Consider the following 57671-nt stretch of genomic DNA (forward strand, 5'->3'; position numbering starts at 1 on the left):
CCGCGTCGCGCGGCACATAGTTGGCTTTCAGGTTGCCGTAGTAGTCGTGAATCAACGGTATTTCGCCACGCGCTTCCACATTCAGTTTCGTGACGTCATCGATGCGCTCGTTCGTGTAATTGTCCCACGCAGCAAACACCAAAAGATGTGACCCATCGGTAATAGGTGACTGGTCGCTGGCGGCCTTGCGGATGTCTGCCAGAACATCCGGATTTTTGACGACAATCACCTCGAACGGCTGAGTGCCGCTCGACGTCGGTGCCATGCGGACCGCTTCCAGAATGGCATCAACTTTTTCCTGCGGCACGGCCTTGGCCGGGTCCATTTTCTTTGTGGCGTACCGCCAGTTCAAAAGGTCGCTGAGAGTCTTCTGGGTCATGTGGTGGGTCCTGTCGTCAGAATTTGAAGTGGGTGGTATACTTTTGTAACTGACGATATATTGAGAACCAAGGGTTCACGCAAGAAGGCACAGTGTTGAGCCTCGGTTACACGAAGGGAACCAACATGGCTGTCTCAGGGTCTGCAACGCAACAATGCCCCAACTGCAAACGCATCAATGAGGTCCTGACGCGCGTTGGAGATCGTTGGAGCGTTCTGGTCATCATCTCACTGGCTCAGTACGGAACGCTGCGCTTCAATGAGCTGAAACGGAATCTGGGCATCTCCCAGCGGATGTTGAGCCGCACGTTGCGCGAGTTGGAGCGCGACGGGCTTGTCAATCGGACCTACCACCCAACGATCCCACCCAAGGTGGAATATAATCTGACCGCAATGGGCGAGTCCTTTCGCGAGCCTGTAAACGCATTGGGCCAATGGGCGCTCGAAAACCTGGTTACGATTGATGCCGCCCGAGAGACCTATGATGCTGCAGCAGAACGCAAACAGACCGTCACGTCATAACGTCAGCTCATCCCCGTCTTGTGATCGCCGGTCCGAATAAGGCCTGCAAATCACCTTCCAATTGCCACAATCCCTCCCGCCCGTAGCCGCAAACAGGCGCGATATCTGCGTGCATTGATCGATGTCCCAGGGGAGGGATCACATGCAGACCCTTAAATTTGATGGCCGCCTCGCGCGTGCCGGTTTTATTGCAGCGCTCGGTTTTGCGCTGATGCTTGCCGTCGGCGCCTTTTCCAGCACGGCCAAGGCTGAGGTAGACGCGCTCGACACTGCCGCACTTGATACAAAGGTCAGCTATGACCAGCCACTCATCAAGCGCGGCGAGAGCACCACCATTCATTTGATGATCGAGGTTCATTCGCCCCGCGAAGCATGGCCGGGGACGCAGGACCGTCCGCCGGTCAATCTGGCGCTGGTGCTGGACCGCTCCGGCTCCATGGAAGACAAGGGCAAGCTTGAATACGCCAAGCGCGCCGCCAAGCTGATGGTCGACCTTCTGGATCCCCGTGACCGGGTGGCGATAGTGGAGTATGACGATCGCATCAACGTGCTGTGGCCATCGGCCCCTGTTGAAAACGCCCGCGAAATCCATCGCCGAATTGACAGTCTTACGTCTCGCGGTAGCACCAACCTCACCGGCGGCATGATGCGCGGCGTGGAAGAAGTCCTGAAGCACTTCAACCGTTCCGAGTTGAACCGTGTGGTTCTCCTCTCTGACGGCCTGGCCAATCAGGGTATTACGGATCCCTATGACATTGCCCGCGAAGTGCGTGGCGCACGTCGTGATGGTGTGCGTATTTCCTCAATTGGTCTTGGTCTCGACTATGACGAAAACCTGATGCAGGCCATCGCGGAGAATGGCGCCGGCAACTACCACTATGTGGAACATCCCTCACAGATCGCCCGCATCTTTGAAGAAGAACTCTCAACGCTGGTGCGCACCACGGCGCGGGATATCAAGCTGCGCCTGAACGGATCAGGTGCCATCACCAGCATTGATGTCATTTCACTTGAAAGCGACACGCCGGAAGATGTGTCGGTCGGTGACATGTTTGCCGGTGAAACGCAGCGCATCATGTTGAAGGTTGATGTCGCCGGCACGGATGCCGCCAGCATCGCGCTTGGCGATCTGGAAATGGCTTACACTGATGCGCGCTCGGGCGAAGAGCAGGTCACAGTCGTTCCGCTTTCAATCAAGACCAGCTCTGACGCATCTGCCGTCAACAAGGCCCGCAACGAAGACGTTGTGGTGGAAGCAGCCCTGTTTGATGCAGAACGCACCCAACTTGCAGCTGTCGCCGCCTACGAAGCAGGTGACACGGCCCGTGCTGACGGTCTGCTTGAAGAGCTGTCCGCCCGCGTGGAAACGCAGGCAGCCGACATGGACGATGGCCGCCTGAGCGCTAAGCTTGAAGCTCTCAACGTTGAGCGTGAACAGATGAGCGTTGCAGCAGCCCCAGCTGAACGCAGCGCTTATCTCAAGAGCAGCAAGCAACGGCTCTATCAGGCAAAGTCGGGCAAGCGGTCCGGCTACCAGTTGCAGGTGGGCGATGAAGGTCTTGAGGTTGAACGCCTGCAGACCGCGTTGACCGACAAGGGCTTCTGGTCGGGACCCATCGACGGCAAGTACACCGATGATCTTGAGGAGGCCGTGGACGAGTTCCAGGCCGCCGAAGGTATCAAGCAGGATGGTGTCGCTGGACCGTCAACCTTGCAGAACCTTGGTCTCTACTAGGGCTCTGAATCCTTACGACGATGGGCCAGCTGCGCCAGTTGTGCGCGGCTGGCCTTGCTTATGGCGTGGTGGGTCTTTTCCCAATAGGACGGCCGCGTAAAGAGCTGCCATAGGGCCAGATAGGCCCCCATCGAGAGAAGGGGCCAGTAGAACACCATCAAGAATGTATGCGGCACCAGATGTTGCGCGTCACGGTGCTGAACGGCAGCGATGCCCGCGCAGACGGACACGATGTAACCACCACCCAGCAAAATGCCGTTGAACAGGACCAATAGTGTCGGCACGTCCGGTGAGGTGAAGTAGGCGAGCGCCGACCCGTTGAACGCGATGCCTGCTACGGCAAACATCCAGACAAGCGGATGCATGAGGGCAGAGATTATCGATCCGCCAATCAGCAACTGAAATCCCAAAAACCCCATCGGCCCCAGTTTGCGAAACAGGTCGACGGGCCTGCGCATATGCACCAGCCACGTCTGGGCGTAGCCCTTCAGCCACCGTGACCGTTGTCGAAGCCAGTTGCCCATCTCGCAATTGGCTTCTTCATAGGTGACCGAATCCAGAATGGCGCAGCGATATCCCTTCTGGGCCAGTCGAATGCCAAGGTCTGCGTCTTCGGTAACGTTGTAGGGGTCCCAGGCCCCAACATCCCGCAGGGCCTTCATTCGAAAGTGGGTGGATGTGCCGCCAAGCGGAATCGGCATGCCCAGTTTTTCAACAGTCGGCAACAGCAGGTCGAACCACATGTTGAACTCTATGGTGAACTGTCGCGTCAGCCAGTTTTCAGACGCATTGAAATAGGTGAGCGGCGCCTGCAGGCACGCGATGGTGTCGTCGCATGTTGCGAACATCGCCACGGCCTTTTTGAGTTGCAGAGGATCCGGCTGATCTTCCGCATCAAAAATCACCAGATACTCACCACGGGCGAACTGCAGAGCGTAGTTGCAGGCTTTGGGTTTTGTGCGCGGCGAACTTTCCGGCACCCGAATGAACTCCACATAGCTTTCAAGACCTAGCGTTTTGGCTGTGTCGATTGTCTCTGTGTCGTCGCCTTCCAGTACCAGCTTGATGTCCAGCTTGGCCCGTGGGTAGTCGAGCTTCCTCAGCGCCTGAGCCAGAAGCGGCAGCACGCTCGCTTCTTTGTAGAGCGGCACAATGATGGTGTAGATCGGCAGATCTGAGTCTTCCGGGAGCTGATCGATTGGACGTCTGGCATTTCGGGCGGCGACGCCAATGGGGATCGATGCCGCCCGCAATATCAGCACCGCGAGAAAGAACAGACCGAGCAGAAAATTGAGCACGGCAAATGTGGCGTATGGATTGAGGAAGGCGCCAAGTGCAATGCTACCGACGATGGCGCTTCCCCATAGGCGTTGGCGCCAGGTTGTCGGGCTTTTTGCTGATAGGGCCGGGTCGGTTTCGTCCAGTGCCAGCTGTGCTGTGTGCTGTATCTGATCGCCAAACTGCGCCTGTAGCGTCCACAGAACATCCAGCCGAGGCGTTATGGCGAAGGCAAACTCCCCCCCTGGTGCCGGCAGTCCCGACGCGCGTCGCCATGCAATGTCCCGCGCTGCATTTAGCGGGTCAGGTGTTGCAAGTACCGTCCGCTGGAAACCGGAACTATCGTCCATGCCAATCGGGATGACTTCTGCAGCTAGATAGAAATCCAGAAATGTTGCATCAAACACAGCAGCGGGGGGCGGTGTTTCAAGCACATCAACAAATGGTAGCTGGAGATGGGCTGCAAGGGACGAGTAAAGATCAAGGGGCTTGCTGAACCCAAGGGCCAGGACAGCCTGTCCCAGAGGTACGCCCCAACGGGTCGCTGCCTCGAGGGCCTGCTCGAGTTGCCCGGCGCTGATCACACCTGCATCGACGAGGATTTTGCCAAGCGGCGGGCCGTCTTGTTTTGCTAGTGCTGCTTCGGGCCCATTGCGAGACGTTCCGTCAGGCATAAGCACCCCCTGAAGTTGCGAACGGCAACGACGGGAGTATAAGCAAATAAACCCATAAGTAGTACAGGGTTGTAGATGCTGTACGTAGAGGAGATAAAAGAAAGGCCCGAACGATTTCTCGTCCGGGCCTTCATTTTGAGAATGCGGGTTGCCTAGTTGGCAGCTGCCGGCATTGCTTCCTTGGCATCTTCCATGGCGTCAGCTGCGGCGTCTTCGGCAGCTTCTTTGACTTCTTCCATGGCATCAGATGCAGCGTCAGAGGCGGCTTCAGTCGCGGCGTCTTCCGCAGCAGCAGCAGCTTCGTCAGCTGACGGAGCAGCGTCCATTGCGTCGGAAGCGTCCGAGGCAGCATCGGCGGCGCCTTCAGCAGCGTCCGTTGCGTCTGCCGCAGCTTCTGCAGCGTCTTCACCTGTACCAGCAACTGAGTCGACAGCGTCATTCACGGCGTCTGCAGTTGCATCAACGGCCTCAGTAACCGCGTCACCTGTTGCTTCAGCAGCATCTGTGGCTACTTCGGCAGCGCTTGAAGCGGCATCGCTTGCAGCATCGACGGTTGCGTCAGCTGCGTCACTTGCGGCTTCCACGGTTGCGTCAGCGGCATCGCTTGCAGCTTCCATTGTCGCGTCGGCAGCGTCAGATGCGGCGTCAGCAGCGCTTTCTGCAGCGCCCGTCACAGCATCGGTTGCGCTTTCCATGGCATCGCCAAGCGCGCTGCCTGCACCTTCTTCATCGCCAGTGCCTGAGTCACAAGCGGCAAGGCCCAGTGCAAGGGCAGCGGCTGCTGTCAAAGTAAGAGTCTGTTTGATCATGCATATAAACCCCGGCTCTCTTTACGGGTTTTCCCCTTGTATGAAAGCCGCGGCCCCCTGTTTCAAAAAATACACGCCGTAACACTTACGGCGTAACCACCACTTTGCCGATGACGCGCCTGTCACGCAACTGACACATCGCTTCGGCAGCCTGATTCAGTGAAAAAGTCGCGCAAACATATGGCCGAATTGTGCCCGCAGTGGCCATTTCATCAATCGCAGCAATGTTTTGGGCCCCTTTGGCCGGGTCGCGGCGACCATATTCGCCCGCTCGAACGCCAACCACGGAGAATCCTTTGATAAGCGGCATATTTACGGAAACATCCGGAATCCGACCACTTGCAAATCCAATCACTAACAAGCGACCACCCCAGGCAATGCAGCGAACGCTTTCATCAAACACATCGCCACCTACTGGGTCATAGATGACATCCGCTCCCTGACCGCCGGTCAGTTCTTTCACCTTGTCCTTGAAGCCGTCATTTACATTGATGACGTGGTCCGCGCCGCGCGTCTTGAGGATGTCGAGTTTCTCCTGGGAGCTTGCCGTCGCAATGACTGTGGCACCCATCTGCTTACCCAGATCCACAGCCGCCATGCCAACACCACCGGCTGCGCCATGCACCAGCAACGCTTCACCAGCTTCAAGGTGACCCCGGCGAACCAAAGACACATAGGCTGTGAGGTATGCCGTGGTGTACCCGGCTGCTTCTTCGTAGGACATGGCAGCAGGCATCGGACGGCACCCGCTTGCTTGCGTGTTTGCCATCTCGGCCATGCCGCCGGTCCGAAGGCCCGCGACGACTTTATCGCCGACGCTGAAAGTCTCGACACCAGAGCCAACTGCAACCACATCTCCGGCTGCCTCCATGCCCGGCGTGAACGGCATGGGCGGCTTGAACTGATATTTTCCCTGTACCATCAGCAGGTCAGGAAAATTGACCGCGCACGCACGAATACGAATTTGCACTTCGCCGTCGCCAGGTGTCGGTAGATCAATGTCTTCGATCACAACGTCAGTGATGTCTTCCGACAGCGCGTTTACCCGCACAGCCTTCATAGCAGTACCTCGCATAAGCAGTATCGATAGGAAGCTGAACGACTAGAGTGCAGCAGCAATGTCGCTGACGATTTCCAGGTTCGCATCTTTGGCCCGCTTGGAGACACCGCTCATGGCTGTGTAGCCATGGGGAAGATCTCCATACTCGCGGAACGTGACTTGCACACCGGCTTCTTCAAGCCGCCGGGCATAGGCCTCACCCTGATCGCGAAGTGGGTCGAACCCGGCTGTGTAGACAAGCGCTTTGGGCAAACCGCTCAGATCTTCCACCAGACCAGGGCTTGCCATCGGAGCGGTCTTGTCGGCGCCTTCGGGCATGTACAGGCTCTCAAACCAGCGCATGGTTGCGGTGTTGAGCGGTATGCAATCTCCACAGCTCTGCATGGACCCCGCTTCGTCAGTCATGTCTACCCACGGATAGATCAGCACCTGCAGGCACGGGCCTGTCTCGCCGCGACGCTTCATCTCCTGGGCGACGATGGTTGCCAAATGCCCGCCGGCGCTGTCGCCGCCAACAGCCACACGTTCAGCGGTCCCCGAGAACTGGGCTGCGTTGTCTCGCACCCACTTGAAGGCCGCAATCGCATCTTCGGCTGCGGCAGGGAACACATCCTCAGGCGCCATTCTGTAGTCGACAGAGATCACACCAGCACCGGTTTCAGCGGCGATCAACGAGCAAAAGTGATCGCAGGTGTCCATGTCGCCAATGACACAACCGCCCATGTGAAAATACACCATGAGGGCGTCATTGGTTTTACCGTTGATTGGCCAATAGTGCCGCGCACGCAGGCTGCCACCGGGTCCAGGAATCGAAAGGTCGGTTACGCCCACATCCTTGGAGCGCGGCGCATTCATCATGCTAAAGCCAGCGCGGGTCGCAGCCCGCCCATCAGCAACCGGCAAAGTATGGACGCCGGGGCCTTTGCCCGCCTGCGCTGTCAAGAAGCCGACACCGGGGTCAATCTCACGTCCATCAACGCTGAGCACCGCACCTTTTGACATGGATCGCAAAATGCCAGCGGGCAGGCGCATCATCGTACGCGCAATGAATTGTTGAGCGCTCATGAGCACTTCCTCCCAAAGTCAGATTTCAATTGCTGAGATACTAGTCGGAATCTTCAAGCCGTGGCAGGGCATTTACGCCGCCAAGAAAAAGCTTGGTCGCAAATTCAGCTGCGGCGGCTGAGTCAAATGGCTCGCGCGCCTGCATCCGGTCACCAACTTCAAAAGCGATGCCCACAAATGCAGCGGTGAGATATTCCGGATCTACCTTCGGCAGAACGTCCTGCGAGATCGCCCGATCGATATCGAGGCGCAGTTCATCAAAGACAGCGACAACTTCCGGTGTATCCATGCGCACCCGCATGGAACCTGACTTGCGCCGGATGATGCGGTGCATCTGCTCATCCTGCTCCAGATAATCGAAATAGGCGCGGAAACTGGCTGAGATGAATTCTTCAAAGCTGGCGGCGCGGATACGTTCAGCACGGATGCGAGGACGCATGCGCAGGGCGCTTGCATCCATCATCGCCTGAAACACTTCATCCTTGGATTTGAAGTAGTTGTAGAACGTGCCGGACGCGAGGCCAGTCCGACGAATAATGTCCCGGACGGTGGTTTCCCCATAGCCCAGCTCAGCAAAAACCAGACGGGCGGCATCCAGAATAGCCTGCCGATTCTCAACTTTCGTCCGCTCGCGCTTCCCCATGGCTGAGGAAGACGACGTGGAAGATGTCTGGGTGCCGAGAGGTTTTTCGGCTGCTTTGATGGTCGTACTCACGAATTTTGCGGCTTTCCAGGGCGTATCGGCAAAGGCTGCGAAATGCGCACGACCAGACAAACAATTTTGTCAGTAGGCGCAGCATTTCGGCTGCGCGCCCTTATGCAGTCTAGCCTGCCCTAAGGCCAGCTTCAATTTGCGGAATCTGGCTAAAGGCCCGGAATCCCCAAATTGGTTACTCCGCTGCAACGCTGCCAATGTGTTTTGCCCGGGCCGGCACGGGAAGGCCGGGCTTGGATTTGGCGCGCTTGGCACCGCGTTTGATCTCGCGCTCCATGTCCCAGATGTACTTGTTGAAATCCAGCTGCATCGTGTGGCGGGCGGATTCATAGAAATGGCCCGTATACATGTCCTCGTCAGCCTTGATGACCTCTTTCATCTGAGTGTCGTCAGGCAGCGCGTATTTGCCCGTCAGATAGTCACCAACAAGCTTCATCTGCTGCTCGGCAAAGTTCACCAGCGTGGGCAATGGTTGCGCCAGCGCCATGAAAAAGAGATTGGGAATGCCAGGTGAGAACACCCGCTTGTAAAGCGGGACGTGGTTGTTCTCGACCTTGATGACCGTCTCATCCATGAACGGGAACGAAACATTGTACCCGGTGGCATAGATCACAACGTCGATCTCTTCGCGGCTGCCATCTTCAAACTCAATGACATTGCCATCAAAGCGCTTGATGTTGGGTTTGGATTCAATGTCGCCGCACCCGACGCGTGTCAAAAATTCTCCGGATACGGATGGATGCGCTTCCAGCGGCTCATGATCAGGCTTGGGCAGTCCATAGTCTTCCATGTTGCCGACAAGTCGCTTGATCATCCGTTTGCCGATAGCCCTTTGAACAGACAGTGGGATCCATGCAGGCATCGCGCCTTTGTCCGCAACTTTGCCGTTGATGTATTTCGGCATGACCCAAACGCCACGACGCGCGGCCACATAGAGCTTCTTGGCAATCGGCTTTTGCGACAGTTCAGACGAGATATCCATCGCGCTATTGCCCATTCCCACAATCACGATGCGCTTGCCCCGCATATCGTGAGGTTCAAACGGTGTGAGATAGGAGTGTGCGTGCATCTGAACGCCGGTGAAGGTGTTCATGCCTTCATATTCCGGCCAGCGCGGGTCCCAATGGTGACCGTTGCATACAAATAAAGCGTCGTAAGTCAGCGTCTCGGACGACGGCCCGCCGGTCGCTGAGCGATCAACCGTGACATGCCACAGTCCTGCATCATCCCGCGTGACATGGGTCACAGCGGTGTTGAAGCTGATCTTCTCTCGCAGGCCGAAGTGGTCAACATAGTCATTGAAGTAGTCAAAGATCTGGCTGTGATGGGGAAAGTCGGGAAATGTCGGCGGGATCGGAAAGTCCTCAAACGACATCCGGTTCTTGGAAGTATCGATGTGCAGCGACTCGTAACACGCCGACATGCCGTTCTTGTTCTTATAGGCCCAATTTCCGCCAACCACGTCCGACATTTCAAAACAGTCAAACGGAATGCCGCGATCCTGAAGGGCCTTGGCGGTTGTAAAGCCGGAACACCCGGCCCCGATGATGCAGCATTTTGGAAGCGCTGAATTTGTGTCGGACATTTTCGTTTCCTGTTTCGACGGTCTCGAATGCGTGTGTGGCGTGCCTATCGGCCTTTGAAGTTGCCGCTGCGCCGCTCAATGAAAGACTGCACGCCCTCGGCGGCGTCTTGCGTATTGGCCAGCTTGGCCTGCACTGCATCAAGCTGTGCAAAGGCAGCTGCTTCCCCGTCTTCAATGAATGTCATCGATGAGCGTTTGGTTTCCTGGATGGCCAGTGGTGCAAGTTTGGAGATGCGATTGGCTAGCTCGATTGCACGGCCCACCTGCGTGCCCGGCTCAACCACTTCCTGCACAATGCCGATGCGCAGCGCTTCGGCCGCTCCAAACTCTTCATCACACAACAGCAGGTGATACATGCCATTGCCCCATCCACAGCGCTCTATGAAGCGGATGGTACCGCCACCAGCAGCCATGAGCCCACGGCGCGGTTCGAGCTGGGCAAAGCGGGTGTCTTTGGAGGCAATCACGATGTCGGATGCCAGCATCATCTCTATGCCGGCCGTGTAGCAGATCCCTTGAACGGCAGTGATGACAGGCTTCGAGCATTTTTTCTTCAGCGCAAACGGGTCCACACGGCGCGAGCCTGCTTCGCTGGCGCCACTAGCACCGTCCTTCATGCCTTCAGCAAATTTGGTCAGCTCAAGGCCGGCGGTGAAGTGTTTCCCGAAGGAATGCAGCACGCCCACGCGCAGCTCGGGATCCGTATCCAGCTGGGTGTAGGCGTCCGCGAGTTCCGAAAACATCTTTGGTGTCAGGCCGTTGTACTTTTCCGGCCGGTCAATCCCCATGAGCAGAATATGGCCCTGCCGCGTCAGCGTGATACGGCCATCAGGCTCCGCGTCTGAATCTCGGTCTGAAACCGGTAGATCGACCTGTGCCATGGTCTGCACTCCCTTGAGAAATATCGTTTTTCTTTGTTAGGAGGAGTCATACCGCTGAAAATAGACTCAAGTCTAGTTTCTATGCGCCTGTCGTTCAGAGCTTGCCCGTTCAGCGCTGGGAGGCCATACCGGTGTTCATGAGCAAAGACCCTGAAAACGAAGCAGCGCGACGCAATGAAGCGCTCAAAGGCATGTTGATTGATCACGTGCCCCACGCCCGCGCCATCGGCCTTGAAATCGTGTCGGCGGAAAAAGCCCGCGCACGCCTGAAAGTCCCCTATGCCCCATTTCTGGTCGGCAATCCGGACACAGGTGTAATCCACGGCGGCGTTATTACCACCATGCTGGATAATGCCTGCGGTGTCGCCACTCAGATGGCGCTCGGTGAACCAACGGCCATTGCCACGCTTGATTTACGCATCGATTACATGCGCCCGGCAGCTCCAAAACAGGACATTCAGTGCGAAGCACATTGTTTCAAGCTCACCAAGTCTGTCGCCTTTGTGCGCGGCACTGCCTTTCATGACGACATCGACGATCCCATCGCCACATGCATGAGTGCGTTTATGCTCGCAGCCAATCGCGCCGTACCGCCCTCGTCAGGCATGCGCGAAAAAGTACTTGGCGAAATGGACCGTCTGTCCGCCAGCGATCGGGGGGATGGATAGAGACATGCGTGATCTCGAACACATCTCCCAGGGCCGTGACATCAATGAGGTAATGGCAAGCATTCCCTATGTGGCCTTTCTCGGCATCACCTTTGAGAAAGTCGGCGACGAACTGCTCGGCAAGCTCACCTTCAAGCAGGACCTGATTGGCAACCCGTCCTTGCCTGCATTGCATGGGGGCGTCATTGGCGGTTTCCTTGAAACCGCGGCCATCGTGCAGGTCGCCCGCGAAAGCAAAATTCGCGTCCTGCCCAAGACGATTGACATCACGATTGATTATCTGCGCTCCGGCCGCCCCCTCGACACCTATGCACGTGCAACAATTACCAAGCATGGTCGCCGTGTGGCCAATGTGCAGGTCATCGCCTGGCAGGACGATCCTGAAAAGCCCATAGCGGCAGCCCATGGGCATTTCCTGCTGGAGCCTATCGGCGATGGAAACGGCGACAGCAACCAAGGCAGCTAGAGCAAACGCTTTTCAGAAACCATCGCGACATCCACACAAGCGCGAAACTCACATAGGGAAAAACCCTCATGGCGCACATCACGTTCTGGTTCGATTTTGCCTCGACCTATTCCTACCTCGCCGCCATGCGCATCGCAGACGTCGCCGAGGGTCGTGGTGTTAGCGTAACGTGGCAGCCGTTTCTGCTCGGGCCTATCTTCGGCGCGCAAGGTTGGACCGATAGTCCGTTCAATATCTACGAGGCCAAGGGCAAGTACATGTGGCGAGATATGGCCCGACTGGCGGACGCGTTAGACGTGCCTTTCAAAAGGCCCACCACGTTTCCACAAAACTCGCTACTGGCCGGTCGTGTCGCCTGTGTCGGTCAGGATGAAGGGTGGGTGGCGGATTTTACACAAGCTACATACACCGCACAGTTCGGCAGGGGACAAGACATCTCAACCGCTGAAGACCTGACCCCGATCCTCACGAGCCTTGGTCTTGATGCAGCTGACGTGTTCGCGCGCGCAACGTCTTCAGATGGCAAGCTTGCTCTGAGAGCAGGCACTGATGCAGCTATCGCGGCAGGTGTCTTTGGTGCGCCTTCCTTCACAACCAACGATGGTGAGCTGTTCTGGGGAAGCGATCGGCTGGAGGAAGCGGTGGATTGGGCCGCGACCCATGCCGCCTGAGCAATCGCCCGCTGTCGCCGAGCCAAAGCCGGTCACCCACGGGCGCGTGTGGGCCGTGGCAGGTCCGATCATCATATCGAACTCCACTGTGCCGCTTATCGGGATCGCGGACACTGCAGTGATCGGTCATCTCGGCGAAGCGGCGTTTATTGCTGCCATTGCCCTTGGTGCCATCATCTTCAGTTCCCTCTACTGGATTTTCGGCTTCCTGCGCATGGGCACCACGGGCCTCGTGGCGCAGGCGCTGGGCGCGAGAGACAATGCTGAAATCAGAAGTGCCATTCACCGTGCGATGCTGGTGGGCATCACCGCAGGAACATTGCTCGCGGTGTGTCAGGTGCCCCTGTCTGCGGCGATTTTCTTAGGCTTTGAAGCGGGTCCGCAGGTCGAAGCGCTGGCTGCAGAGTATTTTTCCATCCGTATCTGGGGCGCCCCGGCAATGCTGGTGAACTTTGCCATTCTTGGCTGGTTCATCGGCCTGCAGCGGGCCGATATTGCGCTCTATCTGCAGCTCTATCTCAACCTGGCCAATGTCGCGCTTGACGTTCTGTTCGTTGTGGGCGTCGGCATGAATGTCGACGGAGTTGCGTTGGGCACTGTCATTGCGGAATGGACCACAGTGATTGCCGGGGTAGGGCTTGTGGTCTGGCATGCACGGCGCAGCACCGGGGCAGCCTTTGCACCGGGCGATCGGGCGCGCCTGTGGAGCATGGATGCCCTGCGCCGGATGCTCAGCGTCAATGGGGACATCTTCATCCGGTCAGCGTTTCTCATGGCTGCCTTCATCTGGCTGACCATGCAGGGCGCGGCCCAAAGTGATGTTGTTCTTGCCGCCAATGGCGTGCTCTTGCACTTCCTCTACCTCGCCGCCCACGCACTGGATGGGTTTGCCTTCGCTAGCGAAGCACTCGTCGGCGAGAGCAAAGGCGCACGCAATCGTGCGCGGTTCCGGCAAGCAGCCATCCTGAGTTCCCTTTGGGCGGTCGCCTCCGCTGTCGCTTTCGCCCTGGTGTTCTGGTTGCTCGGAGCATGGTTTATCGGTCTGCTTACAAGCGTGGCGGACGTCCGGGAGACCGCCACCACTTATCTTGTATGGGCGGTGGTCTCGCCGCTCGCGGCCGTGGCCAGCTATCAACTGGACGGGATTTTCGTGGGGGCGACCCGCACCGCTGACATGCGCAACATGATGGCGCTGTCATTCGCGATCTACATTGCTGCCTGGTGGGCGTTTCAACCCTGGGGCAATCACGGCCTGTGGGCAGCCTTTACACTCTTCAGCGTTGTGCGCGGCATCACGCTGGGCCTGCGATATCCATCTCTCGAGCGCAGCATCGCCTGAGTGTTCGGCCTAGAGAATATCGAGAACACTTTCAGGCGGGCGGCCAATAGCCGCTTTGATTGTGGTGATGACAATGGGGCGTTCAATCAAAATCGGATTGGCAACCATGGCATCAATCAGCTGCGCATCTGTGAGACTGTCATCGCCAAGGCTCAACTCCTTGAACACAGCTTCGCCTTTGCGCATCACCTCACGCGGCCCTTTGCCCAGCTTCTTGAGAACAGCTTCCAGTTCCTGTGCTGTTGGAGGCGTTTTCAGATACTCCACAATTTCCGGCGTATGGCCGTTTTCCTGAAGCAGCTCAAGCGTCTGGCGCGACTTGGAGCAACGCGGATTGTGATAGATATGCAGCGACATGGGAGTGTGTCCTCTTAGGATTTGAGATCAGCGCCGACGGCTTCATTGACCGACGCAAAGCCGTCACGCCGCAGCAACTCCGCCAGCTCATTCTTGATGCGTGGAATGAGTGATGGTCCGTCATAGCCAAAGGCTGTGTAAAGCTGCACCAGTGTCGCCCCGGCACGAATTTTTGCATATGCGCTTTCGCCAGACGAAACCCCTCCAGCGCCAATCAGCGTCAGGCGGTCTTTGTTGACATAGGCGGCCACGCGCAGGGCGGCAGTGGAAGGTTCGAGCAAGGGTGCACCTGACAACCCACCCGTTTGATCCTTGTTCGGACTCTTCAAGGTCTCAGGGCGTGCAATGGTCGTGTTGGAGACGATCAGGCCCTGAAAGCCCGTCTCGATGGCCACCTCAACCGCATCACGAATATCTTCAGCAGCAAGGTCCGGGGCGATCTTCAAAACGAGGGGCAGAGGTGCATCGGCAAATCCGGCGAGGGCATCACGCGCAGTGCTGACGCGCCCCGCAAGGTCGCGCAGGGCGTCGCGGGCCTGAAGGTCGCGAAGACCCGGCGTGTTGGGTGAGGACACATTGACCGTCACGTAGGACGCAAGCCCGGCCACATGATTGAGACCTGTCACATAGTCGGCAATACGGTCTTCGCTGTCTTTGTTGGCGCCGATATTGGCACCCACAATGCCGGGCTTGTCGTGGCGGGCTGCAAGCCGAGCGGTATAGGCATCAAGCCCCTGATTGTTGAAGCCAAGGCGGTTAATGACCGCGCGATCTTCTTCAAGCCGAAACATGCGTGGCTTGGGATTGCCCGGTTGCGGCTCGGGCGTCACGGTGCCCGCTTCGGCAAATCCAAATCCAAGTGCCAGAAGGGCGTCCGGCACGCGGGCGTCCTTGTCAAAGCCCGCTGCAACACCGACCGGATTCGGGAATGTCAGGCCCATGGCGTCGGCCCGCAAAACCGGATCTGCAGAGGTCGTGTCAGTTGGCCCAAAGCCCGCTGCCAAAGCTCGCACAGCCAGCACATGGGCCAGTTCTGGCGGCAACTTGCGCAGCAGGCGCGCGCCGATCATTGCAAGTGCGCTCATGAGTCCGTGTCCGCATCAAGGGCTGGTACCTGTGGCGCACCATCATCATCCATGGGCAAAGGTTTCACCCAGAACACGGCAGACGTAGGCAACGCGCCATAAAGATGCGGGAAGAGTTGCCCGCCTCGAGATTCCTCCCACTTGAGGCCCTCTCCCAGAGGCGTCGCATCAACAGCCACGACCACAAGGTCGGGCGTGTTGCTGAAATACAGGCGCGCAGTCTCTGGCGTCTGCTCTGCCGTCGAAAAGTGGATGTATCCATCGGCCAGATCAATGCCGGCGCCGGTGAATTCGCCTGCGGTTTCAGCCTCGTCCCAAAGCGACTTGGGGCAGATTTTGTAAATCACTGATGTCATGAGAGGTGAGGTGCCACAGGGGGAAAGCGGCGGCAAGGGTGGCTTGCGGACAAAGGAATTTGTTCCTATGTTGGGGTCACTGATTCACAGAAAGCATCTCATGCTTACCCATCGCGAAATCTGGCAAGCCATTGATACGCTCGCGCAGCGCTCAGGACTGAGCGCGTCGGGCCTTGCGCGTGCAGCTGGTCTCGACCCCACCACTTTCAACCGCTCCAAACGCATGGCGTCCAACGGCAAGCAGCGCTGGCCGAGCACGGAAAGCCTGTCCAAGGCGCTTGAAGCGGCGGGCACCAGCATGGAGGAGTTTGTCGGCTTTATCCGTGATGGCGGCACGCTTGAGGATGTGGATGGTTTTGCAAACCCGGGCGCTTTTGGCGGTGGCATTCCCGTGATCGGTCTTGCGCAGGCAGGCACGGGTGGCTTTTTTGGCGATGCCGGGTTTCCCGTAGGCGGTGCATGGGAGCGGGTTGATTTGCCCGGAGCCTCTGCTGGGGCAGGTGATGAAAACATGTATGCGCTGGAAATTTCTGGCGACAGCATGGCCCCGGTCTATCGCAAGGGCGATATCATCGTTGTCTCTCCCGCTGCTGCCGTCCGGGTCGGGGACCGCGTGGTGGCCAAGACACTGGATGGCGAGGTTATGGCCAAAGAACTGCGGGCTCAGAACTCCAAACGCATCGTGCTCGCGTCGCTCAACCCGTCTTTTGAAGATCTTGAGTTCAAGCCGTCGCAAATTCAGTGGCTTGCCCGCATCGTCTGGGCCCGCCAGTAATCTGCGTGTCCGTTAATAGCTCGCCTGCGCGCGATCAATCTCTCGCTTGAGCATGGCTTCGTTGCCCGAACGGTAGGCCCGTAACAACCGGTCAATCTGCCGTGCCGTAAATCGTTCAAAGGCATTTTGCGCCGGCATGTTGCGCGCCGCGATCAAGATGCGTTCAGCTTCCTGCCCGAAAGTATCCGCATTATGCGCCAGCAGCTGAAGCGCGCATTGGTGCAACACAATAATGCTGACGTCCTGCGCCTCGACTGCAGCGCGGATGTCCGCAAGCCCGCCTGCACGGTTGGCGTCATAGAGCGCAGAGGCAAGCAAAGGACCCGCGCCCTTCACGATTTCAAGATGCCACGTGCCCGACAAAGCGCGTGCCCAGGCATTGTCCGGCTCAAGAGACAGGGCTGTATCAATCGCGTCGCGCGCCTTGGTGGCAAGCCCTTGCTGGTGGGCGATGTAATCTCCCAGCGCGCGCCCCTGATATCCAAGCGCCACGGCAAGTTGCATGTGCCCCTCTATGTACGCAGGATCACGCGTTATGGCTGAAGAAGCTGCGTCCTTTGCCTCAGCAACCAGCTGGCCTCTGATGCCGCGAGAGCCGGTCCGGGCCGCAGCTAAAAATGCACGGGCTGCGAGTGCGTCTCCCGCTGCTGTTTGCTCCAGAAGTCCCGCCTTCGCGGCCTTGGTGTAGCTACCTGCGTCATACAGGTCGAACGCCTGTGCGGACAGTGGACCGGATTCGGGTGTCTGCGCATGCGCTGACGGGCTGACAAAAGGCAGCGCAATCAACGCGACGCCAAGCAGGGTACTGATAAATCCATGTGTGCATTTCATGCTTACATGATTTGCGTTGTTCGTTCTGCAAAGCAAGGTGTGCAGATGACCAAAGCAGGAGCCTAGGCGTTTTTCTCCAGCGCCTTTGCAATCATCTCGCGCGTCTCTTCAATCCCGTACAAGGCGACGAAGGATCCAAAACGTGGACCCTGAGATTGTCCAAGCAACACTTCGTAGAGTGCGCTGAACCATGCCCGCAGCGGCTCAAATCCATGCTCTTTGCCAACGGCAAAGACTTCGTTCTGGATGGTTTCTGCGTCCGCGTTGCTGTCAAGCGCGCCGATGCGGTCAGACAGTACCTGCATGGCGTCAGCTTCCTGAGATGTCGGCGCGCGGAAGACCTTTGCCGGTTTCACAAAGTCGTGGAAGTAGGTGATCGCGTAGCCGACCATTTCATCCAGTAGCGGGTACGTCTCAGGCGTAGCTCCGGGAACATAGCGCGAAATGAAACCCCATAGAACGTCTTTGTCTTCGGAGTTCGATGCACTCACGAGATTGAGCAGGATGTTGAACGAGATCGGCACTTCATCCGTTGGCGGATTACCATCATGGATGTGCCATACGGGATTCATCAGTTGCTTGGCTGGCTCAAGCTTTGAGTAGCTCGCGCGATGCGACAGATATTCGTCCACATTCTTCGGGATCACATCGAAATAAAGACGCTTGGCTTTGCGCGGTGATGCAAACATGAAGTTGTTCAGGCTTTCAGGCGACGCATAACGTAGCCACTCGTCAATGGTCAGCCCATTGCCGCGTGACTTTGAAATCTTCTCGCCGTTCTCGTCCAGAAACAGTTCGTAGTTGAAGCCTTCAGGTGGTTGACCGCCCATGGCCTTGCAGATGCGGCTGGATAGCTTCACCGACTCGATCAGGTCCTTGCCGGCCATCTCATAGTCAACACCCAGCGCGAACCAGCGCAACGCCCAGTCGGCCTTCCATTGGCACTTAACGGCTCCGCCGGTAACGGGCACATCTACCGGGTCACCGGTTTCAGGGTCCTCATAGGTCACAATGCCCTTCGCCGTGTCGCGTGCCACCAGGGGCACCTGAAGCACCACGCCGGTGCGCGGACAGATCGGCAGGAAGGGCGAATAGGTCGCCTGACGTTCTGGTCCAAGCGTTGGCAGAATGATGCCCATGACCTTGTCATAGACCTCAAGCATGCGCATCAGCGCCTCATCAAAACGACCGCTGGTGTAGTTGTCTGTGGCACTTTCAAACTCGTAGTCAAAGCCAAAGCGGTCCAGAAACACGCGCAAGCGGGCGTTGTTGGCTGCCCCAAAGCTGGTGTGCTCGTTGGAGAACGGGTCTGGGACCCGCGTCAGGGGCTTGCCCAGATGCTGCTGCATCATCTCCTGATTGGGCACATTGTCCGGCACTTTGCGCAGGCCGTCCATGTCATCGGAGAAACACACAAGCTTGGTCGGGACATCGCTCAGGACACTGAAAGCATGCCGCACCATTGAGGTGCGTGCGACCTCACCAAACGTGCCGATATGCGGCAGACCGGAAGGTCCATAGCCTGTTTCGAACAGCACAAAGCTTTTATCGCCGAGGCCTTGTTTTTCCACCCGTGCCACCAGTTTCCGGGCCTCTTCAAAGGGCCAGGCCTTGCTGTCACTCGCAAGGGCGGAAAGGTCGTCTGCCAGGGTCTGGGTGGAGGTCTCGTTCATTGGGAAAAGTCCCGGTTCAAAGCTAAAGCGTTAATAGAATTTAAGGTCGCGGACCCTAGTGTTGCGAGGGTGCGCCGTCAATTCGACCTCTTACGGGGTAAGGGAGTTCAGGCGCGACTTGGTGGACAGGCTTCCGGTTATATCGTCGGATGCCATGTTGAGTAGGGCAGAGATGCATCCGCGTGGGTCAGATCAAGTGCATCAGGAAGCCGATGTTCCTGAGCCTGAAAATACTGCAGACGGGCGCGATGGCCGTATTGATCCGGCACTGGAAGCGCGCGCCCGCAGGGATCTGATCGATTTTCTCTATGCCCAGTCAGCGTCTGGCCGATTGACGCCGGTTTTTGTCTTTTCCATCTGTTTCGCCCTGTTCTTTCCCTATGTGTCGTGGTGGACGCTGCCGCTGGTCTTGGCGTTTCAACTCGGCGGTACCGGGCTCGGCGAGGTGCTTCGCCGCCGCCATGCCCGGCTGTCTCCTGATGCAGATCGGGGGCCTTGGGCTCGCGGTTACATGCTCGTCAGCGCCATTTGCGGTGTAAGCTGGGGGCTTGTCGGTTCGCTATGGCTCATTCCGGAAAAACCCGAGCTTCAGGTCGTTCTGGTCATGGTGTTGATTGCTGGCGTCACGGGTTCCCTTGTGTCCCGGTCGCCGCATCTCCCATCTTTGTTCATCTTTACGGCCGCCCTGGGTGCCCCCTTCATAGCTGTGCAACTCACGATGGGTGTCTATGGCGTTGCGATCGCATTGCTGGCGTTGCTCTTCGCCTACAGCATGCAGGGGTGGGGACGGGGCTTGAACCGGATGTATATCCGAGAGGCGGCAGCCCGGTTGCGGGCGAATGATCTCGTGCGGGACCTGGAAACTGCGCGTGACGTAGCCGAAGCCCGTGCTGAAGAAGCCATTGAAGCCCGCCACGCCGCAGAAGCAGGTGCCCGCGCGAAAACGGAGTTCCTGGCGACCATCAGTCACGAAGTGCGCACGCCCCTGAATGGCATTCAGGGCATGGCTGAGCTGATGCAGGACACACCCTTGTCCGACAATCAGCAGGACTGGCTGACAACCATCCGGGAGAGTGCTGACAATCTGGGCATCATTCTCGACGACATCATCGACATGTCTCTGCATGAATCGGGCGCAGCCGACTGTGAACGCGCGTCATATGACCCAAGGGTGATCGCGACGCAGATCATCGGCATTCATGAGCCGGAGGCCCGCCGCAAGGACCTTGAGATAAACATGGTCGTCCTGCCTGAGGTGCCCATGACAGCGACCGGGGATGAGAAACGGTGTCGTCAGGCACTGCTGAACCTCGTTGGAAACGCGGTGAAGTTTACTGATAGTGGCAGGGTCTCCATCAAGCTATCCGTTGAAATGTCCCCGGAAATTGGCGCCGACGTGCTGCGATATGCCGTGCGCGATACGGGTATCGGCGTTGCACCGGCAAGCCTCTCGAACCTGTTTGCCGAGTTTGTTCAGGTCGACCAGTCGATCACTCGCCGCCATGGCGGGCGAGGTCTTGGGTTGGCACTGGTAAAACGCATTGTTGAGCAGATGGATGGCCACGTGGGTGTGCGCAGCACACTAGGGGAGGGGTCTGAGTTCTGGTTCGACGTACCGCTGTCCAAGCGGGCCGTTCCTGGTAGCGGTGATGCAAAGGTCAACGAAAGAGCGCTGGGGATTGTCAGCTCCAAGATCACAGATCTTGAAAACGCCTTGGGTGAAGCAAAAGCTCATGAAATCGTTGAGGCCTGTCTCGATGCGGCCTGGACGCTGGCTGAAACTATTGAAACTGCGCGGCGCAACGGCGACATTGAAGCGGTGGGGCGTGCGGCTCATGACCTCAAATCGACCTCCGGCAACATTGGCCTGAGTGCACTGGAAGCCAGAGCAGGCACAATCGAGGCTGCCGTGCGTTCCGGTGATCGAGCAACAGCGTTGGAGCAGGCCTCTTTGGTGCCCGGTGAAACAGCCATGGCCCAAACGGACCTTGTGGCCAGCCATCCTCAGTTTGCGCGGGTCGGCAGGAGCGGCAGAGCCAGCGCAAAAGCCTCGTAAGAGCCGTCTGCATCGCTATGATGCAGGCACCCATGGCCAATTCGTCTGATTCATCACTGCCGCCCACAGGGGCCAGCGCCACTCAGCGCCGGGTCATGGTGCCTGATGCCTCCGCTTTGGTGGCAACGCCCCGCGGGTCGATTGTGCTGACCACTGAAGGCGAAATTGTCGAGCTGACGAAGGGGCAAACGGCAGAACGGCTGAAGCGTGAGCCACATCTCATTGTCCATACCCGGTTCACAGCAAGACGCTTTGGTGTGCGTTTGGCCGACATGGCGCAGTCCTTTGACGTGCTCGAGCTGTTTGGCTTTGTCTACCCCGCCCAGTTTTGCACTCCAACGCCGCTGGGTTTGGCACGCACGCTGTCTTTGGTGGATCCAGCGGAAACACCTGAACCTGAAGAGCTTGCGGTTGAACTGCTCACGGCCGCCCGCACATTGGCCCAGACGCTTGCCAATGAGGATTATCCCGGCCGGGATCAGGCCGCCGCGCTGGCCCGAACCATGGACAAGGCTGGGTGGGCGTGGGGGCCTGTCGTGACAACCGCACTAGGCGCACCCAAATCCTATGCAGATACCGGGTGGCTGACAGGCCTGGAAGCATGGAAGAAGCTACCCGAGTGGGAAGAGACCGCCGCGCGCGGCAAGCCGGGCAACCGTCCCGTAGCACCCGAGGAGGCGGGCGGTCGTCTGCGTCAGCTTGTGGGCGCAGGTGCGGAGGACCGTCAGGGTCAAAAGGATTACGCCAGCGCTGCATCGCGCGCGTTTTTGCCCCGGGAGCCCGGCGAGCCGCATCTTGTGCTGGCGGAAGCTGGCACGGGAACCGGCAAGACGCTGGGCTACATCGCGCCCGCAAGCCTGTGGGCGGAGCGCAATGACGCGCCGGTCTGGCTCTCGACCTACACCAAGAATTTGCAGCGTCAGCTTGATCAGGAGCTCACTAAACTTTATCCGGACCCGGAGCAAAAATCGTCCAAGGTTGTGCTGCGAAAGGGTCGTGAGAACTATCTGTGTCTGCTCAACTTTGAAGAAGGGGCAGGGCGGGCGGCAGCAGGCGTGGCAGCGCCGGGTGCGCCGGGCAATCCGTCGCTCATTCCTTTGGGTCTCATTGCGCGCTGGATACGAGCTACCCGTGACGGCGACATGCTCGGCGGTGATTTTCCGTCCTGGCTGGTGCCGGGTGCCGCGCGTGCGGGCAATGAGGGCGGCATTGGCCTGACGGATCGGCGTGGGGAGTGCGTGTACTCCGCCTGTCCGCACTACAAAACCTGTTTCATTGAACGCGCCACACGCAAGTCGCGCAACGCGGACATCGTAGTGGCAAACCATGCGCTTGTGCTCACGCAGGCAGCAAATGCGCATATTCCGGACGCAAGCGGTGAGCTGGTGCTCTCCGAAAACACCCAACGTGTCGTGTTTGACGAAGGGCATCATGTCTTCGATGCAGCGGATGGTGCGTTTTCTGTTGTCCTCTCCGGTTTTGAAACCGCTGAACTTCGCCGCTGGATACGCGGCTCTGAGGCTCGCCGCTCCCGCAGGACCCGCGGCCTGCGCGAGCGTGTCGGCGACCTGATCGAAGATATGGATGAAGGCCCAAAACTGCTGGACGAGGCTGAAAGCGCGGCACGCGTGCTTGCAGGCCCCGGCTGGCAGACGCGCATTCAGACCGAAGCCGCAAATACCCCCGCTGAGCAATTCCTGGCGCAGGTTCGGCTGCAGGTGCTGACACGCAACGCAAATGATTCAACGCCGTTCTCGCTGGAGACGCAAGTATCGCCGCCCATTGAAGACCTGCCTGCGACAGCATCTCGGCTCGCTAATGGACTTGGAGAGCTCGCCCGGCCATTGCGGGCCATTGCGGGCCTCCTGTCCAAGCGTCTTCAGGAGGAAGGTGAAAGCCTTGAGCCCGCGACACGCATGCGCATCGAGGCGGCCTACGGCGCCATCATCCGTCGCACGGGTGGCCTCATCCCATCCTGGATGGCAATGCTGCAGGGCATTGGACGCGAGCCGGACGAAGGCTTTGTCGAGTGGTTTGAGCTCGAGCGGTCAGATGGCCGTGAGCGCGACATCGCCATGCGGCGCCACTGGCTGGACCCAACCATCCCGCTGGCAGAGGTGGTGCTGGACCGTGCGCAGGGCGTTTTGGTGACATCCGCTACCCTGCGCGATGAGCCCGTGTTGCAACCCGCACCGGTGGATGACGTTCTGGACCCATTCAACGGCATATCGCGGGACATCCACGACATGCCGACCGACACCACCATGGATGATCTGCCGGAAGATGAAATGCACTGGGCCAGCGCGGAAGTGCGCACAGGCGCCATGCATCTGGCAGCACCGGCGATCCGGGCAAGTTTCCCATCGCCCTTTGACTACGCCAATCAGGTCCGCGTGTTTGCCGTCCATGAACTGGGCCGCGCCCGCTTGGATGTATTGGCAGGGGCCTACCGTACGTTGTTTGAAGCGTCGGGCGGTGGCGCCCTTGGGATATTCACAGCTATTGCCCGTCTGCGCGCCGTCCATGAACGGCTGCAGCCTGCCCTCGCCGCCAAGGGGCTCAACCTTTACGCCCAGCATGTGGACGCCATGGACGTGGGCACGTTGGTGGATATTTTCAAAAGCGAGCGCGACAGCTGCCTGCTTGGAACCGATGCCGTGCGCGACGGCGTGGATGTTCCAGGCGATGCGCTGCGGATGCTCGTGTTTGACCGCGTGCCCTGGCCGCGACCGGACATTCTCCACAAGGCCCGCCGCTCGGCGTTCGGGGGTGGCCGGTACGACGACATGATTGCGCGGCTGCGCTTGCGTCAGGCCTTTGGCCGTTTGATCCGGTCCGCCGATGATCGCGGTGTTTTCACGATTCTGGCGCCGCTTCCCTCCAAACTGCTGGGCGCACTGCCCAAAGGCGTTGTCGTGGAGCGGGTGGGGCTTGCGGAAGCAGCCCAGGCAAGTGCCGACTTCTTGAAGCGGTAAGACGAGGGTGACGCTTGCCCGGCAACCGGCGATTGCCTAGTGTCCGCTGCCGGACCACACGTCTGTTTTGCGCGGTCCGCGTTTTCCAATTTCTATCAAGGTGGCGTTCTGCATGGCCTCGACGATCAATCCGCAATCTGCACTCATCTACGTGATGGTCACCATGGCCGCCGTTGACGGCAACATTTCCGACAATGAACTCAAGAAAATCGGCAACATCACTGCCGTGCTGCCAGCATTCAAAGATTATTCCCAGGAAAAGCTGGTGCCGACCGCGCAGGAATGCGCTGCCATTTTGCAGGAAGACGATGGGCTGGAAACCGTGCTCGGCCTCGTGAAGGAAGCGTTGCCCGTGCACATGCGCGAGACAGCCTACGCCATGGCAACAGAGGTGGCGGCTGCAGACCTGCAGATCGGCCAGGAAGAGCTACGCCTTCTGGAAATCATCCGCCACAAGCTGGACGTGGAACGTCTGGTTGCTGCCGCCATTGAACGCGGCACGCGGGCCCGCCATCTGCGTCCTTAGCATGTGAGCTAGCTGCAGGGCTCTTCGTAGACCTCTGTCAGCAACCCGTCTGTCTCGCCTGACCCAAGTGCTTCAGCCGTTACCCGGCCCACCGGCTCAAACGATGTCGCCATGCAGTGTTCGGCGTCATCATACATAGAGACCACGCGCTTTTTCAGGATCAGGTCGGTGCCGTCCCAGGCGTAGGTATCCTTGCCATAGGTCGCAGCATTGCTGCGCCATTCGCTAGTCACCAGATTCTTGGCTGCATCAAACTGCGGGGCACTCAGCATGTTGAGCTGTGTCGCGACCACATGGCGGTGTGTCTTGGGATTATAGATTGCATTGAAGTAGGCAACATTGGGCCCGGCAGGCAGAAACTCGATCAGCCGGAAATCCGTGTAACCGTCAAAGTTGAAATCCCCGAACTCAAAGCCATTTGCTTCCATGGACATGGGCGCGCGGCTGTCCACATCGTCAAGCACCGTCCGGGCCTTGCCGTTGGGTGTCTTGGCAGTTTCGATGCGCGTCACATGCCATTCGTCAGTGTCTGCCAGAATGTCCCAATACAGGCGAACGGCCAGCGTGTGCCCGCCCTTCTTCATGATACCTGTGCAAATCACAGGGTCGCCGAATTCAGCCGCCGCAACAGGCGTACACGGCGACGATTTTGCGTCGGACGCCAGCGCAGAAGAGAAGATGCTCGTGCCTGCCAAAACGGCAGCAACGGCAAGGGCGGCAAGGGGTGCTTTGTATGTCATGCAGCGATAATTTCAGCCGCTCGCAAAAGCGTCAATTGACTTGCCGGCCAGTCCGGACATTTTAGGGGCTATGGAGCAGTTTTTTATCAGCAATGAAGGCGCCATCCGGCTTGCAGCCTTTGCGGGCCTGTTAACCCTGTTCATCCTGGCAGAAGCCCTTTGGCCTCGCCGGGACAGAGCCCTTGGGCGATTTCAGCGCTGGACCACAAACGGCCTCATGACGATCCTCAACACAGTCGCCTTGCGCGTGGCAGTTCCGGTGCTGGCAGTGGGCGCCGCCGGATTTGCCCAGCGTATGGATGTGGGCCTGCTCAACATGCTGGACGTTGCCCAGTGGGTGACCGTACTCGCGGCGATCATCCTTCTGGATGCAGCGATCTACGCACAGCATCTGGTTTTTCATCATGTGCCGGTCTTATGGCGCATTCATCGGGTCCATCATGTGGATCGCGACATTGATGTCACGACCGCTTTGCGGTTCCACCCGGTTGAAATTCTGCTGAGCATGGTCATCAAGATCGCGCTGGTCGTCGCCTTGGGCGCGCCGCCGGCAGCAGTCATCATTTTTGAAGTCCTGCTCAACGGAACGGCCATGTTCAACCATGCCAATCTGCGCTTGCCGCTGGGATTTGACAGGGCTTTGCGCTGGCTGATCGTGACGCCAGACATGCACCGGGTGCATCATTCCGTGCGGGTGCCGGAAACAAACAGCAATTTTGGATTCAACCTGTCGCTTTGGGACAGGCTGTTTGGTACCTATAAGGACCAACCCGACGATGGTCATACGTCGATGACCATCGGTCTTTCCGAATTTCAGGATGATCGCCCCGCACGCCTTGGCTTCTCGCTTTGGCTGCCATTTTCAAAGGGGCCCTAGCGGAGACTTCCCGTGAAAAGACTGCTGCTTCTCCGCCATGCCAAATCCGACTGGTCCGACGAAGATCTGGATGATCACGCCCGTACGCTGAATGCTCGTGGTCGCGCCGCAGCAACCCGCATGGGCCAATACATCAACGAAAATGGCCTGGCGCCGCAGCTGATCGTTTGCTCCACGGCCACCCGCACGCGCGAGACGCTGGAGCTGCTGCAACAGGAAATGGGCACGGACGCCAAAGTATGCTTTGACCGGGGCATGTATCTGGCAATGCCCGAGCAGATGCTTGATGTGGCGCTGGAGCACTTGCAGCAAGCTGAGACAGAGCCGGACTGTGTTTTGATCCTGGCCCATAACCCCGGCACACACAGCCTTGCCCTCGGTCTGGCACATTCAGGGGATGCACAAGTGCTAAGCACGCTTCAGCGCAAATACCCCACAGCCGCGCTGACGGTGATCGACTGCGACGCCAGCGACTGGTCGGACCTGCCGGCAGGCGGGCACCTCAAGGCGTTCGTCATGCCGCGTACGCTGCCTGACGTCAGTTAAGGGCAAACGGCAGGTACCGGTCTGACAGTTCAGCGATGCGGCCTTCCTTGGCGAGCTGATCCAATGCCTGATTGACCTCGCCCAGCAGCTCGCCATCGTTTTCGCGCAGGGCAAAGCCGACACCGGGCCCAAAAAACTCCGTACTGAATACGGGTTGACCCGACATGACGCAGCATGCCGCCGATGGGTCGTTCAGCCATCGGTTGAGACGCACAGCGTCGTCAAAAACAGCCGCCACCTGATCGTCAACTAGCGCCTGATAGGTTGAAATTGCATCCGGGTAGGTCTGGATGGTCACGTTGTCATTCCGGCTGGCGAGATAGGCCGCCATACGGGTGTCAGCCTCGACGCCTATCGGCCCTCGCAGGCGCGCAGCAACATCTCCCTCCCGTGCGGCGTAGGCCGCGGCGCTTCCAAAATAGGGACGCGAGAAGACAACGCCGTCAGGTGGCTGTCTTGGAATACGCATTGAGGCCGCAACAAGCTGATAGTCGTTGTTGGACAAGCCGGGCAGCAACTCGTCCCAGCGCCGAGAGACAAATTCGCAGGCGATTTTGAGTTCAGCACACACCGCATAGACCAGATCAATCTCCAACCCGCGCAATGCACCTGTGGCATCTACAAAATTGAACGGCGGGTAGTCGCCCTCCGTGGCGATGACGAGTGTGGGTGTGACCGGGCCGGTTTCTTCAACGGCCTGTTCAATAGGTGCTGCCGAGGGCTCGTCTGTGTCCTGAGCGGGCCTTGGGAGAGGCAGTGGCGGCGGCGGCCCCTGTGCAATGACTGGCGGCGGCGTTGCCGGGGCAAGGACAGCTGGCGGCACTGATGCAACGACCTCTCCGGCCGGCATAGTCAGCACACCATCAGCCAGCACTGGCCCATAGGGAAGGTCCATGACGGCCAGTCCGTCAATGCGGGTGGCAACCAGACCGGCAGCCCAGAAAAACAAGGCAAGGATGACGGCAGAGCGACGACCATGGGGCCAGGTGGCAAGCCACCGGACCGCGTATCTCAGCCATGTTCGCAGCTTTCCCTGCATCACACCCCGGCTCCACATGCTGGACCTGTTACGGACCATCCATAGCGCTGGACTATGACGATTTGCTGCCGCCGAACAGAACGTCGAACAAACGCACCACGATCCAGATGGGCACAACGATGATGGCGCCCATGATCAGGTACTTGCCGGCCCAGGCAAACCAGTCGATTGCCCAGCCCCAGACATTGCCAATGGTGGCAAAAGCATCTTCCCAGACCATCATCGGGTCCATGCCCGTGATCGCCAGAAGCAGCCCAACGCAAACGCTGGCGATGGCGATTTTGAGAATTACGGCAGGTGGAGAACCACCAAAAATGTTGTTCATGTCTCAAAAATCCTTCCGGCACCCGGTCTGGGCCCTGTTTACGTCACAAGGCCGCACTGTCTGATGACACCATAAGCCACAAAAACAAGGCGCGAAATGTGGCAGGGCGGGGCCAGCCCGGGACGTGGCACTTGCGCCACAATCAGCGTTTTCACGCTTCCGGCAGCAGTTTTTCCAGTGTTTCCAGCGTATCCGCCTCAGCAGGTGGCTTGTCCCATCGCAATCGCGAAATCCTTGGAAAGCGCATGGCAACACCCGATTTGTGCCGCGTGGACCGATTGAGGCCTTCAAAGGCCACCTCGAGCACCAGGCCTTCGTCTCGCGTATGCGTCACCTCGCGGACCGGGCCAAAGCGGTTGGTCGTGTTGCCTCGAACAAATTTGTCGATCTGCTTCAACTCATCATCGGTAAAACCGAAATAGGCCTTGCCCACCGGCACCAGGTCGTCGCCGCGCCAGACGCCAAATGTGTAGTCGGAATAAAACGACGACCGTTTGCCGTGTCCGCGCTGGGCGTAAAGCAACACCGCATCAATGATGAAAGGATCACGCTTCCACTTCCACCACGGACCCTTGGGGCGTCCGGGCTCATATACACTGTCACGGCGCTTCAGCATCAAACCTTCGACGCCGGTCGACAGGTTTTCAGCGCGGGCCGCCGCCAGATCATCCCATGTCTTGAAAACAAGTTGGTCAGAGATGTCGATCCGCTCAGGCGTGGTGCGGTCGTGCCATGCCAGCAGTCTTTGGCGGCGCTCCGCAAAGGGAAGCGCCCGCAGGTCATCACCCTCGATCACCAACACGTCGTAAGCGCGAATAAACGCGGGACTTTCTAACAGCGTTTTCTTGGAAACGGTTTTGCGGTTCAGCCGTTTCTGCAGGTCCGCGAAGGGTCGTACGGCGTCGCCCTGACCAATCAGCAATTCGCCATCCAAAGACGCTTCGAAATCCAGTGCCTCGATCACGTCCGGGAATGCCTTGGAAATATCATCGCCGGTTCGGCTGTAAAGACGTCGAACACCGCCCTCCGACACAGCCTGCACCCGAATGCCGTCCCACTTCCATTCAGCGGAAAAGTCCTCTGGCGTAAGTTTCTGAAAGTCGGAGTCGGTGATGGGGTGAGCCAGCATCACCGGTCGGAACGGCGCCAGCGCCGCGTGAGCTGGTTTGTCCGCCGTGCCTTCAGCCCATGCAAATAACTCCGTATACGGCACATCAAGCCCGTGCCAGAGTTCTTCGACTTCGTTCACGGGAAGGTCGCCAAACTGCGCAACAGCTGTTTTTGCAAGGCGTGCGGATACACCTACGCGAAGCCCGCCGGTCACTAGTTTGATGAGAGCCCAGCGGCCATTGGCGTCCAGTGCGTCCAGCCAGCCTTCGATGAGCCTGGGTGTTTCAGTCTTGGCGGCGCCCCTCAACGTCTCCACCACCTCAGACAGGCCGGGCACCCGGTTGGCACCGGGCCGTTCTGGCCAGATCAGTGCAGTCGTTTCCGCCAGATCGCCCACATAGTCGTAAGACAGTTCAAACAAAACCGGATCAACACGTGCAGACACAAGCTCACGAATAAGACCGGCCTTGGCGTGCTTGAATTCAAGGCCGCCGGTCAGGGCCGCCAGCGCATAGCCGCGTTCGGGGTCCGGTACGTCGCGAAAGTAATCCACCATCAGCGTCAGTTTGCCGTTGCGGCGCGGCTCATAGGACAGGGCATCCAGAAACTGGGCGAACAGGTTCATGACACCGTATCCGCGGCATCTACCTCTACACTTTCGCCGTCTTCATCGTCATAGCCCACAAGGCTCAACGGCTGGGCGGCGATGCCCATCTGGGTAGCGGCATGTACCAGCGCGTCTTCACGCCCGTGGGTCACCCACAATTCCTGCGGCGACAGTTCTTCGATGGTTGAAATCAGTTCATCCCAGTCCGCGTGGTCTGAGATGATCAATGGCAGCTCAACAGCGGCCTGCCGCGCACGGGCCCGCACCCGCATCCATCCGCTGGCAAAGGCCGTAACCGGATCAGCAAACCGGCGTGACCACCTGTCCCGCGTGGCAGAGGGCGGGGCGACAACAATCTGACCGGCAAGGTCCTCTTTTGAGTGACCCGCCGCGGGCTGCAGATCACCCAGATCAACGCCGAATTCCTTGTAGAGTGCGCAGAGTTTTTCCATCGCCCCATGCAGATAGATGGGTCGATCGTAGCCTTGCTCGCGCAGGTGCATGATCACGCGCTGCGCTTTGCCGAGGGCATAGGCTCCTACCAGATGTGTCCGCTCCGGAAACCGCTCAAGCGACGCAATCAGCTTGGCGGTTTCATCTTCGGTTGGTGGATGGCGAAAGACCGGCAGAGCAAAGGTGGCCTCTGTCACAAAGACATCGCAGGGCACAGGCTCGAAGCGGGCGCAGGTCGGGTCGCGGCGGCGTTTGTAGTCACCGGACACCACAATACGGGTGCCCTTGTGCTCAATGACAGCCTGCGCCGATCCAAGCACGTGCCCGGCGGGCATAAGCTTTACGTCCACGCCGTTGACGGCCGTGGATTCACCGTAGGCCACAGGTTGCCGGGTTCCGGTAAAATCCACCCCATAGCGCACGGCCATGATGGCCAGTGTTTCGGGTGTCGCCAGCACGGCTCCGTGGCCCGCACGGGCATGGTCTGCATGGCCGTGGGTTATGACGGCCCTGTCCACCGGACGCACCGGGTCCACATAGAAATCGCCTACCGGGCAGTAGAGCCCCTCCGGCATGGGATGCAGTAATTTGTCAGCGGGCATGGCCATGAGCCTCAATCTAGGCGAACATTACGAGAACCCAAGCCCAAAGTTGCAAGTTTTCCGCGATTCATGACATCCGCCCCCAAAACCAAGCCGGCAACCAAAAAGCGCGCAAAGCTGCCGCAAACGGCCTTGCCGGATGCATTTGCAGCGTGGTTTGCCTCGCGCGGCTGGGAAGCACGGGCGCATCAGATCGAGCTGGCAAAAGCCGGTCTTGCGGGAAAGTCGGCCCTGCTTATCGCACCGACCGGCGGCGGCAAGACGCTTGCTGGCTTCCTGCCTAGCCTGATCGAGATTGCCGACAAAGGCCCGCGAAAGCCCGGTGAGGTCAGAAAGCTCCACACGCTCTACATTTCACCGCTCAAGGCGCTGGCCGTCGATGTCGCGCGCAACCTTGAAATGCCCATTGATGAAATGGGCCTCGACATCCGTGTGGAGACCCGGACCGGGGACACACCGCAAAACAGGAGACAACGCCAGCGCCGCGATCCACCGGATATTCTGATGACGACACCGGAACAGTTGGCGCTGCTGTTGTCCTATGCGGACAGTGGTCGATTTTTCTCAGGCCTCAAGGCTGTGGTGCTTGATGAACTTCACGCACTGGCCCCGTCCAAGCGCGGCGATCTCCTGTCCCTCGGGCTGGCGCAGTTACGGCGCCTCTCGCCTGAAGTGCGGTTCACCGGACTGTCGGCCACGGTTGAAAACCCGGATCGCCTGAGACGATATCTCGTGCCGCAGGATGGCACCGATGATGCCCTTTCCGAACTGGTGATGGGCGCAGGTGGTACTGCGCCTGATGTGTCCATTCTGTCGAGCAAGGAACGGATTCCCTGGTCCGGGCACTCGGCGCGCCACGCCATGGAGGAAGTGTACGAGGCCATTTGTGCCAACAAGCTGGTGCTGGTGTTTGTGAACACCCGCAGTCAGGCCGAATTTGTTTTCCAATCACTTTGGCATCTCAACGAAGACACGCTGCCCATCGCCCTGCACCATGGTTCTCTGGCCACGGACAAGCGCCGCAAGGTGGAAGCGGCCATGGCCAAAGGCGAACTGCGTGCAGTGGTGTGTACCTCCACCCTCGATCTGGGGATTGACTGGGGTGATGTGGACCTGGTGATCAATATCGGTGCCCCCAAGGGTGCCAGCCGGCTGCTCCAGCGGATCGGCCGGGCCAACCACCGTTTGGATGAACCCAGCCGTGCGTTGCTCGTCCCGTCCAATCGGTTTGAAGTTCTGGAGTGCGAAGCCGCCCGCGAAGCCGCCATGACGGCGACGCAGGATGGCGACCTTGACCGGCCTGGTGCGCTGGATGTTTTGGCCCAGCACATTCTGGGCATCGCGTGCGCAGCCCCCTTTGATGCGGATGATCTGTACCGCGATGTCATTTCCGCAGCACCCTATCGCGAGCTGCCGCGCGAGACTTTTGATCAGGCCGTCAACTTCGTGGCGACCGGTGGGTATGCCCTCAAGAGCTATGACCGTTTCGCGCGTCTTCGCCAGACGCCGGAAGGCCAATGGCGGTTGGCGCATCCATCCATTGCGCAACGCTTCCGCATGAATGTCGGCACCATCGTTGAAGCGCCTATGCTCAAAGTGAAGATGGTGCGTCCCGGCGGCCGTGCAAAACGCGGTGGCCGCGTCATCGGTGAAATCGAAGAATACTTCATTGAGCAACTGGCCCCCGGCGACACTTTCCTGTTTGCAGGCTACGTCCTGAAGTTTGAGGGCATTCACGAGCAGGAGGCCCTTGCCTCCAAAACCAAGGACGATACGCCGGCCATCCCCGCCTATTATGGTGGCAAGTTTCCACTCTCCACCTATCTGGCCGGGCGTGTCCGCGAAATGTTGTCGGACCCTACCTATTGGCCGAACCTGCCCGATCAGGTGTCTGAATGGTTGCAGATACAGCAATGGCGATCAGTCCTGCCCAAGCCTGGAGAACTACTGCTGGAAATCTTTCCGCGTGCGGACAAGTTCTACATGGTCATGTATCCGTTTGAAGGACGGCTGGCACACCAGACGTTGGGCATGTTGCTGACCCGGCGGCTGGACCGGTTCGGCGCACGCCCCATGGGCTTTGTCGCCAGCGAATACGCATTGGCAGTCTGGTGCCTGCGTGACCCGGGGCTGATGGCCCAGCAGGGTGACTTCACCTTTGGTGATCTGTTTGACGAAGACATGCTGGGCGACGACCTCGAAGCGTGGCTTGCGGAAAGCTATCTGCTCAAACGCACCTTCAGAAACTGCGCCGTGATTGCGGGTCTCATTGAGCGGCGGTTTCCCGGTCACGAAAAATCAGGCCGACAGGTCACGTTCTCATCTGATCTCATTTACGACGTGTTGCGCGAGCACGAGCCGGATCATCTGCTCATGCAGGCCACATGGGCGGATGCCTCCTCCGGACTACTTGATCTAAAACGGCTCTCGAGCCTACTGGCCCGCGTCAAAAACAGAATCGTGGTAAAGCGGCTTGATCGGGTATCGCCCTTTGCGGTGCCGGTGATGCTGGAGATCGGCAAGGAATCGGTACCTGGTGAAGCAAACGAAAGCCTTCTGGCTGAAGCGTCTGAAAGCCTGATCGAAGAGGCAATGCGGCTGATATGATTTCTATCTGTGGTGAGCGACTGGTGCCTGATGCGTCCGGTGCATTGCATGTGCCTGCCCACAACACCCTCATCGTGTCGGACCTGCACCTTGAAAAAGGGTCGTCCTATGCCCGCCGCGGTGTGGCACTGCCGCCCTATGACACGCGCGCGACGCTCAAAATGCTGGCGCGCGTCCTTCGCAAATACCAGCCTGCGCACGTCGTCAGTCTGGGGGACAGTTTCCATGATCCGGAAGGACCAGAGCGCCTCACCGGCGCCGACCGCGACGCGCTGATTGCCATGACATCTGCCCATGACTGGCTGTGGATTGCCGGCAACCACGAAGGGTTGGTGGATGGTCATGTACTGGGTGGTCGGGCTGAAGAAGAAGCCGACCTTGGCAATCTCATCTTGAGGCATGAGCCACAGGTGGCCCCTGCGACAGGCGAAATTGCCGGGCACTTGCACCCCTGTGGTGTTGTGCGACAGCGCGGCCGACGCTTGCGCCGCAGGTGTTTTGCCACCGATGGAGCACGGATGGTGATGCCAGCCTTCGGCGCCTATACGGGCGGTCTCAACGTCCTGGACGAGGCATTCGCGCCGCTGTTTCACAGCCCGTTCAACGCGCTGCTTATGGGCGACACGCAGGTTTACCCAATGCCGGGAAAACGTCTTTTGCCCGATGACATACAGCCCGCGTCTGCGAGGGGGAGCAAGTCTAACTCCGCAACACAATTCCCACGACGGTCAGTCCCAGCGCGCCGATAACCAGAATGCTGAGCCGTACGCGATAGCCGCCATACCACATGGGCGCTTCGCGCAACCGAGATGCCTGCGCATCGGAAGCGGCCTGGCCCCAGAACGATACGATGAGCAGGGCAAGTCCCCATGCCGGCGGTACAAACAACGCGCCCCACGCAAGCAACGATGGCATCACCGAAAACGACAAGCGTTTGAGGAGTTGCTCGTCTTCGGGAAAGAGCATCGCCAGCGACCAGCGAATGCCGCCGAGAAAGGACAGGATCACCGCGCCATAGGCAATCTGATAGGTGAGGACCGTCTGCGCTTCAGGGCGCGGATAGAGGAAAAAGATGATGACGGCCGTCGTGACAAACGGAATGACACCCGCATAGCCAAGAAGAGCTGCGGCGCGCGGCGGGTCAGCAGGATCCCGCGGGTCTGCTGCAGGCTCGGTCTCTGCCTCGTCTGTCATTTTGAAATCCCCCTTCACCGCGTGTTTGCAGGCATCACCCCCCGGAGATGCTCTACAGCGATGTCCTGTAGCATACGATGTTACCGCGGCAGCCTCTAACCAAGTGTTGCCAGCGCAGGAAACAGGTCAATCAGCCAATAGGCAATGGTTTCCAGTGACCCGAAGAAAATCAGCAGGCCGGTCCCCACCAGCAGCAGGCCTGCCGCAATCTCGACCTTGTGCATATGTTTGCGGAAGCGCGCAGAAAAGGCGAGGAAACTGCGTACGCCCAGAGCAGCAAGCAGGAACGGCATGCCAAGACCAAGGGAATAGACGCTGAGCAGCGACACCCCATAACCAAGATCATCCCGGCTGGCGGCAATCGAGAGGATGGTAGCGAGAATTGGCCCAATGCACGGCGTCCAGCCAAACCCGAACGCTAGTCCGATGGAATAAGGCCCAAGCGCCTGCATCACCGGGGACCGCTCCGCCCGCTCACTATCCCCTGAGGGACCAAGCGTGGCCGGCATCATCCGCATTTCGCGATCCAGAAGGGCAATGCGGAAAAGCCCCATATAGTGCAGACCCAAAATGACGATCGTCGCCCCGGCCACATATCCAATGACCACCTTGTTGGCGAGGATAAGCGGACTGATCACTGAGGCAGTGGCACCTAGTGCGACGAACACGGTCGAGAAGCCCAGAACAAATCCGGAAGCTCCAATGAGCGTGCGGCGGGTAACGGCTTCATCGTCTTCCTGAAGCGCTTCAAACGTCGTGCCTGCCATGAAGCTCAGATAGGCCGGCACCAGCGGCAGCACACAGGGGCTCAGGAAGCTGATCAGCCCCCCGATAAACGCTGCGAGATATGAAATGCTGCCCGTGTCCATGGTGTGGTTTGCCGTGCGCCGATTTCAGGTGTTGGAACAAGAGACCGCATCATATGGCGCAGATGCGCTATTGGCCCGTCAAACCCACGTGATCACATGCGCGGAATCCGCGCAGGCGCCGTAGAGGGTTAACGCTCGCGGAACACGGTTCCAGCGACCCAGCCTGCAAACAGCGCCACAAGTACCGCTGCAATCCCATAGAAGAACGGCGTTTTCTGAGCAAAATTGTACATGAACCGCTCAACGCCTGACTTGTTGATGATCAGGTTGATCGAACGCTGGCCACTGATCGCGCCATTGCGCACCAGATAAACCGTCGCGACATACGAGCCGACGGGTACGTTTGCCGGCAGCGCTATCTCAGCGCGAAACAGCGACGGGCCAACAAAGGTGATGGAGCCGGGGGCTTCCGCGTACAGCCCTTCATTCAGTTTCGCACGCACAACCGCATCCCGATACGTCTCGGGAAGGACGATGGCGTCGTCACCTGTTGCGATGTTCAGCGCCGGCAGACCAATCTCCGCATTCTGGAAGACTTTGGGCGACGCGATCTTATCCAGCGGTCGTGTGCTGGCCACGTGATAGAAGCCCGGCGCTGCGGGAACGTCATAAGCATCAGTGTTGACCCAGATGCCCGCAATTCGCTCCTTGCGCCGAATGACCAGCGGCTCATACGGACCGCGCACGACGGCAACAATGTCCCGCTGCAGGGCAGGGGTCACATTGTCCGGGGCATCCACATTGCCGAACAGGAGAATTTCTGCGCCGGTGAAGTTGGAGGTGATGGCAATCAGGTTCTCGCTGAGGTCAGCGACAATTGCTTCGCCATCCATGGGTGTCCCGTCGATGATCTGAGCCGAGGCCGTCACAGGAACAACAAGCAGCAAAATCAGGGCATGAATGAGAGGTCGGATCATAGGCCGCTCCCGATCATCACGGTGAACAGGTCATCCGGTGTGGCCACAAGATCCCAGGCAAGGCGCAGGCAGACTGCAATCACCATCAAGGCCAGAAGCGCCCGTAATTGTTCACCGCGCAGTTTGTGCCCGACGCGAACCCCCACCTGTGCTCCAAGAACACCGCCAACGAGCAGCAGCATGGCCAGCACGATGTCGACGGTCTGGTTGAGGGTCGCGTGCATGATGGCGGCCAGGCCGGTCACGAACATGATCTGAAACAGCGACGTGCCGACAACCACGTTAGTCGGCATCCGCAAGAGATAGATCATGGCGGGCACCATGATGAAGCCGCCGCCAACGCCCATGATGGCTGCCAGAATGCCAACCGAGAGACCGATCAGCAAAGGGGGGATCGCTGAGATGTAAAGACGCGAGCGCCGGAAGCGCACCTTAAAAGGCAGGCCATGTATCCAGCCATGAGTCCCCGGCTTGCGGGCAGACACGGATTTGCCTGAGCGCGATGCCTGAATGGCGCGTACACTTTCAACCATCATCAAGGCACCGATGACGCCCAGAAACACCACATAGGCCAGAGAGATAAACAGGTCGATCTGGCCCTCGGAGCGCAGGGCACTGAAGATCAGAACACCGATGATGGAGCCGACAGCACCGCCCGCCAGCAACACTCCTGCCATTTTGAAATCGACGGCCTTGCGCCGCCAATGGGCCAGCACTCCGGACATGGACGTGGCAACGATCTGGACCGCTTCCGTGCCCACTGCGACAGCTGGGGGAATGCCTGTAAAAATCAGCAGTGGCGTCATCAGGAAGCCGCCGCCGACGCCAAACATGCCTGAAAGAAAGCCAACCGCGCCGCCAAGCCCCAGCAACACAAATGCGTTGACTGAAATCTCGGCGATGGGGAGGTAAATCTGCACCCTGCGTCAGATCCCTGTGCGGCTATGGTTTGGTGTCTGGTGCCCCGGCCGGAACGGCGCAGCGCATGTCCATCTTGCTAGCACACAAGAAACCATTCAGCCATGGCCGCAGGCATATTCAGCGTTAGATTGCAGCCTTTTGGAGCGCGTCCATCAGCCGGCCGTCAATGCGGCCTGTCACAGCCAGGCCCTTGTCGCGCTCAAACTTGCGTACCGCGTCCAGTGTCTTGTTGCCGGGGCGGCCATCTGCGGGGCCTGCATCGTATCCAAGCGAACCCAGAATGCGCTGGGCTTCGCGAACCATGGCCGCAGGTGTCATCTCAGCCTGCCATGACACCTGATTTGCAGCAGCATCTGCTGGGCGTGGTGCAAAAGTGCGTGCTGCAAGTTCTGCATCCACCAGCTTGGCGGCATCCACAGAGTTCTTGAGGGCTTCAGCCCGAGCACCAGCGTCCGCATCACCGTTGGCAGACGCGATGGTAAACCACTTGTAGGCCTCGGCCAGGTCGCGCTCGACGCCCAGCCCACGCTCGTGAAGGATCGCCAGGTTGTATTGCGAGTCCGCCAGGCCGTGCTGCGCAGCGGCGTCAAAGCTGCGCGACGCGCCGGCAAAGTCCTGTGGTCCGCCAGCACCCTCTGCCTGCATCACAGCAAGATTGTGCATGGCTTTGACATTGCCCTGCGCTGCCGCGCGCTCATACCAGGTGCGGGCCTTCGTCGGATTTTCCGGAAGGCCAAGCCCCTTTTCAAACATGGTGCCCAGGCGATATTGCGCCGGGGCCAGTCCCTGCTCGGCAGCGCGGTTCAACCAGTACGCGGCCTGTTCATTGTCCTGCGGAACGCCACTTGATCCGTTGGCGTAACGCTGACCGATTTCATACTGCGCTGACGCGTCCCCATTGGTTGCCGCTTCACGCAGTGTCTGGCGCTGCGGTTGTGCCGGGGAAGTGGGCAGTGACGCCACATCAACTTCCTGACGTGGCGTGATGGATGTTGGGCCGTTGATGGATTGCCCTGCCACAGCCTGTTCGCTTGATGAAGGCATATTGGATGGAGCAGAGGCTTCTGCCGGGCTGACAACATCGGGCAGCTCGCGTGCGGGTGGCCGCGTCGTTTCTCCAGCATCAGCTGTCGTGTCTGCAGTAGTTGCGTCTGACGGTGCATCAACTTCTGTAGTCTCGGCTTCCGCTGTCACATCAACCGGCGTTACATCAACGGTCGGCGCATCAAGTTCAGCCATGACGTCAGTGGGGGCTGTAACATCGTCCGGTGGGCCAGCGACTTCCTTCGGACCGCCGCCCATCATCACCACGATGAGGCCGGCGACGGCTACAACTGCCAGGCCAGCAGCGATCAAGGCAAGTGGTTTGCGGCTGCCGGACATAATCCCGGCACGCTGTGTCTGTTCATCGTCTGCAAAAGGTGAACGCGCGTTTTCAGGTCCCGCAGAGCCAGCTGCCGCGCGGGCGGCCTGACGTGCAGATTCCAGAAAATCATTGCGGCCTGCAGGTTCCATTGGCCCGGCGGCGTCCTGTGCCTGGCCGGGGAATGGAGGCTCGCCAAACGGGCTTCCCTGACCATCCGCCATATCCGGACTTGGCATAAAGGGAGGAGCTCCCATCTGCCCTGCTTCAGGCGGTGGACCAAACGGACCTTCGTCAGCTGTGGCCGTCCAGTCCGAAGGTGGGGGCGGTGGAGGCATCGCAGCGGATGAATTTTGATCTGCAGCAGGGGCGCCGGCCATAAAGCCGAGCTCCGGTGATGCATCAAAAGCAGCGCCCCTGTTGGCGGCCTCTATAAGATTGAGCCGCGCGTCCACGTTCTCAACGCTGGACTTGATCTGCTGAATGTCATCAGTGGGATTTGCGCCATCAAGCTTGCGCAGAAGTTCGTCAGAGACTTCTTCGACCTTTGCCAGTGCCTTGGCAGAGCGCTGGTCTGTTGTCTGCAGCCGGTCAGCCATTTCTTCAATGGCAGTCTCAAGCGCTGCCAGCGGCTCGGCGAATACTTCCTTGCCACCTGCACCAATGTTGGCGATCTCGCGCATCTGACCGGCAATATCAGTGACGCTGGTCTCAATAGTGTGGATCGCCTGCGCGCTTTGCTGTTCGGACTGTTCAATACGCTGCTGTGTTGCCGCTTGCTGCTGGCTTGCCTCGTCAACACGCTGTTCGAGTTGTGACACGAGCTGAGCGGTGACGGACCCTTCCTGACGGGCCGCGTCGGTTGCGGCGGAAACAGCGGCCTCGCGGACGGTGTCCAGGCGGTTGCCCATATTATCAATGGCGCCTGCAATCTGGTCCACATCACGCTGGGTGTTGTTTTCAACCTGACCAATCCGGCCAACCATTTCAGTCACGTTCTGCTGCAGGGCAGAGATCGTGCCTTCCAGAGTCTGGATGGCTTCCACACCAACGCCGGGTTTGGTTTCAGCAGCCGCCTTGTCCAGTTTCTCCAGGTCTTCGCGCAACCCACCAAGAGCCTTGGCCGTCCGTGCGTCTGATGCCTCAATGTGGTCCACGACATTCCCGATGGCCCGCTCAAGGGCGGCAACAGCATCGTCGCTGGCGCCGTTGCGCGTGTTGAGGGCCGCGACAGCCTGTGCCGCCTGTTCGCGTGCCGTCGTGGCAGCATTTTCCGTTGTATCAAGCCGCCGCGAAAGATCTGTCAGCGCAGACTGCAAATGGCGCACCGTCTCTGGCGTTTCCATACCAACGGTCTGCACCTGCTTTGAAGCTTCATCCGCCCGCCGCTCGGTTTCCTCAAGGCGGTTGGAAATTGCGCGCAGCCCGCGTTCCACGGTCCGCATGGCGTCGGTATTGAGGTGTTCTGCGCGCTCAAGGCCACGCTCTGATTTTTCAAGACGGTCCCGCAGGTCAGCCAGTGTCGTATCAAGCCCGGAGCCGCCAGAGCTTGCCATGAGACCCGGTTCGCGGCTCATCCGCTCCGTGCGCTCAAGGCGCGTGGACATGTCGGCCAGCGTCTCATCCAGACCCGTAAGGGCGTTTTCGCTGCGCCGCTCGGAGCGTTCAAGCCTGTGAACGAGGTCTCTGAGCGCGTCAGTCACTGGACTGAAGTCGATCTGTAGCGCCTGCTGAGGCATGGGATTTCCCGAAGAGGACGCTGGCGGTCGGAGCGCTGTGTCGGCGGAGATTTCCGCGTCTTCCTCGTCCGATGCGTCGATGATTTTCTCGTTGAGCCATTGCCCAAGGGTCTTCCCCTCGCGGCGAGCGGCGACTTTCGCCGCTTCGCGAGCTTCGGGCTCTATGCCCTTCACACTCCAGGGAACCCCAGGTCTCATCCGAATCGCATCCACCCTCTTTGATTCGGAAGGTATTCATAGGTGAGTCTTGTGTAAAGCGCGGGCCCTACCCCAAGATATGGTCAGGACGCGCGGAAAATTGCGAAAAACGGCCCGTCACGTGAATGACTCAACCGCGATTTCGTTAAGGCTAGTTAGGGCGGGGTAAAGAAGGTGTTAACGCGTCAGCTGCCGGGCGCTGTTTCTGCACCGTTTTCTGCGGGTTTTACACCGTTGGATGTGCCGCTGGTGCCCGATGATGGCTCATCAGTGGTCACCATGTCGGGGTCAGGGCTTGGCTCAGGGCGCGGTTCCGGCGGTGGTGGAGGCCGATAGGACGGCTCACTTGCTAGCAACATCACGATATATGTCGCCCTGCCATTGTCCGCGACACCAATGCCCACATGTCCATGCCGTTGATCCAGCAGGTTTTTGCGGTGGGGCGGGCTGTCTACCCACGCTTCAACAGCCCCAAGCGCTGTATCGGCAGCACTTTCGTCCGGCCGGATGCTCCGCATGGCGATGTTTTCGCCCGCAACTCCTACAAAATCCGGGAAAATCGCGAAGACGCGCTCGCGCGGCCCGTCTCCGTCTGGTGAGCGGTGGGCCATATATCCACGCTCAACCATGTCGCGGGCGTGACGCCGGGCAATGGTCTCAAACCCTTCATCCTGCTCGACTTGGCGTGCGCCCATGCTCTTGCGGGCGCGGGAAACCGCCTTGTATAGAGCTTTGCGAAGTTCGCTGATGTCCTCGGTTTCCGGCTCATCCTGGGGTTCTTCTTCCGCCTCCGGATCATCCGTGTCCGTACTTTCTGCCGCGCCTGCCGCTTCGCGTTCAAGTTGGTTGCCTGGTTTGATGGATTGCGCAGCTGCCGGCGACGTAGCGCCCAGCGCGATTAACGTCGCGACCATCAGCGCAACCAAGGCCGCGATATGCGCGGGCCGTGAAATCACATCGATTGGGTGGTGTGACGCTTTTAGGAGCACAGGACGTCCTGACAGATTAAGCAAGTTGGGAGCACTATGACCCACCGGGAAACCTTGGAAAAGTGCCGTCTTTGTACAGAATTAACGGCAATAAGTTCTAAAAAAGAACTTACTGTTGACGTTTACGTCAACGGAACCTAAAGTCCCGCCGCTTCAAGAAACCCGGCCACATCAAGGCTGCGGAACCGTGAAACAGGGACGAAAGGTGCAGAACTCATGAGCCAACACACTGCCGATCCGGCGATGGACAACATGAAGAATGGCGCGGCCAAGCTCCCACCCCACGCGGCGCGCCCCGGCGAACCGGGCCACGATGCCAATGGCCCGACATTTTCAATCACCCAGTTGGCCGAAGAATTCGATGTCACGACCCGGGCCATCCGCTTCTACGAAGACAAGGACCTGCTGCATCCTGCCCGTGAGGGCCAGACGCGCGTCTATTCCACCCGCGACCGTGCCCGCCTGCAGCTGATCCAGCGCGGCAAGCGCGTAGGGTTCACTCTGTCGGAAATTCGCGAGATCATTGATCTCTATGACCTGCGCGATGGCTTCACCAAGCAGCTCGAGCTTGCTCGCGGCAAGTACGCAGCCCAGATCGAAAAACTGAAAGCCCAGCGTCAGGACATCGACGAGTCGATTTCTCATCTGCAAAACGGCATCGAATTTGTTGAAGGCGAGCTGTCCAAACGGGCCGCCGCCGACAAGACCCGCGGCGCTGCACAAAATGGTGTCGGCCATACCAATCAGCCCGCACAAGCCTAGGTAACAGGGAACGAGCGTGGCCGATCTTTGAAGTTCGGTCCATTTACCAACCCATTCAGACCGTCCCGCATGCGACACAGCGCGGGCGGCCAGGAGCACCACGACAGATGGCAAGTTACAAAGCCCCCACCCGCGAATACGGTTTCCTGCTGCATGAGCTGCTGGACCTGTCGCGTTTTTCAAACCTGCCGGGTTTCGCGGAAGCGACCCCTGATCTGGTCGATCAGATCATGGAGCAGGCCGCAAAATTCTCAGAAGAAGTCCTCCAGCCTCTCAACAAGGTGGGTGACGAACAGGGCTGTGTGCTGAAAGACGGCGAAGTCACAACACCGGAAGGGTTCCGCGAGGCGTATCAGCAGCTGGTGGAAGGCGGCTGGCCGTCACTGGTCTGTTCACCTGACTATGGTGGGCAGGGGTTCCCCAACACCATCGGCGTGCTCTTCAACGAGATGGTGTCGTCCGCCAATATGGCGTTTGGCATGTATCCGGGCCTCAGCCATGGCGCCTATTCAGCCCTCACACATCACGGGTCCGATGAGCTGAAGGACATCTACCTGCCCAAGCTCGTCTCAGGCGAGTGGACCGGCACCATGAACCTCACCGAACCCCATTGCGGGACGGATGTTGGCATGCTGCGCACCAAGGCTGTGCCCAATGGCGACGGCACTTACGCGATCACCGGTCAGAAGATCTGGATTTCCGCCGGTGAGCATTCCATGGCGGACAACATCATCCATCTGGTGCTTGCCCGCATCGAAGGCGCACCCGGTGGCGTTGGCGGTATATCGCTCTTCGTTGTGCCCAAGTTCCTCGTCAATGAAGATGGCTCCCTGGGCGACCGCAATACGCTTCAGTGTGGTGGCCTCGAGGAAAAGATGGGAATCCACGGCAATGCCACCTGCGTCATGAACTATGACGGAGCCAAAGGATGGGTCGTTGGTGAAGAAAACAAAGGCCTCAAGGCCATGTTCACCATGATGAATGAAGCCCGCCTCGGCGTTGGCATGCAGGGCATTTCTCAGTCTGAGGTGGCCTATCAAAATGCACGCGACTTTGCACTGGACCGCATTCAGGGCCGTGCGCTGACCGGCCCAAAGAACCCAGACGGTGCAGCTGACCCCATCATCGTGCATCCGGATGTACGCCGTATGCTGATGAATATCCGAGCCTTCAACGAAGGTGCGCGTGCGCTTCTTGTCTGGACGGCGCTGTGGGGCGATCTCGCAGAAAAAGCCGAAGATGAAGAAACCCGTCAGAAGGCGGACGATCTGATGGGCCTCATGACGCCTATCGTAAAGGGATATTTCACAGACAAGGGCTTTGCCCATGCGGTTGAAGCTCAGCAGGTCTATGGCGGCTCCGGCTACACCAAGGAATGGGGTGCAGAACAGTTCGTGCGCGATGCCCGCATTGCCATGATCTATGAAGGCACAAACGGCATTCAGGCCTTGGACCTTGTAGGCCGAAAGCTCGCCTCAAAGGGCGGCCGCGCCGTCTTCTCGTTCTTCAAGGAAGTGGACGACTTTGTCGCTGACAACAAGGATGACGCAAAACTGGCGGAGTTCACCACGCCACTCGCAGAGGCGCGCAAGGAGCTTGAAGAAGCCACCATGTGGTTCATGGAAAACGCGTTGGAAAATCCGGACCATGCAGGCGCTGGCTCAGCAGACTACCTGCACCTGTTTGCCCTCACAGCTATTGCGCTGATGTGGGCGCAGATGGCGAAGGCGGCAAACGCTGGTCTCGCCAATGGTTCCGGCGACAAGGACTACTACGAGACCAAGCTCATCACCGGTCGCTATTTCATCAATCGCATTCTGCCGCAGACCACGACGCACCTGACCGCCGTAAAAGCCGGCGCTGGTGACGTAATGGCGCTGACCGCAGAGCAGTTCTAATCAGCCGAACACGACAAAAAACCTACTCAGGGAGACACGCAGGCATGTCCGCACTACAGGTCGAAACGCCAGACTGGATGACAGAAGATCTCCAGATCTTCTCAGATTCCGTAGGCAAGTTCTTTGAAAAGGAACTCGCTCCCCATGTTGATAAGTGGGAGAAGCAGGAGATCGTCGATCGCGATGCCTGGACCAAGACCGGTGAAGCCGGAATTCTCTGCGCGTCCATGCCCGAAGAGTTTGGCGGCGGCGGCGGCACATTTGCCCATGAAGCCATCATCATCGATCAGATGGGCAAGAAAGGCATCGCCGGTTTTGGCGCGTCTCTCCACAACGCCATCATCGCGCCCTACATCAATGAGTACGGCTCCGAAGAGCAAAAGCAGAAATGGCTGCCCAAGATGGCGACCGGCGAGCTGGTCGGTGCCATTGCCATGACCGAGCCGGGCACGGGGTCTGATCTTCAGTCGATCAAGACAACCGCCAAGCTTGATGGCAACGAATACGTCATCAACGGCTCCAAGACCTTCATCACCAATGGCCAGACGGCAAACCTCATCATTGTGGTTGCCAAGACGGACCCCAATGCCGGTGCCAAGGGCACGTCGCTGGTGATCGTCGAAACAGATGAAGTTGAAGGCTTCAAGCGTGGCCGCAACCTCGACAAGATTGGCCAGAAGTCGCAGGACACCTCCGAACTCTTCTTCGACAATGTCCGCGTGCCAACGTCAAACCTGCTTGGCCACGAAGAAGGCCAGGGCTTCATCCAGCTGATGCAACAACTGCCGTCCGAGCGTCTGCAGATCGGCCTTCAGGGCGTTGCCGCCATGGACTATGCGCTGGAAGAAACAATCGCCTACGTCAAGGAGCGCAAGGCCTTTGGCAAGGCAATCCTCGATTTCCAGAACACCCAGTTCAAGCTCGCCGAGTGCAAGACCAAGGCAACGGTTGCAAAAGTCTTCTGCGACTACTGCACGGGTCTTCTGCTCGAAGGTAAGCTCGATGCCTCCACAGCGTCCATGGCCAAGTACTGGGTTTCGGACATGCAGTGCGAAGTCATTGACGAATGCCTGCAGCTGTTCGGTGGCTACGGCTACATGAACGAATACCCCATTGCCCGCATGTATCGCGACGCGCGCGTGCAGAAGATCTACGGCGGCACCAACGAGGTTCAGAAGATTCTGATCTCACGCACGCTGTAAACGTTTCATCCGCTTACTGATTAACAAGACCAACACGTATTAGACCCAATACGTTTTAGACAAAGCCAATAGGGAGACCTCCAATGGCCGAATGCTACATCTACGATCACGTCCGCACCCCCCGCGGCAAAGGCAAATCAGACGGTTCACTGCACGAAGTGACCGCGCTTGAACTTGCAACGCAGGTTCTTGAAGAACTGCGCGACCGCAACGACCTCGACACCTCCAAGGTGGATGACGTTGTGATGGGCTGCGTGGACCCTGTCGGTGAAGCCGGCTCCAACATCGCCCGCGTTGCCGTGATGAATGCTGACTACGCCCAGACAACTGCCGGTGTGCAGATCAACCGTTTCTGCGCGTCTGGCCTTGAGGCCACCAACATGGCAGCAGCCAAGGTCATGTCCGGCGAAGCTGACATGGCCATCGGCGGCGGCATCGAAAGCATGAGCCGCGTTGGCATGGGTGCCTCAGGTGGCGCCATGGCGTCTGACCCCGCTGTTGCCCTCAAGACATATTTCACACCTCAGGGCATCGGCGCTGACCTGATCGCCACCAAGTACGGCTTCAGCCGTGATGACGTGGATGCGTACGCCGTTGAAAGCCAGAAGCGTGCAGCCCACGCCTGGGACAATGGCTACTTCGACAAGTCGGTGATGGCTGTGAAAGACATCAACGGCCTGACGATCCTCGACAAGGATGAGCACATCCGTCCCGACGCGACCATGCAGTCGCTTGCAGCCCTCAACCCGTCCTTTGCCTCGCTTGGTGAGTTCGCGTTTGATGGCGTGGCAACGGATCGCTATCCGGAAGTTGAAGCCCTGAACCACGTGCACCATGCCGGTAACTCTTCAGGCATCGTGGACGGATCTGCAGGCGTTCTGCTGGGCACCAAGGAAATGGGTGATGCGCTTGGCCTCAAGCCCCGCGCCAGGATCCGCACCATGGCCTCCATCGGCTCTGAGCCATGCATCATGCTGACCGGTCCTGCTGACGTGTCCGCCAAGGCCCTCAAGAAGGCCGGCATGGAAGTCGACGACATCGATCTCTACGAACTGAACGAAGCCTTTGCCTCTGTCGTGCTGCGCATGATGCAGGCCCTGGATATCGACCACGACAAGATGAACGTGAATGGCGGCGCCATCGCCATGGGTCACCCGCTGGGTGCCACTGGCGCCATGATCCTCGGCACCGTGCTCGATGAGCTCGAACGCCGTGACCTCAACACCGCACTTGCAACGCTTTGCGTTGGTGCCGGTATGGGCACAGCCACAATCATCGAACGCGTCTAACGCATCCGCTTTTTGGTCGCCGGGGTGAAGTCTCTCACCTCGGCGCACCGCAGCGCATGCCCTCCGTATTGGGAGCATTTAAAATGTCAGACTACGAAAATTTTGGATTTGAAGTTGATGGAGACGGCATTGCCGTTGCCACATGGGATATGCCCAACCGCTCAATGAACGTCCTGAGCCAGTCCTCCATGAAGGACCTCTCGGACATCATTGAAAAAGTCGCCTCCGACGACGCCATCAAGGGCCTCGTCATCACGTCAGGCAAAGGCGCATTTTGTGCCGGTGCTGACCTCTCCATGATGAGCTCAAACTCAGGTGGCGGCTCTGGTGGGTCCGAGCAGGACAAGGTGAAGGCACTCTATGAAAACAACCTCGCCTTCAACATGCAGCTTCGCCGCATGGAAAGCTGCGGCAAGCCAATTGCAGCAGCCATTCCCGGCACAGCGCTTGGCGGTGGCCTTGAAGTAACGCTCGCCTGCCATGCCCGCTTTGTGGCGGACAATCCGCGCGCCCAGCTGGGTCTGCCGGAAAGCAAGGTTGGCCTTTTGCCCGGCGGTGGCGGCACACAGCGTCTGCCGCGCATGATTGGTGCAGCTGGCGCTCTGCCTCTCATCCTGCAGGGCACAGCGCTCTCACCTGAAAAGGCAGCAGCGGCTGGCATCGTCAATAAGGTCGTTGCCGGTGACAAACTGGTGGACGAAGCCAAGGCATGGATCAAGGAAGGTCTTGCCGGCGAAACCATCAAGCTCGGCAAGCGTGGACCCGAAGTCCTCGCAGCGGCTCTGCAGCCATGGGATCGCCCCAAGTACCGCATCCCAGGTGGCGGCCCGCACGACAAGAACGGCGGCTCGACCTTCACCATGGCCAACGCCATGCTGAACAAGACCACGCACCAGAACTACCCGGCGCAGCAGTACATTCTGGCAGCCGTGTATGAAGGCATTCAGGTGCCCATCGAAGCCGGTCTGCGGATTGAAAGCCGCTACATGACCAAGCTGATGATGGATCCGCGCTCCAAAGCGATGATCCGGTCGCTCTTCCTCTCCATGCAGGAACTCTCCAAGGGCGCACGTCGTCCCGCGGGCGTTGATAAGTGGGAAGTGAAGAAGCTCGGCATTCTCGGTGCCGGCATGATGGGCGCAGGCATTGCCTATGTGTCCGCCAAGGCTGGCATGGACGTTGTGCTGCTGGACCGTGATCAGGCCGACGCCGACAAGGGCAAGGCCTATTCCGAGGGTCTGCTCGACAAGGCCATCTCCCGCGGCAAGTCCACGGAAGAAAAGAAGGCAGCATTGCTCGGCAAGATCAAAGCCACGACCAACTATGACGATCTGGAAGGCTGCGACCTCGTGATCGAGGCCGTGTTCGAAGACCGCGGCATCAAGGCCGACGTCACCAAGAAGGCCGAACCAAAGATCGCCAAGGGCGGCATCTACGGCTCCAACACTTCGACCCTGCCGATCACCGGCCTGGCCGAAGCGTATAGCAAGCCTCAAGAGTTCATCGGCATCCACTTCTTCTCCCCTGTGGACAAGATGCAGCTGGTGGAAATCATCATGGGTGAACAGACCAATGATGAAACCCTCGCCAAGGCCATGGACTATGTGGCGCAGATCAAAAAGACCCCGATTGTCGTCAACGACAGCCGCGGCTTCTACACGTCACGCTGCTTTGGCACCTATGTGAGCGAAGGCATTGCCATGCTGGCGGAAGGCATCGAGCCTGCCATCATCGAAAATGTCGGCAAGATGACAGGCATGCCCATGCCGCCACTGGCCCTCAACGACGAAGTTTCTCTCGACCTCGGCTACAAGGTGCGTCAGCAGACCAAGAAGGACCTGGGCGACAAATATGTCGAAGGTCCCGCTGACAAGATCGTCGAAGAGATGGTTGTGACCCATGGCCGTCTTGGCAAGAAGGTCGGCAAGGGCTTCTACGACTGGCCGGCAGAAAAAGGCGGCAACAAGCGCCTGTGGCCGGACCTGCACAAGGTCGTGGAACACACCAAGACCATTGATGACGTGGACACGGACGAGTTGAAAAACCGCTTCCTGTTCATCCAGGCTCTGGAAGCCGCCCGCTGCTTTGAAGAAGAAGTAGTGACAGACGTCCGCGACGCAGACGTCGGCGCCATCCTCGGCTGGGGCTACGCCCCATGGTCCGGCGGACCGCTGTCGCTCATCGACATGACGGGCACAGAAAAGTTCGTCGCTGAATGCGACAAGCTCGCCCAGAAATACGGCGACCGCTTCAAGCCGAACGCCTTGCTCCGCGACATGGCCAGCAAGGGCGACACCTTCTACGGCCGGTTCAACCCGGCAGCAAAGGTGGCAGCCGCTGCTGAGTAAGCTGGTCTTGTAATGCCATGCAAATCGGGGGGCCCTGCAACTGGCCCCCCGTTTTTAATCTTGATTTTCTGTTTTTGGTTGGAGGCTAGATAAGCCGCTTTTCACAAGTTCGCTTCGCAAAAACTCTCTAGCTGATTCCAGTTCCGATGATGACATTGAAAATGCATTGCGGTCGTTTGAGACCACCTTCTTCTGACTACCATTCACCGGCAGCAACATTGGTATCTGTCGCCTGTCAGACAAGGATGCGCCCATCTTACAGTTCCTCCTTTTGCCGCTACTTGTTTTCCATACCCTCAACTTGGTTCACGATCAACATCTCTCGGTGAGTAAAACCATCGAGTGGTGGCATGACAGCAGGAAGTGCTGATTTTTTACTGACAACGATTGCCCTTCCTCCTTGTTTTCTCGGCGCGCCGCTATTGAAAAGACGTTCAACATTTCTAGGCGCAACGCCTTCATATTGAAGGAACTGAACTTTGTTACTAGCGCTTGTATCGGCGCATATCGCGTCATCATGCAGTCGAAGAGCAAGGCTTTTCGGGTAGGGTTCGATGTAGGTCACTTTGTCGATTCCAGCTGCAACAATGTGCCTGGCGCAGCTGTGGCAGGGATATGCGGTGCTATAGAGCGTCGAGCCGACCAATCCGTTTTTCCCGCCGCGGGCCACAGATACAATAGCTTCCATTTCGGCGTGCACGGCCCTCGAAAACTCAATGAGGTTTTTAATTTTTGATTTCGATACCATCTCACGAACAACGTTGTCGTCAATAGTGTTGTCGAGACACCCTGAGTCTTTCAGTGTACTGACGATTTCATCGTATATTTTTCCCTTATTGTCGTCATTGTGGCAGATGCCCATGGCGTGCCTGAAGCAGCGATGATCATTGTCACGATCATTGTCCTCGTAGAGGCTGCCCCCGTACTTTGGCACATCATTCCATCCGAGACCGATCATCTCTCCAGGTTCCGATACGATCGCTGCGCCAACTGATCGTGACAGGCAGGAAGAGCGGGCTGCCGCTGTCATGGCTTCAGCCATTGCCCATTCGTCTCGAGTTGGTGGAACTATTTCAGTTCCAAAAATGAGATCCAGAAAGCGAGCTGAAGTCGTTTTGAATTTGTTGGCTGCGCCGTCATTTCGAATAAAAAAGTCCGCTAGATGGGAGGTGTCTCGAACTTTCTGTCCGAATTCCTCCTTTTCGTCCTCATCATGACGAATAATCTGGTCGAGTGTGTCACCGTTGCTGCCATTCTTCTCCAGCCGATTTTTGCGGACGTCTTCAGGAGCAAATACAGCTATCAACCAGAATGAGTCGCCGTAAACCTGACGTAGGAGGTTGAACTCGCTCGGGTGCTTTATTGAATCGATAAGGATGGCACGTCGGATTCCAACAGGCGGGCTCACTTGTGAATCTGAAGCTGGCTCTACGTAGCCCCCGTCAGCTTTTCTTGATAGCGCGACTTTCTCGATCACTTTTTTGGTGAGATAATCGCTACCAAATTTGTTTCTCAGAGAATTGCCCAGCTCCTGCAGATCTCTAGTTCTTTCCGCTCCTGACTCGGCAACATCCTTTGGGTCGGCAACCATATTGCTACAATCGCGGATCACGTTACTCACTTTGTGAAACTGCGTTTTGTAACCGAAGTCCTCTTTCAATATCCGCTCAAATTCTTCAGCTACAGAAGTAACTCCTGAGCCGATTGGACCGACAAAACCCAGAACAATCTCAGGATTGACCCGGTCTTTCAATTCATAGGTTGCCAAAGCACTGCTTGACGACTCGGTCTCTATTTTCTCTTCTGACCGTTTTACTGGTGCGGACACGTAACGCTCTCCAAATTTTCAGTCAATGTGACTGTCGCCATAGTACATAACTGGTTGTAGGCTGAATAGGGAAGATGCCGAATTGCAAATTGGGAGCTGGTTTACTAGCCAAATGGTTGGTTTGCAGCGAAATGCGTACTCCTCCCAACTGTTGCTAGCGACTGGCACCCTGGTTGATGGGCGAAGTACATCTGCAGTTTTGAGGCATAAAGCGAGGGACACAATGACACTCGAACGCGGACTGGCGATTTACACGCTGATCAGTGCAACGCTGCACTTTTCGCTGGAGACGTATCACTTCGTTCAGTTCGGGTCGTTTCTGCCGATGCTGATCGTGGACTACATCGCCATCGCTCTGTTTGTGTTTGCCTCCTATGTGGCGTTGAGCAATCGCTATGGCAGTGCAGCGGGGCTGTTGTGCGGCGCATGGGGCTTTGCGTTCTGCCTCAACTACAGGGCGTTCTTCTGGCGGTATCAGGAGCTTGTGAACGGCAGCGCACAAAGTGCTGAGCCCATGGAGGTGGTGGCATCCATTCTCGGTGTCACGCTCATCATCTCAGGCAGCGTGTTTCTGCTGACCTTGTGGATGGCATTCCCCCGCCGCGCCAAGGCTGACTAGGCCGCCGCAACCGGCGCCGGCCTGTCGTCTTCCGTCAGTAAAAGCGGTTCTTCGATGGACACATCCAAGCTTTCAATCAGGGCCTTTCGGAACTCGATCGGCTTGGAGATAGCCGGGAGGCCAAAGTCGCCGATGTCCTCGCCGCGGATGTTGAGTGTGCCGTAGCCAAGTACGCGGCCCAGCAGACTTTGCTCCAGGGTGATGGCGTGAATGCGCGCGGCGTTGAACTCATCCGTGCGCCGGGAGATGAAGCCGCGCTTGTAGATAAAGCGCCGGTTGGTCACCACCAGCTCCGTCGTCCATTTACGCATCTGGCGGGAGAAAAACACCGCAACGCCGATGAGCAGCCAACCGGCCAGCAAAAGCCAGGCCCAGGAAATGAAACTATATGTCCAATGGAACCGCCCCCTTGCAAGAATGACTTCGCGGGGCGCAAGCGTAAGTGAAACGTAAGACATATATTTCCCTCCTGTGTACGCACATGGCATGCCCGATAGCTCACCTGTGCTTGGTGTTGTCTGCATCTCCTTTTGAGTTTCAGTCTTGATGCCCACTACATATGGGAACCACTTGACCTGTATTCGAGCGATTTCGGCGACTGTAAATGTCGATTCTGTATGTCGCGCATTGCATTTGTGTCCGCTAAGGTTGCTGCCAACAACACACATGAAAACAGCGAAAAACAGCAATACGGGAGACGCATCATGGCCAGTGAAGGTCTGAAACAGGTTCTGGAACTCTTGGCGGCAGCCCCCATCGCGGAAGGCGAAAAGACCGTTCAGGAACAGCGCGACGGCATGGTGGCTGCAACGGCCGCCTTCCCGGTTGCTGAAGGCGCCATCATTGAACCGGTAACCGCCAATGGCGTGCCCGGGGAATGGGTGTCCATGCCCGGCGCCTCTGACAAGCACGCGGTGCTGTATCTGCATGGCGGCGGCTACGTCATCGGCTCGCCCATCACCCACCGCTCGCTCTCAGCTGCCATTGCCGGTGAAACAAATTCAAAGCTTCTGGTGATCGACTATCGCATGGGGCCGGAACATGCGTGCCCGGCAGCGATTGATGACGCTGTTGCGGCGTATCAGTTCCTGCTCGACCAGGGCTATGACGCAGCCAATATCGCAATCTCCGGCGACAGTGCCGGCGGCGGCCTCACCATGGCGACGCTGGTTGCTCTGCGCGACAAAGGCATTGCGCTTCCTGCTGCCGCCGCACCGATTTCGCCATGGGTGGACCTCACGGGCAACTCACCAACGCTCGTCAGCCGTGCGGATGTGGATCCGATGGTTCAAAAGGACGGACTGCTGCAGATGGCGGATCACTACCGTGGCAGCCTGGCGAATGATGATCCGCGCGTGTCACCGCTGTTCGCAGACCTCAAGGGCCTGCCGCCGCTGCTAATCCAGGTCGGCGACCATGAAACGCTGCTGGGCGACTCCGAGGAACTCGACAAGCGCGCCAAGGCGGCAGGCGTTGAGAGCACACTGGAGATCTGGGACGAGATGATCCACGTCTTCCACATGTTCCATTTCATGATGCCTGAAGCAGCCGAAGCCAACCGCCGCATCGGTGAGTTCTTCCGCACCAAATGGGGTGTCGCAGCTGCGAACGCGGCTGAGTAAACATGGGTCAGAATACGCTTTATGGCGGCCCCATTTCCCTCTACACGGGTAAGGCACGCGCCTATATGGACTGGAAACAGGTTCCGTATACGGAGGTTCAGGGCAATAGAAATGTCTACAAGGAGGTCATCCTGCCGCGCGTCGGCTGGCCGGTGATACCGGTTCTTGTGACTGACAAGGACGAGACGGTCCAGGACACGACCGAGATCATTGACCACTTCGAGGCCCTGGACCCCGAGCCATCCGTCTATCCTTCAGGTCCGGCCCAGAAGATGGCAGGCCTGCTGATAGAAGTCTTTGGCGACGAATGGATGAAGCTTCCCGCGATGCATTATCGCTGGAACTACAATGAGGACTGGGTCCTCACGCAGTTCGGGGCGCTCTCCGCCCCTGACGCGTCGCCCGAAGAGCAGCGCGAAATCGGCGACAAGGTGGCAGGTCCGTTCCGCGGCTCCTTGCCGTTCCTCGGTGTGCTGCCGGAAACCCGCAGCGCCATCGAGGAAAGCTATGAGGCGTTGCTTGCCGATTTGAGTGCTCATTTCGAGACGCACGACTATCTGTTCGGCTCGCGGCCCTCCATCGGCGACTACGGCCTCATCGGCCCGCTCTACGCGCATAATTACCGTGATCCCAAATCCGGTGAGATGATGAAGGCCACGGCGCCAAAGGTCGCCCGGTGGGTGGAGCGCATGGTGAAATCACCGACACCACGCGGTGGCGATTTTCTGGCCAATGACGAAGTGCCGGACACCGTCATCCCACTGCTCAACCGCTTTGCCGTTGAGTATCTGCCGGTGCTCGAGAAAACAGTCGCTGCGTTCAATGCCTGGGCCGCAGACAATGCGTCCGGCACCGAAGTGCCGCGCGCTTTGGGCATGCATGAATTCACGCTTGGCGGCGTGACAGCTGAACGGGCGATCTTCACGTTTGATCTTTGGATGCTTCAGCGTCCGCTCGACTTCTATGCGGGCCTCAAAGGAGCGGACAAGGACGCGGTGGATGCCATGCTTGCAAAGGCTGGGCTATCCGGCATTACCCAGATGCCCGCCTATCCCCGCATCGCCCGACCAAACTTCAAAACCGCCCTCGCCTAAGGGCTATTGAATGCGTCTCAGGGGCTCACTAGATTAGATATATTCTAATCTAGTGAGCCCCTTGTCATTTCCAACTTGCCAATTCGAAAGACGGAGTGTCCCCATGTCGAGTGAAGGCCTGCACGAACCTATTGAAAAGCTGAGCGAGAAAACGCTCAACATGCACCGCGCCATTGTATCCTTGATGGAAGAGCTGGAAGCCGCCGACTGGTATCGCCAGCGCGCTGACGGCTGCACAGACGAAGCCCTCAAGAAAATCCTCACCCACAATATGAATGAGGAAATTGAGCACGCCGTGATGGTGATGGAATGGCTTCGTCGCAATGACGAAGTGTTTGCCCGCGAAATGAAAGAACGTCTGTTCACGGACGATCCCATCGTGCAGCCACATAGCCACCCCGACGCGCACTAACACGCCAAACAAGAAGACTTGCCGCCACCCGTCCACTTGCTAGACTTCGGTCTAACAAGTGACCCGGCACAAGCCGGGCAGCCCGCCCAAGGGCATCACGGGAGGCACAGATGGACTACACGCAGATCACGTATCACCGTGACGGCGCGCTTGGCGTTGTCACCATGAACCGGCCAGACAAACTCAACGCTTGGACGCCGCGTATGGCTGAGGAAATGGCCCATGCGTTTGAAGCAGCCAACGCCGATGCGGATATCTCCTGCATCGTCCTGACGGGCGAAGGGCGCGGCTTTTGTGCCGGCGCGGACATGGACGAAACCTTCAAGTCCCGGCTTGATGGCGTGGACCCCGGCAAGGATACGGCGGGCGGCTCGGGCGGCCTGCCCGCAGGCCTCGACTGGATCGGCCTTGTGCGGTCGTCGAAACCGATGATCGCCGCCGTCAATGGACCGGCTGTTGGCATCGGCGTCACCCAGATATTGCCATTTGACGTCATCATTGCCGCTGACCATGCGAAATTTGGTCTGGTGTTTGTGAAGGTTGGCATCGTGCCGGAGCTTGCTTCTTCTCACTTCGCCACCGCGCGCATGGGGTTTGGCAAGACCAGCGAAATGATGCTGTCCGGCAAGCTCTACACGGGCGCGGAAGTTGCTGCGTTTGGTCTCGCAAACTATGCGGTTCCCGCGGACGAGCTGTGGGACAAGGTGCGCGAAGTCGCTGCCATGTTTGACGCCAATCCGCAGCCGATGATGCGGATGACCAAGGAACTGTTGTCTCAGAACATGGCTGAGCACGACATGGCCTTGGTGCAGCGCCGCGAAACGGATGCCCTTAAAGAGTGCTGGACCACGCCGGAGCACCATGAAGCCGTGGACGCCTTCCTCAACAAGCGCGACCCAGACTTCAAGGCTGCTGCCCAGCGGGCGAAGTCGGCTGCCGAATGAGTGCGCTCGACATTCAGCATCGAGACGGTGTTGCATATCTCACCCTCGCACGCCCCGAAAAGCGAAACGCCCTGTCGTTGGCTTTGCAGCAAGAGCTGTCGGACGCGCTGTGGGATGCTGACGAACGTACGGACATTCACTGCGTGGTCATTAGCGGGCAGGGGAGTGACTTCTGTGCGGGATATGATCTCGCCGAGCGTCCACCCCGCGACGACACAAAGCGTGGCGCTAAAACCATCGACGACGACATCTGGCAGCTGGAACGCCAGCAGCGCCTGCGTATGACGATCTTTGATATGCACAAGCCAGTGATCGCTGCCATTCACGGACGGTGTCTTGCCGGTGGAACCGATCTGGCTTTTCTGGCCGACATGGTCATCGCAGCTGACGACGCAACAATCGCGTTCCCCCCTGCGCGTGACCTGGGATCACTGCCAAACCAGATGTGGCTTTATCACTGCGGCCCGCAATGGGCGAAGCGGTTGCTGCTGACCGGAGACAGCATCACCGGCAAGGATGCAGCGCAGATCGGTCTGGTGCTCAAGTCGGTTCCGGCCGACGAACTGACGGATGAAGTCGCACATCTTGCACAACGTCTCGCTTTGATCGACCCGGACCTGCTCACCACCCAAAAACGCATCGTCAATCTTGGGCTGGAACTGATGGGCGCAAGGACATTGCAGCGGTTGGCCTGTGAGAACGATGCGCGTGGTCATCGCGCCAGGGCTGCGGACACGTTCCGCGCCAATGTACGAGACAAAGGCCTCAAGGCCGCATTTGCGGAGCGCGACGACAAGTTCGGCGCAGGCTTTGTTGATCCCAATGCGCCTGAACACGGCAAGTAATCCCTATCTATCTGGAGCGACACTATGGCAGAAGCCGAAACCTTTGACGTCGAGCGCGAAGCGTTCTTCCTGTACTGGACAGAAAAGTCCGCCTTCAAGGAAACCTATGCGGGTGCCATGGATACAGTGGTGGTCGAGGGCCAACACCTGAAACCCAAGGGATCTGACAGCAAGACTGTGCTGGTGTTCATGCATCCGACGGGCACCATGAATTTGCTGCCGATGCCAAACGCGCTCGCTGCCGCTGGCATTCCCTGCCTCACCTGCGGCAGTCGGTATCCGCACAACGACACCGCATTGATCATGGAAAAGGTCATCCTCGATCTGGGTCATTACATCCGCTACGCCAAGGAGACGCTCGGCTACGAGAAAGTCATTCTTGCCGGGTGGTCCGGCGGCGGCTCCTTGTCCATGTTCTATCAGTCCCAGGCGGAAAACCCGACGATTGAAGCAACGCCGGCGGGAGATCCTGTTGATGTCGTGGGGGCCGGGCTTATTCCTGCGGACGCTGTGCTCCAATTGGCAGCCCATGTCAGCCGCGCGATCATTCTGACCGAGTGGTTGGACCCGGCGGTTGCAGACGAACTGGACCCGGAGAAGCGCATCAAAGAACTTGATCTCTATGATCCCGAGGCACCGAACCAGCCGCCTTATTCACAAGATTTTCTGGAGACCTATCGTGCCGCCCAGATTGCCCGCTCCCAGCGCATTGATGACTGGGTGCGCGAGAAGCTGGCTCATTTCAAAGCCACGGGACGCGAGAACGAGGAACACTGTTTCGTTGTGTACGGAACAATGGCTGATCCGCGCTGGCTTGATCTAACTGTTGATCCCAATGATCGAAAAGGACCCAACTGGTGTTTCATGGGCATTCCCAAGACCGTCAACATGATGCCGGCAGGTCTTGCACGCTTCAGCTCGCTGCGCGCCTGGCTGTCGCAATGGTCCTATAAGGAAAGCCGGGCTGATGGCCCCAAGTGTGCCGCCGGTATCAAGGCGCCGTTCCTGGTGATCGACAACTCTGCGGATGACGGGTGTACACCAAGTCATGCGGACCGCATCTATGCGGGCATCGGCCATGACGACAAGGAACGCCATACGATCCAGGGCGCGACCCACTACTATATCGGTCAGCCGGACAAGATGGGCGAGGCCGTGAAGATCATCATCGATTGGCTGGGCCGCAAGAACATGCTGGCCTAGGCAGGTCACAAGAACGCATCACATTTCGG

General features: G+C 58.5%; 52 protein-coding genes (1 of these 52 running past the window's edge). 26 read left to right on the forward strand and 26 right to left on the reverse strand.

Annotation, left to right across the window (positions count from 1 at the left end):
- A protein-coding gene (locus ABXH05_RS09415) for an NAD(P)H-dependent oxidoreductase (protein WP_353560774.1) crosses the window boundary here: on the reverse strand, positions 1 to 379 show its 5' portion. Its footprint begins 263 nt before the window's first position; only the first 379 of its 642 coding nucleotides appear in the window; it begins with the start codon at positions 377 to 379; its stop codon lies off the left edge, out of view.
- A gap of 125 nt (positions 380 to 504) precedes the next feature.
- On the opposite strand from ABXH05_RS09415, the gene ABXH05_RS09420 reads away from it, so the two are divergent.
- Complete coding sequence (locus tag ABXH05_RS09420; RefSeq protein WP_348137058.1) at positions 505 to 900, forward strand: winged helix-turn-helix transcriptional regulator; 396 nt, start codon at positions 505 to 507, stop codon at positions 898 to 900.
- A gap of 142 nt (positions 901 to 1042) precedes the next feature.
- Positions 1043 to 2635, forward strand: a complete 1593-nt coding sequence (locus ABXH05_RS09425; protein WP_353560775.1) for a VWA domain-containing protein — start codon at positions 1043 to 1045, stop codon at positions 2633 to 2635.
- Here the strand turns inward: ABXH05_RS09425 and ABXH05_RS09430 are convergent.
- The 7 genes from ABXH05_RS09430 to ABXH05_RS09460 form a co-directional block, all read right to left on the reverse strand.
- A complete protein-coding gene (locus ABXH05_RS09430; protein ID WP_353560776.1) occupies positions 2632 to 4587 on the reverse strand; it encodes a glycosyltransferase family 2 protein in 1956 nt (651 codons plus the stop codon). The genes ABXH05_RS09425 and ABXH05_RS09430 overlap by 4 nt on opposite strands.
- Positions 4588 to 4739: 152 nt before the next feature.
- Positions 4740 to 5396 (reverse strand): hypothetical protein, encoded by a 657-nt coding sequence (locus tag ABXH05_RS09435; RefSeq protein ID WP_353560777.1) that lies wholly within the window; start codon positions 5394 to 5396, stop codon positions 4740 to 4742.
- Between the two features lie 85 nt (positions 5397 to 5481).
- Positions 5482 to 6471, reverse strand: a complete 990-nt coding sequence (locus ABXH05_RS09440; RefSeq protein ID WP_353560778.1) for an NADPH:quinone oxidoreductase family protein — start codon at positions 6469 to 6471, stop codon at positions 5482 to 5484.
- A gap of 27 nt (positions 6472 to 6498) precedes the next feature.
- Entirely contained in the window at positions 6499 to 7521 is a 1023-nt protein-coding gene (locus tag ABXH05_RS09445; protein WP_353560779.1) for an alpha/beta hydrolase, read from the reverse strand.
- 40 nt (positions 7522 to 7561) lie between these two features.
- Positions 7562 to 8236 carry a TetR/AcrR family transcriptional regulator gene (locus tag ABXH05_RS09450; protein ID WP_353560780.1) on the reverse strand — a complete coding sequence of 225 codons (675 nt, stop codon included), beginning with the start codon at positions 8234 to 8236 and terminating at the stop codon, positions 7562 to 7564.
- A 175-nt stretch (positions 8237 to 8411) separates the two neighbouring features.
- Entirely contained in the window at positions 8412 to 9821 is a 1410-nt protein-coding gene (locus tag ABXH05_RS09455) for a flavin-containing monooxygenase (protein WP_353560781.1), read from the reverse strand.
- A 44-nt stretch (positions 9822 to 9865) separates the two neighbouring features.
- Entirely contained in the window at positions 9866 to 10702 is an 837-nt protein-coding gene (locus ABXH05_RS09460; protein ID WP_353560782.1) for a crotonase/enoyl-CoA hydratase family protein, read from the reverse strand.
- A 137-nt stretch (positions 10703 to 10839) separates the two neighbouring features.
- On the opposite strand from ABXH05_RS09460, the gene ABXH05_RS09465 reads away from it, so the two are divergent.
- From ABXH05_RS09465 to ABXH05_RS09480, 4 genes are all read left to right on the forward strand, one after another.
- Entirely contained in the window at positions 10840 to 11370 is a 531-nt protein-coding gene (locus tag ABXH05_RS09465; protein ID WP_353560783.1) for a PaaI family thioesterase, read from the forward strand.
- Between the two features lie 4 nt (positions 11371 to 11374).
- A complete protein-coding gene (locus tag ABXH05_RS09470) occupies positions 11375 to 11836 on the forward strand; it encodes a PaaI family thioesterase (RefSeq protein WP_353560784.1) in 462 nt (153 codons plus the stop codon).
- A 68-nt stretch (positions 11837 to 11904) separates the two neighbouring features.
- Positions 11905 to 12507 carry a 2-hydroxychromene-2-carboxylate isomerase gene (locus ABXH05_RS09475; RefSeq protein ID WP_353560785.1) on the forward strand — a complete coding sequence of 201 codons (603 nt, stop codon included), beginning with the start codon at positions 11905 to 11907 and terminating at the stop codon, positions 12505 to 12507.
- Positions 12497 to 13846, forward strand: a complete 1350-nt coding sequence (locus ABXH05_RS09480; RefSeq protein ID WP_353560786.1) for an MATE family efflux transporter — start codon at positions 12497 to 12499, stop codon at positions 13844 to 13846. The genes ABXH05_RS09475 and ABXH05_RS09480 overlap by 11 nt, the downstream gene beginning before the upstream one ends.
- A 9-nt stretch (positions 13847 to 13855) precedes the next feature.
- Here ABXH05_RS09480 and arsC read toward each other — a convergent pair whose 3' ends face one another.
- From arsC to ABXH05_RS09495, 3 genes are read right to left on the reverse strand one after another with little or no spacing between them, the layout of a single operon-like run.
- Complete coding sequence (gene arsC / locus ABXH05_RS09485) at positions 13856 to 14203, reverse strand: arsenate reductase (glutaredoxin) (RefSeq protein WP_353560787.1); 348 nt, start codon at positions 14201 to 14203, stop codon at positions 13856 to 13858.
- A 14-nt stretch (positions 14204 to 14217) separates the two neighbouring features.
- Entirely contained in the window at positions 14218 to 15288 is a 1071-nt protein-coding gene (locus ABXH05_RS09490; RefSeq protein ID WP_353560788.1) for a quinone-dependent dihydroorotate dehydrogenase, read from the reverse strand.
- Positions 15285 to 15644, reverse strand: coding sequence for a DUF952 domain-containing protein (locus ABXH05_RS09495; protein WP_353560789.1), 360 nt, complete (start codon positions 15642 to 15644; stop codon positions 15285 to 15287). The genes ABXH05_RS09490 and ABXH05_RS09495 overlap by 4 nt, the downstream gene beginning before the upstream one ends.
- 100 nt (positions 15645 to 15744) lie before the next feature.
- Here ABXH05_RS09495 and ABXH05_RS09500 point away from each other — a divergent pair, with 100 nt between their 5' ends.
- Positions 15745 to 16419, forward strand: a complete 675-nt coding sequence (locus tag ABXH05_RS09500) for a S24 family peptidase (protein WP_353560790.1) — start codon at positions 15745 to 15747, stop codon at positions 16417 to 16419.
- Positions 16420 to 16431: 12 nt separating this feature from the next.
- Here ABXH05_RS09500 and ABXH05_RS09505 read toward each other — a convergent pair whose 3' ends face one another.
- Both ABXH05_RS09505 and ABXH05_RS09510 read right to left on the reverse strand, forming a co-directional pair.
- Positions 16432 to 17250 (reverse strand): hypothetical protein, encoded by an 819-nt coding sequence (locus tag ABXH05_RS09505; RefSeq protein WP_353560791.1) that lies wholly within the window; start codon positions 17248 to 17250, stop codon positions 16432 to 16434.
- A gap of 62 nt (positions 17251 to 17312) precedes the next feature.
- Positions 17313 to 18923: a lysine--tRNA ligase gene (locus ABXH05_RS09510; protein WP_353560792.1), complete on the reverse strand. Its 1611-nt coding sequence runs from the start codon at positions 18921 to 18923 to the stop codon at positions 17313 to 17315.
- A 154-nt stretch (positions 18924 to 19077) separates the two neighbouring features.
- Between ABXH05_RS09510 and ABXH05_RS09515 the strand changes: the two genes are divergently transcribed.
- The 3 genes from ABXH05_RS09515 (at position 19078) to ABXH05_RS09525 (ending at position 24480) form a co-directional block, all read left to right on the forward strand.
- Positions 19078 to 20979 carry a hybrid sensor histidine kinase/response regulator gene (locus ABXH05_RS09515; RefSeq protein ID WP_353560793.1) on the forward strand — a complete coding sequence of 634 codons (1902 nt, stop codon included), beginning with the start codon at positions 19078 to 19080 and terminating at the stop codon, positions 20977 to 20979.
- 32 nt (positions 20980 to 21011) lie between these two features.
- Entirely contained in the window at positions 21012 to 23954 is a 2943-nt protein-coding gene (locus ABXH05_RS09520) for an ATP-dependent DNA helicase (RefSeq protein ID WP_348137098.1), read from the forward strand.
- Between the two features lie 112 nt (positions 23955 to 24066).
- Entirely contained in the window at positions 24067 to 24480 is a 414-nt protein-coding gene (locus ABXH05_RS09525; protein ID WP_348137100.1) for a tellurite resistance TerB family protein, read from the forward strand.
- An 8-nt stretch (positions 24481 to 24488) separates the two neighbouring features.
- Here ABXH05_RS09525 and ABXH05_RS09530 read toward each other — a convergent pair whose 3' ends face one another.
- Entirely contained in the window at positions 24489 to 25220 is a 732-nt protein-coding gene (locus ABXH05_RS09530) for an XAC2610-related protein (protein ID WP_348137102.1), read from the reverse strand.
- 70 nt (positions 25221 to 25290) lie between these two features.
- Between ABXH05_RS09530 and ABXH05_RS09535 the strand changes: the two genes are divergently transcribed.
- A complete protein-coding gene (locus ABXH05_RS09535; RefSeq protein ID WP_353560794.1) occupies positions 25291 to 26097 on the forward strand; it encodes a sterol desaturase family protein in 807 nt (268 codons plus the stop codon).
- Between the two features lie 12 nt (positions 26098 to 26109).
- Positions 26110 to 26643, forward strand: coding sequence for a SixA phosphatase family protein (locus ABXH05_RS09540; RefSeq protein ID WP_353560795.1), 534 nt, complete (start codon positions 26110 to 26112; stop codon positions 26641 to 26643).
- On the opposite strand, the gene ABXH05_RS09545 is transcribed toward ABXH05_RS09540, so the two are convergent.
- The 4 genes from ABXH05_RS09545 to ABXH05_RS09560 form a co-directional block, all read right to left on the reverse strand.
- Entirely contained in the window at positions 26636 to 27682 is a 1047-nt protein-coding gene (locus ABXH05_RS09545; RefSeq protein ID WP_353560796.1) for a transporter substrate-binding domain-containing protein, read from the reverse strand. The genes ABXH05_RS09540 and ABXH05_RS09545 overlap by 8 nt on opposite strands.
- 52 nt (positions 27683 to 27734) lie before the next feature.
- Positions 27735 to 28007 (reverse strand): DUF6460 domain-containing protein, encoded by a 273-nt coding sequence (locus ABXH05_RS09550; RefSeq protein WP_043948265.1) that lies wholly within the window; start codon positions 28005 to 28007, stop codon positions 27735 to 27737.
- A 151-nt stretch (positions 28008 to 28158) separates the two neighbouring features.
- Complete coding sequence (locus ABXH05_RS09555) at positions 28159 to 29742, reverse strand: cisplatin damage response ATP-dependent DNA ligase (protein WP_353560797.1); 1584 nt, start codon at positions 29740 to 29742, stop codon at positions 28159 to 28161.
- Positions 29739 to 30779, reverse strand: coding sequence for a ligase-associated DNA damage response exonuclease (locus ABXH05_RS09560; protein ID WP_353560798.1), 1041 nt, complete (start codon positions 30777 to 30779; stop codon positions 29739 to 29741). Before ABXH05_RS09560 ends, ABXH05_RS09555 begins: the two co-directional genes overlap by 4 nt.
- A 69-nt stretch (positions 30780 to 30848) precedes the next feature.
- Here ABXH05_RS09560 and ABXH05_RS09565 point away from each other — a divergent pair, with 69 nt between their 5' ends.
- Both ABXH05_RS09565 and pdeM read left to right on the forward strand, forming a co-directional pair.
- Entirely contained in the window at positions 30849 to 33386 is a 2538-nt protein-coding gene (locus ABXH05_RS09565; RefSeq protein ID WP_353560799.1) for a ligase-associated DNA damage response DEXH box helicase, read from the forward strand.
- On the forward strand, positions 33383 to 34135 hold the full coding sequence (gene pdeM, locus ABXH05_RS09570) for a ligase-associated DNA damage response endonuclease PdeM (RefSeq protein ID WP_353560800.1): 753 nt from the start codon (positions 33383 to 33385) through the stop codon (positions 34133 to 34135). The genes ABXH05_RS09565 and pdeM overlap by 4 nt, the downstream gene beginning before the upstream one ends.
- On the opposite strand, the gene ABXH05_RS09575 is transcribed toward pdeM, so the two are convergent.
- The 6 genes from ABXH05_RS09575 to ABXH05_RS09600 form a co-directional block, all read right to left on the reverse strand.
- Entirely contained in the window at positions 34086 to 34580 is a 495-nt protein-coding gene (locus ABXH05_RS09575; RefSeq protein ID WP_353560801.1) for a DUF3429 domain-containing protein, read from the reverse strand. The two genes, pdeM and ABXH05_RS09575, sit on opposite strands and share 50 nt — an antisense overlap.
- A 95-nt stretch (positions 34581 to 34675) precedes the next feature.
- A complete protein-coding gene (locus ABXH05_RS09580) occupies positions 34676 to 35449 on the reverse strand; it encodes a cytochrome c biogenesis CcdA family protein (RefSeq protein WP_353560802.1) in 774 nt (257 codons plus the stop codon).
- Positions 35450 to 35577: 128 nt separating this feature from the next.
- The gene (locus ABXH05_RS09585) at positions 35578 to 36366 is read right to left on the reverse strand and encodes a TIGR02186 family protein (RefSeq protein WP_353560803.1); all 789 of its coding nucleotides are present in this window, start codon (positions 36364 to 36366) and stop codon (positions 35578 to 35580) included.
- Positions 36363 to 37286, reverse strand: a complete 924-nt coding sequence (locus tag ABXH05_RS09590) for a sulfite exporter TauE/SafE family protein (protein WP_348137122.1) — start codon at positions 37284 to 37286, stop codon at positions 36363 to 36365. The genes ABXH05_RS09585 and ABXH05_RS09590 overlap by 4 nt, the downstream gene beginning before the upstream one ends.
- 124 nt (positions 37287 to 37410) lie before the next feature.
- Positions 37411 to 40587 (reverse strand): peptidoglycan-binding protein, encoded by a 3177-nt coding sequence (locus ABXH05_RS09595; protein ID WP_353560804.1) that lies wholly within the window; start codon positions 40585 to 40587, stop codon positions 37411 to 37413.
- A 185-nt stretch (positions 40588 to 40772) separates the two neighbouring features.
- Positions 40773 to 41501 carry a CAP domain-containing protein gene (locus tag ABXH05_RS09600; protein WP_353560805.1) on the reverse strand — a complete coding sequence of 243 codons (729 nt, stop codon included), beginning with the start codon at positions 41499 to 41501 and terminating at the stop codon, positions 40773 to 40775.
- Positions 41502 to 41792: 291 nt separating this feature from the next.
- Here ABXH05_RS09600 and ABXH05_RS09605 point away from each other — a divergent pair, with 291 nt between their 5' ends.
- The 5 genes from ABXH05_RS09605 to ABXH05_RS09625 all read left to right on the forward strand — a co-directional run bounded on the left by ABXH05_RS09605 (position 41793) and on the right by ABXH05_RS09625 (position 49075).
- On the forward strand, positions 41793 to 42338 hold the full coding sequence (locus ABXH05_RS09605) for a MerR family transcriptional regulator (RefSeq protein WP_353560806.1): 546 nt from the start codon (positions 41793 to 41795) through the stop codon (positions 42336 to 42338).
- A gap of 107 nt (positions 42339 to 42445) precedes the next feature.
- Positions 42446 to 44236 (forward strand): acyl-CoA dehydrogenase C-terminal domain-containing protein, encoded by a 1791-nt coding sequence (locus tag ABXH05_RS09610; protein WP_353560807.1) that lies wholly within the window; start codon positions 42446 to 42448, stop codon positions 44234 to 44236.
- Positions 44237 to 44313: 77 nt separating this feature from the next.
- On the forward strand, positions 44314 to 45438 hold the full coding sequence (locus ABXH05_RS09615; protein WP_348137611.1) for an acyl-CoA dehydrogenase family protein: 1125 nt from the start codon (positions 44314 to 44316) through the stop codon (positions 45436 to 45438).
- An 83-nt stretch (positions 45439 to 45521) separates the two neighbouring features.
- Positions 45522 to 46727: an acetyl-CoA C-acetyltransferase gene (locus ABXH05_RS09620; protein WP_353560808.1), complete on the forward strand. Its 1206-nt coding sequence runs from the start codon at positions 45522 to 45524 to the stop codon at positions 46725 to 46727.
- An 83-nt stretch (positions 46728 to 46810) separates the two neighbouring features.
- Positions 46811 to 49075 (forward strand): 3-hydroxyacyl-CoA dehydrogenase NAD-binding domain-containing protein, encoded by a 2265-nt coding sequence (locus ABXH05_RS09625; RefSeq protein WP_353560809.1) that lies wholly within the window; start codon positions 46811 to 46813, stop codon positions 49073 to 49075.
- A gap of 277 nt (positions 49076 to 49352) precedes the next feature.
- Here ABXH05_RS09625 and ABXH05_RS09630 read toward each other — a convergent pair whose 3' ends face one another.
- Positions 49353 to 50903 carry an anti-phage dCTP deaminase gene (locus ABXH05_RS09630; protein ID WP_353560810.1) on the reverse strand — a complete coding sequence of 517 codons (1551 nt, stop codon included), beginning with the start codon at positions 50901 to 50903 and terminating at the stop codon, positions 49353 to 49355.
- A gap of 223 nt (positions 50904 to 51126) precedes the next feature.
- Here ABXH05_RS09630 and ABXH05_RS09635 point away from each other — a divergent pair, with 223 nt between their 5' ends.
- The gene (locus ABXH05_RS09635; RefSeq protein WP_353560811.1) at positions 51127 to 51522 is read left to right on the forward strand and encodes a hypothetical protein; all 396 of its coding nucleotides are present in this window, start codon (positions 51127 to 51129) and stop codon (positions 51520 to 51522) included.
- Here the strand turns inward: ABXH05_RS09635 and ABXH05_RS09640 are convergent.
- Positions 51519 to 51980, reverse strand: a complete 462-nt coding sequence (locus ABXH05_RS09640) for a PH domain-containing protein (protein WP_353560812.1) — start codon at positions 51978 to 51980, stop codon at positions 51519 to 51521. The two genes, ABXH05_RS09635 and ABXH05_RS09640, sit on opposite strands and share 4 nt — an antisense overlap.
- A 246-nt stretch (positions 51981 to 52226) precedes the next feature.
- On the opposite strand from ABXH05_RS09640, the gene ABXH05_RS09645 reads away from it, so the two are divergent.
- The 6 genes from ABXH05_RS09645 (at position 52227) to ABXH05_RS09670 (ending at position 57642) form a co-directional block, all read left to right on the forward strand.
- A complete protein-coding gene (locus tag ABXH05_RS09645; RefSeq protein ID WP_353560813.1) occupies positions 52227 to 53144 on the forward strand; it encodes an alpha/beta hydrolase in 918 nt (305 codons plus the stop codon).
- 2 nt (positions 53145 to 53146) lie between these two features.
- Entirely contained in the window at positions 53147 to 54238 is a 1092-nt protein-coding gene (locus ABXH05_RS09650; protein WP_353560814.1) for a glutathione S-transferase family protein, read from the forward strand.
- Between the two features lie 103 nt (positions 54239 to 54341).
- Positions 54342 to 54650 carry a ferritin family protein gene (locus ABXH05_RS09655; RefSeq protein ID WP_348137148.1) on the forward strand — a complete coding sequence of 103 codons (309 nt, stop codon included), beginning with the start codon at positions 54342 to 54344 and terminating at the stop codon, positions 54648 to 54650.
- Positions 54651 to 54760: 110 nt separating this feature from the next.
- Complete coding sequence (locus ABXH05_RS09660; protein ID WP_353560815.1) at positions 54761 to 55594, forward strand: enoyl-CoA hydratase/isomerase family protein; 834 nt, start codon at positions 54761 to 54763, stop codon at positions 55592 to 55594.
- On the forward strand, positions 55591 to 56439 hold the full coding sequence (locus tag ABXH05_RS09665; RefSeq protein WP_353560816.1) for a crotonase/enoyl-CoA hydratase family protein: 849 nt from the start codon (positions 55591 to 55593) through the stop codon (positions 56437 to 56439). Before ABXH05_RS09660 ends, ABXH05_RS09665 begins: the two co-directional genes overlap by 4 nt.
- Before the next feature lie 24 nt (positions 56440 to 56463).
- Positions 56464 to 57642: an alpha/beta hydrolase gene (locus ABXH05_RS09670; RefSeq protein WP_353560817.1), complete on the forward strand. Its 1179-nt coding sequence runs from the start codon at positions 56464 to 56466 to the stop codon at positions 57640 to 57642.
- Positions 57643 to 57671 lie beyond the last annotated feature (29 nt).

The organism is Pyruvatibacter sp. HU-CL02332 (assembly GCF_040362765.1).
Taxonomy (GTDB): Bacteria; Pseudomonadota; Alphaproteobacteria; order CGMCC-115125; family CGMCC-115125; genus Pyruvatibacter.

Coding starts and splice junctions, on each gene's coding strand:
- ABXH05_RS09530 (WP_348137102.1), bottom strand. CDS start 25,220: ATGACATACAAAGCACCCCTTGCCGCCCTTGCCGTTGCTGCCGTTTTG.
- ABXH05_RS09500 (WP_353560790.1), top strand. CDS start 15,745: ATGCTTACCCATCGCGAAATCTGGCAAGCCATTGATACGCTCGCGCAG.
- ABXH05_RS09515 (WP_353560793.1), top strand. CDS start 19,078: ATGTTGAGTAGGGCAGAGATGCATCCGCGTGGGTCAGATCAAGTGCAT.
- ABXH05_RS09455 (WP_353560781.1), bottom strand. CDS start 9,821: ATGTCCGACACAAATTCAGCGCTTCCAAAATGCTGCATCATCGGGGCC.
- ABXH05_RS09595 (WP_353560804.1), bottom strand. CDS start 40,587: ATGAGACCTGGGGTTCCCTGGAGTGTGAAGGGCATAGAGCCCGAAGCT.
- ABXH05_RS09460 (WP_353560782.1), bottom strand. CDS start 10,702: ATGGCACAGGTCGATCTACCGGTTTCAGACCGAGATTCAGACGCGGAG.
- ABXH05_RS09650 (WP_353560814.1), top strand. CDS start 53,147: ATGGGTCAGAATACGCTTTATGGCGGCCCCATTTCCCTCTACACGGGT.
- ABXH05_RS09670 (WP_353560817.1), top strand. CDS start 56,464: ATGGCAGAAGCCGAAACCTTTGACGTCGAGCGCGAAGCGTTCTTCCTG.
- ABXH05_RS09445 (WP_353560779.1), bottom strand. CDS start 7,521: ATGAGCGCTCAACAATTCATTGCGCGTACGATGATGCGCCTGCCCGCT.
- ABXH05_RS09615 (WP_348137611.1), top strand. CDS start 44,314: ATGACAGAAGATCTCCAGATCTTCTCAGATTCCGTAGGCAAGTTCTTT.
- ABXH05_RS09645 (WP_353560813.1), top strand. CDS start 52,227: ATGGCCAGTGAAGGTCTGAAACAGGTTCTGGAACTCTTGGCGGCAGCC.
- ABXH05_RS09580 (WP_353560802.1), bottom strand. CDS start 35,449: ATGGACACGGGCAGCATTTCATATCTCGCAGCGTTTATCGGGGGGCTG.
- ABXH05_RS09480 (WP_353560786.1), top strand. CDS start 12,497: ATGCCGCCTGAGCAATCGCCCGCTGTCGCCGAGCCAAAGCCGGTCACC.
- ABXH05_RS09505 (WP_353560791.1), bottom strand. CDS start 17,250: ATGAAATGCACACATGGATTTATCAGTACCCTGCTTGGCGTCGCGTTG.
- ABXH05_RS09635 (WP_353560811.1), top strand. CDS start 51,127: ATGACACTCGAACGCGGACTGGCGATTTACACGCTGATCAGTGCAACG.
- pdeM (WP_353560800.1), top strand. CDS start 33,383: ATGATTTCTATCTGTGGTGAGCGACTGGTGCCTGATGCGTCCGGTGCA.
- ABXH05_RS09625 (WP_353560809.1), top strand. CDS start 46,811: ATGTCAGACTACGAAAATTTTGGATTTGAAGTTGATGGAGACGGCATT.
- ABXH05_RS09440 (WP_353560778.1), bottom strand. CDS start 6,471: ATGCGAGGTACTGCTATGAAGGCTGTGCGGGTAAACGCGCTGTCGGAA.
- ABXH05_RS09520 (WP_348137098.1), top strand. CDS start 21,012: ATGGCCAATTCGTCTGATTCATCACTGCCGCCCACAGGGGCCAGCGCC.
- ABXH05_RS09660 (WP_353560815.1), top strand. CDS start 54,761: ATGGACTACACGCAGATCACGTATCACCGTGACGGCGCGCTTGGCGTT.
- ABXH05_RS09555 (WP_353560797.1), bottom strand. CDS start 29,742: ATGAACCTGTTCGCCCAGTTTCTGGATGCCCTGTCCTATGAGCCGCGC.
- ABXH05_RS09465 (WP_353560783.1), top strand. CDS start 10,840: ATGAGCAAAGACCCTGAAAACGAAGCAGCGCGACGCAATGAAGCGCTC.
- ABXH05_RS09640 (WP_353560812.1), bottom strand. CDS start 51,980: ATGTCTTACGTTTCACTTACGCTTGCGCCCCGCGAAGTCATTCTTGCA.
- ABXH05_RS09510 (WP_353560792.1), bottom strand. CDS start 18,923: ATGAACGAGACCTCCACCCAGACCCTGGCAGACGACCTTTCCGCCCTT.
- ABXH05_RS09550 (WP_043948265.1), bottom strand. CDS start 28,007: ATGAACAACATTTTTGGTGGTTCTCCACCTGCCGTAATTCTCAAAATC.
- ABXH05_RS09565 (WP_353560799.1), top strand. CDS start 30,849: ATGACATCCGCCCCCAAAACCAAGCCGGCAACCAAAAAGCGCGCAAAG.
- ABXH05_RS09425 (WP_353560775.1), top strand. CDS start 1,043: ATGCAGACCCTTAAATTTGATGGCCGCCTCGCGCGTGCCGGTTTTATT.
- ABXH05_RS09620 (WP_353560808.1), top strand. CDS start 45,522: ATGGCCGAATGCTACATCTACGATCACGTCCGCACCCCCCGCGGCAAA.
- ABXH05_RS09560 (WP_353560798.1), bottom strand. CDS start 30,779: ATGCCCGCTGACAAATTACTGCATCCCATGCCGGAGGGGCTCTACTGC.
- arsC (WP_353560787.1), bottom strand. CDS start 14,203: ATGTCGCTGCATATCTATCACAATCCGCGTTGCTCCAAGTCGCGCCAG.
- ABXH05_RS09525 (WP_348137100.1), top strand. CDS start 24,067: ATGGCCTCGACGATCAATCCGCAATCTGCACTCATCTACGTGATGGTC.
- ABXH05_RS09430 (WP_353560776.1), bottom strand. CDS start 4,587: ATGCCTGACGGAACGTCTCGCAATGGGCCCGAAGCAGCACTAGCAAAA.
- ABXH05_RS09575 (WP_353560801.1), bottom strand. CDS start 34,580: ATGACAGACGAGGCAGAGACCGAGCCTGCAGCAGACCCGCGGGATCCT.
- ABXH05_RS09535 (WP_353560794.1), top strand. CDS start 25,291: ATGGAGCAGTTTTTTATCAGCAATGAAGGCGCCATCCGGCTTGCAGCC.
- ABXH05_RS09475 (WP_353560785.1), top strand. CDS start 11,905: ATGGCGCACATCACGTTCTGGTTCGATTTTGCCTCGACCTATTCCTAC.
- ABXH05_RS09600 (WP_353560805.1), bottom strand. CDS start 41,501: ATGGTCGCGACGTTAATCGCGCTGGGCGCTACGTCGCCGGCAGCTGCG.
- ABXH05_RS09495 (WP_353560789.1), bottom strand. CDS start 15,644: ATGACATCAGTGATTTACAAAATCTGCCCCAAGTCGCTTTGGGACGAG.
- ABXH05_RS09610 (WP_353560807.1), top strand. CDS start 42,446: ATGGCAAGTTACAAAGCCCCCACCCGCGAATACGGTTTCCTGCTGCAT.
- ABXH05_RS09665 (WP_353560816.1), top strand. CDS start 55,591: ATGAGTGCGCTCGACATTCAGCATCGAGACGGTGTTGCATATCTCACC.
- ABXH05_RS09545 (WP_353560796.1), bottom strand. CDS start 27,682: ATGCAGGGAAAGCTGCGAACATGGCTGAGATACGCGGTCCGGTGGCTT.
- ABXH05_RS09435 (WP_353560777.1), bottom strand. CDS start 5,396: ATGATCAAACAGACTCTTACTTTGACAGCAGCCGCTGCCCTTGCACTG.
- ABXH05_RS09470 (WP_353560784.1), top strand. CDS start 11,375: ATGCGTGATCTCGAACACATCTCCCAGGGCCGTGACATCAATGAGGTA.
- ABXH05_RS09420 (WP_348137058.1), top strand. CDS start 505: ATGGCTGTCTCAGGGTCTGCAACGCAACAATGCCCCAACTGCAAACGC.
- ABXH05_RS09655 (WP_348137148.1), top strand. CDS start 54,342: ATGTCGAGTGAAGGCCTGCACGAACCTATTGAAAAGCTGAGCGAGAAA.
- ABXH05_RS09585 (WP_353560803.1), bottom strand. CDS start 36,366: ATGATCCGACCTCTCATTCATGCCCTGATTTTGCTGCTTGTTGTTCCT.
- ABXH05_RS09490 (WP_353560788.1), bottom strand. CDS start 15,288: ATGAGCGCACTTGCAATGATCGGCGCGCGCCTGCTGCGCAAGTTGCCG.
- ABXH05_RS09605 (WP_353560806.1), top strand. CDS start 41,793: ATGAGCCAACACACTGCCGATCCGGCGATGGACAACATGAAGAATGGC.